58 protein-coding genes (1 of these 58 running past the window's edge) are annotated in these 55,307 nt (G+C 54.2%); 35 read left to right on the top strand and 23 right to left on the bottom strand.

Going from position 1 to position 55,307, the window contains the following annotated elements; genetic code table 11:
* Positions 1–135 precede the first annotated feature (135 nt).
* A complete protein-coding gene (rlmM, locus tag A6R74_RS04115; protein ID WP_064233196.1) occupies positions 136–1,203 on the top strand; it encodes a 23S rRNA (cytidine(2498)-2'-O)-methyltransferase RlmM in 1,068 nt (355 codons plus the stop codon).
* A gap of 35 nt (positions 1,204–1,238) precedes the next feature.
* Here rlmM and A6R74_RS04120 read toward each other — a convergent pair whose 3' ends face one another.
* The gene (locus tag A6R74_RS04120; protein WP_064233197.1) at positions 1,239–1,526 is read right to left on the bottom strand and encodes an antibiotic biosynthesis monooxygenase family protein; all 288 of its coding nucleotides are present in this window, start codon (positions 1,524–1,526) and stop codon (positions 1,239–1,241) included.
* Positions 1,527–1,555: 29 nt separating this feature from the next.
* On the opposite strand from A6R74_RS04120, the gene tusA reads away from it, so the two are divergent.
* A complete protein-coding gene (gene tusA, locus A6R74_RS04125) occupies positions 1,556–1,810 on the top strand; it encodes a sulfurtransferase TusA (protein WP_064233198.1) in 255 nt (84 codons plus the stop codon).
* Between the two features lie 154 nt (positions 1,811–1,964).
* On the opposite strand, the gene A6R74_RS04130 is transcribed toward tusA, so the two are convergent.
* From A6R74_RS04130 to A6R74_RS04140, 3 genes are all read right to left on the bottom strand, one after another.
* The gene (locus A6R74_RS04130; protein WP_064233199.1) at positions 1,965–2,660 is read right to left on the bottom strand and encodes a hypothetical protein; all 696 of its coding nucleotides are present in this window, start codon (positions 2,658–2,660) and stop codon (positions 1,965–1,967) included.
* A gap of 109 nt (positions 2,661–2,769) precedes the next feature.
* Positions 2,770–3,759 (bottom strand): DUF3080 family protein, encoded by a 990-nt coding sequence (locus A6R74_RS04135; protein ID WP_064233200.1) that lies wholly within the window; start codon positions 3,757–3,759, stop codon positions 2,770–2,772.
* A gap of 2 nt (positions 3,760–3,761) precedes the next feature.
* On the bottom strand, positions 3,762–5,180 hold the full coding sequence (locus A6R74_RS04140; protein ID WP_064233201.1) for an MATE family efflux transporter: 1,419 nt from the start codon (positions 5,178–5,180) through the stop codon (positions 3,762–3,764).
* A 138-nt stretch (positions 5,181–5,318) separates the two neighbouring features.
* Here A6R74_RS04140 and A6R74_RS04145 point away from each other — a divergent pair, with 138 nt between their 5' ends.
* Positions 5,319–5,903 carry an elongation factor P hydroxylase gene (locus A6R74_RS04145; RefSeq protein WP_276204770.1) on the top strand — a complete coding sequence of 195 codons (585 nt, stop codon included), beginning with the start codon at positions 5,319–5,321 and terminating at the stop codon, positions 5,901–5,903.
* Here A6R74_RS04145 and A6R74_RS04150 read toward each other — a convergent pair.
* Together A6R74_RS04150 and A6R74_RS04155 are read right to left on the bottom strand one after the other, a co-directional pair.
* Complete coding sequence (locus tag A6R74_RS04150; RefSeq protein WP_064233203.1) at positions 5,900–6,382, bottom strand: hypothetical protein; 483 nt, start codon at positions 6,380–6,382, stop codon at positions 5,900–5,902. The genes A6R74_RS04145 and A6R74_RS04150 overlap by 4 nt on opposite strands.
* Positions 6,383–6,395: 13 nt before the next feature.
* Complete coding sequence (locus tag A6R74_RS04155) at positions 6,396–7,247, bottom strand: TatD family hydrolase (RefSeq protein ID WP_064233204.1); 852 nt, start codon at positions 7,245–7,247, stop codon at positions 6,396–6,398.
* Positions 7,248–7,484: 237 nt separating this feature from the next.
* On the opposite strand from A6R74_RS04155, the gene A6R74_RS04160 reads away from it, so the two are divergent.
* The 5 genes from A6R74_RS04160 to A6R74_RS04180 are packed head-to-tail and all read left to right on the top strand — an operon-like array spanning position 7,485 to position 14,386.
* Positions 7,485–8,741: an ABC transporter substrate-binding protein gene (locus tag A6R74_RS04160; RefSeq protein WP_064233205.1), complete on the top strand. Its 1,257-nt coding sequence runs from the start codon at positions 7,485–7,487 to the stop codon at positions 8,739–8,741.
* A gap of 39 nt (positions 8,742–8,780) precedes the next feature.
* Positions 8,781–10,334, top strand: a complete 1,554-nt coding sequence (locus A6R74_RS04165) for a fatty acyl-CoA synthetase (RefSeq protein WP_064233206.1) — start codon at positions 8,781–8,783, stop codon at positions 10,332–10,334.
* A gap of 2 nt (positions 10,335–10,336) precedes the next feature.
* Entirely contained in the window at positions 10,337–11,479 is a 1,143-nt protein-coding gene (locus A6R74_RS04170) for an acyl-CoA dehydrogenase family protein (RefSeq protein ID WP_064233207.1), read from the top strand.
* A 26-nt stretch (positions 11,480–11,505) separates the two neighbouring features.
* On the top strand, positions 11,506–12,693 hold the full coding sequence (gene bktB, locus A6R74_RS04175) for a beta-ketothiolase BktB (RefSeq protein WP_064233208.1): 1,188 nt from the start codon (positions 11,506–11,508) through the stop codon (positions 12,691–12,693).
* Between the two features lie 40 nt (positions 12,694–12,733).
* Positions 12,734–14,386, top strand: coding sequence for a fatty acid--CoA ligase (locus A6R74_RS04180; protein WP_064233209.1), 1,653 nt, complete (start codon positions 12,734–12,736; stop codon positions 14,384–14,386).
* 5 nt (positions 14,387–14,391) lie between these two features.
* On the opposite strand, the gene A6R74_RS04185 is transcribed toward A6R74_RS04180, so the two are convergent.
* Entirely contained in the window at positions 14,392–15,405 is a 1,014-nt protein-coding gene (locus tag A6R74_RS04185) for an AraC family transcriptional regulator (RefSeq protein ID WP_082906594.1), read from the bottom strand.
* A 167-nt stretch (positions 15,406–15,572) separates the two neighbouring features.
* Between A6R74_RS04185 and A6R74_RS04190 the strand changes: the two genes are divergently transcribed.
* Positions 15,573–17,489 (top strand): ATP-binding cassette domain-containing protein, encoded by a 1,917-nt coding sequence (locus A6R74_RS04190; protein ID WP_064233211.1) that lies wholly within the window; start codon positions 15,573–15,575, stop codon positions 17,487–17,489.
* 62 nt (positions 17,490–17,551) lie between these two features.
* On the opposite strand, the gene A6R74_RS04195 is transcribed toward A6R74_RS04190, so the two are convergent.
* Positions 17,552–18,004 carry a universal stress protein gene (locus tag A6R74_RS04195; protein ID WP_064233212.1) on the bottom strand — a complete coding sequence of 151 codons (453 nt, stop codon included), beginning with the start codon at positions 18,002–18,004 and terminating at the stop codon, positions 17,552–17,554.
* A 195-nt stretch (positions 18,005–18,199) separates the two neighbouring features.
* Here A6R74_RS04195 and A6R74_RS04200 point away from each other — a divergent pair, with 195 nt between their 5' ends.
* A complete protein-coding gene (locus tag A6R74_RS04200; RefSeq protein WP_064233213.1) occupies positions 18,200–18,766 on the top strand; it encodes a hypothetical protein in 567 nt (188 codons plus the stop codon).
* Here the strand turns inward: A6R74_RS04200 and slyA are convergent.
* Together slyA and A6R74_RS04210 are read right to left on the bottom strand one after the other, a co-directional pair.
* Positions 18,745–19,197 (bottom strand): transcriptional regulator SlyA, encoded by a 453-nt coding sequence (gene slyA, locus A6R74_RS04205; protein WP_064233214.1) that lies wholly within the window; start codon positions 19,195–19,197, stop codon positions 18,745–18,747. The two genes, A6R74_RS04200 and slyA, sit on opposite strands and share 22 nt — an antisense overlap.
* A 76-nt stretch (positions 19,198–19,273) precedes the next feature.
* Positions 19,274–20,428, bottom strand: coding sequence for a DUF5924 family protein (locus tag A6R74_RS04210; protein WP_064233215.1), 1,155 nt, complete (start codon positions 20,426–20,428; stop codon positions 19,274–19,276).
* A gap of 234 nt (positions 20,429–20,662) precedes the next feature.
* Between A6R74_RS04210 and fadB the strand changes: the two genes are divergently transcribed.
* Positions 20,663–22,849 carry a fatty acid oxidation complex subunit alpha FadB gene (gene fadB / locus A6R74_RS04215; protein WP_064233216.1) on the top strand — a complete coding sequence of 729 codons (2,187 nt, stop codon included), beginning with the start codon at positions 20,663–20,665 and terminating at the stop codon, positions 22,847–22,849.
* Between the two features lie 23 nt (positions 22,850–22,872).
* Positions 22,873–24,051: an acetyl-CoA C-acyltransferase FadA gene (gene fadA / locus A6R74_RS04220; protein WP_064233217.1), complete on the top strand. Its 1,179-nt coding sequence runs from the start codon at positions 22,873–22,875 to the stop codon at positions 24,049–24,051.
* Positions 24,052–24,145: 94 nt separating this feature from the next.
* On the opposite strand, the gene A6R74_RS04225 is transcribed toward fadA, so the two are convergent.
* Both A6R74_RS04225 and A6R74_RS04230 read right to left on the bottom strand, forming a co-directional pair.
* Positions 24,146–25,234, bottom strand: coding sequence for a histone deacetylase family protein (locus A6R74_RS04225; protein WP_064233218.1), 1,089 nt, complete (start codon positions 25,232–25,234; stop codon positions 24,146–24,148).
* Between the two features lie 118 nt (positions 25,235–25,352).
* Positions 25,353–25,829 (bottom strand): flavodoxin family protein, encoded by a 477-nt coding sequence (locus A6R74_RS04230; protein ID WP_064233219.1) that lies wholly within the window; start codon positions 25,827–25,829, stop codon positions 25,353–25,355.
* Between the two features lie 92 nt (positions 25,830–25,921).
* Between A6R74_RS04230 and A6R74_RS04235 the strand changes: the two genes are divergently transcribed.
* The 3 genes from A6R74_RS04235 to A6R74_RS04245 all read left to right on the top strand — a co-directional run bounded on the left by A6R74_RS04235 (position 25,922) and on the right by A6R74_RS04245 (position 27,298).
* The gene (locus tag A6R74_RS04235; RefSeq protein WP_064233220.1) at positions 25,922–26,296 is read left to right on the top strand and encodes a thiol-disulfide oxidoreductase DCC family protein; all 375 of its coding nucleotides are present in this window, start codon (positions 25,922–25,924) and stop codon (positions 26,294–26,296) included.
* A gap of 69 nt (positions 26,297–26,365) precedes the next feature.
* A complete protein-coding gene (locus tag A6R74_RS04240; protein WP_064233221.1) occupies positions 26,366–26,842 on the top strand; it encodes a YbhB/YbcL family Raf kinase inhibitor-like protein in 477 nt (158 codons plus the stop codon).
* Positions 26,843–26,956: 114 nt separating this feature from the next.
* A complete protein-coding gene (locus A6R74_RS04245; RefSeq protein ID WP_064233222.1) occupies positions 26,957–27,298 on the top strand; it encodes a zinc ribbon domain-containing protein YjdM in 342 nt (113 codons plus the stop codon).
* Positions 27,299–27,376: 78 nt separating this feature from the next.
* On the opposite strand, the gene A6R74_RS04250 is transcribed toward A6R74_RS04245, so the two are convergent.
* Positions 27,377–27,577, bottom strand: a complete 201-nt coding sequence (locus tag A6R74_RS04250; RefSeq protein ID WP_064233223.1) for a putative motility protein — start codon at positions 27,575–27,577, stop codon at positions 27,377–27,379.
* 297 nt (positions 27,578–27,874) lie between these two features.
* On the opposite strand from A6R74_RS04250, the gene A6R74_RS04255 reads away from it, so the two are divergent.
* The 7 genes from A6R74_RS04255 to A6R74_RS04285 all read left to right on the top strand — a co-directional run bounded on the left by A6R74_RS04255 (position 27,875) and on the right by A6R74_RS04285 (position 34,706).
* Positions 27,875–28,339 carry an SUF system Fe-S cluster assembly regulator gene (locus tag A6R74_RS04255; RefSeq protein ID WP_007113117.1) on the top strand — a complete coding sequence of 155 codons (465 nt, stop codon included), beginning with the start codon at positions 27,875–27,877 and terminating at the stop codon, positions 28,337–28,339.
* A 78-nt stretch (positions 28,340–28,417) separates the two neighbouring features.
* Positions 28,418–29,860, top strand: a complete 1,443-nt coding sequence (gene sufB, locus A6R74_RS04260; RefSeq protein WP_064233224.1) for a Fe-S cluster assembly protein SufB — start codon at positions 28,418–28,420, stop codon at positions 29,858–29,860.
* A 73-nt stretch (positions 29,861–29,933) separates the two neighbouring features.
* A complete protein-coding gene (gene sufC, locus A6R74_RS04265; protein ID WP_064233225.1) occupies positions 29,934–30,683 on the top strand; it encodes a Fe-S cluster assembly ATPase SufC in 750 nt (249 codons plus the stop codon).
* Complete coding sequence (sufD, locus tag A6R74_RS04270) at positions 30,680–32,020, top strand: Fe-S cluster assembly protein SufD (RefSeq protein ID WP_064233226.1); 1,341 nt, start codon at positions 30,680–30,682, stop codon at positions 32,018–32,020. The genes sufC and sufD overlap by 4 nt, the downstream gene beginning before the upstream one ends.
* A 26-nt stretch (positions 32,021–32,046) precedes the next feature.
* Positions 32,047–33,345 (top strand): cysteine desulfurase, encoded by a 1,299-nt coding sequence (locus tag A6R74_RS04275; RefSeq protein ID WP_064233227.1) that lies wholly within the window; start codon positions 32,047–32,049, stop codon positions 33,343–33,345.
* Between the two features lie 36 nt (positions 33,346–33,381).
* Positions 33,382–33,951: a putative Fe-S cluster assembly protein SufT gene (gene sufT, locus A6R74_RS04280; RefSeq protein WP_064233228.1), complete on the top strand. Its 570-nt coding sequence runs from the start codon at positions 33,382–33,384 to the stop codon at positions 33,949–33,951.
* Positions 33,952–33,983: 32 nt separating this feature from the next.
* Complete coding sequence (locus tag A6R74_RS04285) at positions 33,984–34,706, top strand: SanA/YdcF family protein (protein WP_064233229.1); 723 nt, start codon at positions 33,984–33,986, stop codon at positions 34,704–34,706.
* Here A6R74_RS04285 and A6R74_RS04290 read toward each other — a convergent pair.
* The 4 genes from A6R74_RS04290 to A6R74_RS04305 all read right to left on the bottom strand — a co-directional run bounded on the left by A6R74_RS04290 (position 34,703) and on the right by A6R74_RS04305 (position 37,701).
* On the bottom strand, positions 34,703–35,149 hold the full coding sequence (locus A6R74_RS04290) for a hypothetical protein (protein WP_064233230.1): 447 nt from the start codon (positions 35,147–35,149) through the stop codon (positions 34,703–34,705). The genes A6R74_RS04285 and A6R74_RS04290 overlap by 4 nt on opposite strands.
* 87 nt (positions 35,150–35,236) lie before the next feature.
* Positions 35,237–36,145 (bottom strand): 30S ribosomal protein S6--L-glutamate ligase, encoded by a 909-nt coding sequence (gene rimK / locus A6R74_RS04295; protein WP_064233231.1) that lies wholly within the window; start codon positions 36,143–36,145, stop codon positions 35,237–35,239.
* A 41-nt stretch (positions 36,146–36,186) separates the two neighbouring features.
* On the bottom strand, positions 36,187–36,627 hold the full coding sequence (locus tag A6R74_RS04300) for an ATP-dependent zinc protease family protein (protein ID WP_064233232.1): 441 nt from the start codon (positions 36,625–36,627) through the stop codon (positions 36,187–36,189).
* Between the two features lie 36 nt (positions 36,628–36,663).
* The gene (locus tag A6R74_RS04305; protein ID WP_064233233.1) at positions 36,664–37,701 is read right to left on the bottom strand and encodes a DUF3549 family protein; all 1,038 of its coding nucleotides are present in this window, start codon (positions 37,699–37,701) and stop codon (positions 36,664–36,666) included.
* 328 nt (positions 37,702–38,029) lie between these two features.
* Here A6R74_RS04305 and A6R74_RS04310 point away from each other — a divergent pair, with 328 nt between their 5' ends.
* A complete protein-coding gene (locus A6R74_RS04310) occupies positions 38,030–38,362 on the top strand; it encodes a YqcC family protein (protein ID WP_064233234.1) in 333 nt (110 codons plus the stop codon).
* Between the two features lie 132 nt (positions 38,363–38,494).
* On the opposite strand, the gene A6R74_RS04315 is transcribed toward A6R74_RS04310, so the two are convergent.
* Positions 38,495–39,121 carry an OmpW/AlkL family protein gene (locus A6R74_RS04315; protein ID WP_064233235.1) on the bottom strand — a complete coding sequence of 209 codons (627 nt, stop codon included), beginning with the start codon at positions 39,119–39,121 and terminating at the stop codon, positions 38,495–38,497.
* A 271-nt stretch (positions 39,122–39,392) separates the two neighbouring features.
* Here A6R74_RS04315 and A6R74_RS04320 point away from each other — a divergent pair, with 271 nt between their 5' ends.
* The 6 genes from A6R74_RS04320 to A6R74_RS04345 all read left to right on the top strand — a co-directional run bounded on the left by A6R74_RS04320 (position 39,393) and on the right by A6R74_RS04345 (position 42,670).
* Positions 39,393–39,941 (top strand): NADAR family protein, encoded by a 549-nt coding sequence (locus tag A6R74_RS04320; protein ID WP_205634139.1) that lies wholly within the window; start codon positions 39,393–39,395, stop codon positions 39,939–39,941.
* Positions 39,942–40,072: 131 nt separating this feature from the next.
* Positions 40,073–40,687, top strand: a complete 615-nt coding sequence (locus A6R74_RS04325) for a hypothetical protein (RefSeq protein WP_064233236.1) — start codon at positions 40,073–40,075, stop codon at positions 40,685–40,687.
* Positions 40,688–40,913: 226 nt separating this feature from the next.
* The gene (locus A6R74_RS04330) at positions 40,914–41,180 is read left to right on the top strand and encodes a hypothetical protein (protein ID WP_082906595.1); all 267 of its coding nucleotides are present in this window, start codon (positions 40,914–40,916) and stop codon (positions 41,178–41,180) included.
* Positions 41,181–41,276: 96 nt separating this feature from the next.
* Complete coding sequence (locus tag A6R74_RS04335) at positions 41,277–41,642, top strand: hypothetical protein (RefSeq protein ID WP_064233238.1); 366 nt, start codon at positions 41,277–41,279, stop codon at positions 41,640–41,642.
* A gap of 17 nt (positions 41,643–41,659) precedes the next feature.
* Positions 41,660–42,223, top strand: coding sequence for a hypothetical protein (locus A6R74_RS04340; protein ID WP_064233239.1), 564 nt, complete (start codon positions 41,660–41,662; stop codon positions 42,221–42,223).
* A 54-nt stretch (positions 42,224–42,277) separates the two neighbouring features.
* Positions 42,278–42,670 carry a hypothetical protein gene (locus A6R74_RS04345; protein WP_064233240.1) on the top strand — a complete coding sequence of 131 codons (393 nt, stop codon included), beginning with the start codon at positions 42,278–42,280 and terminating at the stop codon, positions 42,668–42,670.
* A gap of 122 nt (positions 42,671–42,792) precedes the next feature.
* On the opposite strand, the gene putA is transcribed toward A6R74_RS04345, so the two are convergent.
* From putA to A6R74_RS04370, 5 genes are all read right to left on the bottom strand, one after another.
* Positions 42,793–46,449, bottom strand: a complete 3,657-nt coding sequence (putA, locus tag A6R74_RS04350) for a bifunctional proline dehydrogenase/L-glutamate gamma-semialdehyde dehydrogenase PutA (RefSeq protein ID WP_064233241.1) — start codon at positions 46,447–46,449, stop codon at positions 42,793–42,795.
* A 132-nt stretch (positions 46,450–46,581) separates the two neighbouring features.
* Positions 46,582–48,075 carry a sodium/proline symporter PutP gene (gene putP, locus A6R74_RS04355; protein WP_064233242.1) on the bottom strand — a complete coding sequence of 498 codons (1,494 nt, stop codon included), beginning with the start codon at positions 48,073–48,075 and terminating at the stop codon, positions 46,582–46,584.
* Positions 48,076–48,446: 371 nt separating this feature from the next.
* Positions 48,447–49,280 (bottom strand): AraC family transcriptional regulator, encoded by an 834-nt coding sequence (locus A6R74_RS04360; protein WP_064233243.1) that lies wholly within the window; start codon positions 49,278–49,280, stop codon positions 48,447–48,449.
* A gap of 36 nt (positions 49,281–49,316) precedes the next feature.
* On the bottom strand, positions 49,317–49,676 hold the full coding sequence (locus tag A6R74_RS04365; protein ID WP_064233244.1) for a hypothetical protein: 360 nt from the start codon (positions 49,674–49,676) through the stop codon (positions 49,317–49,319).
* 261 nt (positions 49,677–49,937) lie between these two features.
* The gene (locus tag A6R74_RS04370) at positions 49,938–50,345 is read right to left on the bottom strand and encodes a CBS domain-containing protein (RefSeq protein ID WP_064233563.1); all 408 of its coding nucleotides are present in this window, start codon (positions 50,343–50,345) and stop codon (positions 49,938–49,940) included.
* Between the two features lie 254 nt (positions 50,346–50,599).
* Between A6R74_RS04370 and A6R74_RS04375 the strand changes: the two genes are divergently transcribed.
* The 6 genes from A6R74_RS04375 to A6R74_RS04400 form a co-directional block, all read left to right on the top strand.
* Positions 50,600–51,145: a YqaE/Pmp3 family membrane protein gene (locus A6R74_RS04375; RefSeq protein WP_064233245.1), complete on the top strand. Its 546-nt coding sequence runs from the start codon at positions 50,600–50,602 to the stop codon at positions 51,143–51,145.
* An 88-nt stretch (positions 51,146–51,233) separates the two neighbouring features.
* Positions 51,234–52,103, top strand: coding sequence for a carboxylate/amino acid/amine transporter (locus tag A6R74_RS04380; RefSeq protein ID WP_064233246.1), 870 nt, complete (start codon positions 51,234–51,236; stop codon positions 52,101–52,103).
* Positions 52,104–52,166: 63 nt separating this feature from the next.
* Complete coding sequence (locus A6R74_RS04385; protein ID WP_064233247.1) at positions 52,167–53,111, top strand: NAD(+) kinase; 945 nt, start codon at positions 52,167–52,169, stop codon at positions 53,109–53,111.
* Positions 53,112–53,113: 2 nt separating this feature from the next.
* Positions 53,114–54,100 carry a metallophosphoesterase gene (locus A6R74_RS04390; protein WP_064233248.1) on the top strand — a complete coding sequence of 329 codons (987 nt, stop codon included), beginning with the start codon at positions 53,114–53,116 and terminating at the stop codon, positions 54,098–54,100.
* A gap of 255 nt (positions 54,101–54,355) precedes the next feature.
* Positions 54,356–55,210, top strand: a complete 855-nt coding sequence (locus tag A6R74_RS04395; RefSeq protein ID WP_064233249.1) for a rhomboid family intramembrane serine protease — start codon at positions 54,356–54,358, stop codon at positions 55,208–55,210.
* Positions 55,211–55,220: 10 nt separating this feature from the next.
* Positions 55,221–55,307, top strand: the beginning of a protein-coding gene (locus A6R74_RS04400; protein WP_064233250.1) for a YeaC family protein. 198 nt of this gene lie beyond the right edge of the window; only the first 87 of its 285 coding nucleotides appear in the window; it begins with the start codon at positions 55,221–55,223; its stop codon lies off the right edge, out of view.

Below are 55,307 nucleotides of genomic sequence, written 5' to 3' on the forward strand. Positions count from 1 at the left end.
ACTCACCACTCACTACTCACTACTCACCACTCACTACTCACTACTCACACTAATAGTGCTAAATAAATGCTATGATGCGACCCAATTAATTAGCTAGCCGTCACCGTTTGTGACGGTCGGAATAAAGGTAAAAAGGTGAGTGAAATAGTACCTACGTCGTGGCTCGTCTACTGCCGTCCAGGGTTTGAAAATGATGCCTTAGCAGAAATGCAGCATCACGCAGCATTAAACGATGTAGGGTGTGAATCTTCTTATGGCGAGGGTTGGGTAAGCTTAACGCGCATCGATGGCGAAGCGGTGAATGAATTACACCGTCAAGCCGCATTTAAAAAGCTTATCTTCGCGCGCCAAAGCTTGGCTGCGCTACCTGCACTTACTCTGTCACGTGACGACCGTTTGACTGCTATTCTGGAGCAAGTCAAAGCCAGCCGTTGGAGCTTTGAAGAGATTTGGCATGAAACGCCGGATACCAACGATGGCAAAGCGCTAGCGGGGCTGATTAAGGCGCTGACCAAGCCACTGGAAAGCATGTTGAAAAAACGTGGTGCGTTAAGGCGCAGCGCGGGCGCACGGCGCTTACATATTTTCTGGACTGATGGTGATCAGGTTCAGTTGGCGATGAGCTTTCCAGGCAATCGTAGCGATCTAATTAATGGTATTCGTCGATTGCGCTTTCCCTCCCGTGCTCCCAGCCGTTCAACGTTGAAGTTGGAAGAGGCGTGGCACGAGTTTATCCCTAGGGAAGAGTGGGAGGAGCGACTTGCACCGCATATGCAGGCAGCTGACTTGGGGGCCGCCCCGGGCGGCTGGACATGGCAGCTAGTGCAGCGGGGTATGTACGTGTACGCCATCGATAATGGCCCCATGGACTCGCAGTTGATGAAGACCGGGCAGATCGATCATCTTAAAGAGGATGGCTTTACCTGGGAGCCACCGCAGCGCCTAGACTGGCTAGTTTGCGATATTGTTGATAAACCAGTACGGGTATTAGCCATGGTGGAGCGCTGGCTGATTCGTAAATGGTGCAAAGAGGCGATCTTTAACCTCAAATTGCCCATGAAAAAGCGCTGGGATGAAGTCACACGCTGCCTAACGGTATTAGAAGGGGCGCTGGATAAGGCTGGCGTGCAAGCCAGCGTATCATGCCGTCACCTTTATCATGATCGTGAAGAGGTAACGGTGCATGTTCGGTTGAGAGATTGATAGGTTGTGATATCGATAGATCGAGCAAAAGCTATTTAATAGCCAGGTTCGTAAATCCGGATAGTTTCATCTTCGGTTAACAGCGGTAAAATACGCTGCATGGCCATTGCCCGCGCTTCGCTTGAGTGCCACTCCTTCCAAGCGCGGATGTCACGCCATTTGGTAATCATCAGTCGACGATCGGTATGGCCAAGCTCTACCAGTGTTTCACCACCGATGAACCCCCTTACGCCAAGTGAACTGCGCATTGCCTCCCGCGCTGCTTGTTCAAATTCTTCTTCAAGTCCGGGCATAATTCGCCGTTCGATGATAACTTTAATCATACTTTCTGTTTCCCACATCGAGGATATTGATGGCTGATAATACGGGTACGTTACCCACCTTTGACGCGGTATTGGACACCACAGGACTCTACTGCCCAGAGCCGATTATGCTGATGCATAACAAAGTGCGCGATATGGCGTCAGGTCAAGTGCTCAAAGTGATTGCCACCGACCCCGCTACAACGCGAGATGTGCCCAAATTTTGTCAGTTTTTAGGGCATGAACTGCTTGAACAGGACACCTCCTCTGAGAGTAACTACCTCTACTTTATCCGTTTGGCATAGCCGTTTGGAATAACCACTTGAGATGATTCTTAGAAACAGCTCTTAGAAACAGTTTTTAGAAACAGTTCTTAGAAACAGTGCGAAAAACCAAGCGAGGCCCACATCGTCTAAGTGATAGTGGCCTCGCCGACAGTTGCATAGTTGATGCGCTTAGTTAATCACTTGCCACTACCATCATGGCTAGCGCATCAAGCGTTTCTGGATCTTCTTCCAGTATACGATTGGCGATATGGCGCTGGAAAAAGTAAACGGTTTGATGGCGCGCGTGGGCGCTGTATAGGCACTTATCCCCTAACAAGATTGGTGTCATCGTCGCTTTATTCTCGTCGGCAAGTAGTGCATCAAGACTGCCGTCGCTATAGAGACGCCAGCCGTAAACGGGCTTCATATGCCAGGGCGAGTTGGGGTGATTCATGCATAGTGCGTGGGTGCCCAGAATGTCGGGAATTTGCTGAATGAGGGTGACTTCGCCAGAGGCCTCATAATCAAAGTATTCAGCCGCCGCGATTAGCTCGTGGTATTTGTGATCGGGTGGTGTGTCAAAAATTTCTTCCGTTTCAGGATCACGGTAACCCACGAAGTAGCCGTTCTCCTGGCTATTCAGGTCATGGCAAGCTGCCAGGGTTTCCATCCACGGCACCAAACCGATGACGCTACCGTCCTCTCTTAATCCCCAGGCCAAAATAGGCAAGCCATAAAAGGTGTCGGGACTCGCAGCGAGTTGGTACACCATCTCTAAACCGTCTAGCTCAGGGGCTAAACGGACTAGGCACTTTTGCGCTTGCTGACGCTGGCGCACAGTTTCCAGGTCGATGACCTGGGCAGAGCGGGGTGACAGGGATGCGCCCATTGTGTCCCTCCTTATGCTGCGTGGTCATCAGATTGGCAAAGCCTACTCATTTACCTCTCATAACCACAAATAGCACAACTTGCTCTTAAGGTTAAGGGTTCTGCGCTTTTTAATTATCAAAGCAAGGTGGAAAGCGCTCTCGTAGCGCCTGATGCTGGATAAGTGCTTGCTGAAACTGACCCCAGGGCGCTTGGGCATTGTTCAGCGAAAGCCAGCGTGTTTGATAGCGTTGGATCGCTATTGGCTTGTCTACATGCTGCGCGTCAATTAAGCGATTGATCGCTGTTAGCCACCGTTTGGCTGTGCTTGCTAAGGGCTCAACTGACGCTGTCTCCCAGCGACTTAAGCAGTGCGCGGCATCACTGTGCTGAGTTAGCAATGCATTCGCTTCCGTTAAGCGTTGAGTAGCGAGTAGTAGGGCGCGTAGCACTTCAGCGGTCAGTGGTCGCTCTTGCAGGTTTTTCAAATGGTTCTCAAGCGTTGCAGAGTCTTGCTGCCAGTCGGGGTCAAACTGGTGGTCAGTCATTTGTTGCAAATAATTAATGGCGTCAAGCTGGTTAGTAATAGCGTCTTCTTCGACGTTGCCTAACGGCTGGCTTGCCCGTGAAAAGCTTTTAACCCATTCGCTGGAGTCAAAGATAGCGTTCCAGCTTACCGCGGGCAACTGCGCTGTTTTGGTCGCTGTTAATTGTTCTAGGCGCGTTCGATCTTCATTGCTTAACTGATCGGGAACTTGGCTATTTAAGCAGGCGCTTAGTCGCTGCCATAGCGTGCGCTCATATAACCACTGTTGGCTAGGCGGCGCTACACGCCCCAGTTGGTTATTACGTGCGGCGACTAGCGACGTGATTTGACATTCGCGCAGTGCGTAAACATTCAGCAGGCTATCTCGCGTTTCGGGAATATAAATAAGCCGCTCGGAGCGCTCAGGGAAGTCACCAATATTAACTGGGTCAGCTCGTTCAATGCCTGGCTGTGCTAGGTCATCGGCGAGTTGTTGGTGATAAGCCTGCCACTGCTGCTCAGCGGGATTATCGCCACAGCCAACCAGCAGGGTACTTAGCGCTATTGCTAGAGAAAAAAGTCTCCATCGAACCATGCCTACCCCCGAATACTAATACGCTGTAACCGCCAGCCGAGTAACACTGCCGCAGTGCTTAGGCCAGCAATCAAGCCAATCCAGTAGCCATGAACCCCGAGTGGAGCAACCATATCACCTATTCCCCGTGAGCCCAGCCAGTGTCCGCCCCCCAAACCTACAATCCAGTAAGAGAGCACCGTAATCACCATGACAATGCGGGTATCCTTATAGCCGCGCAAAGCACCAGCTAAATTGACCTGCAGCGAGTCAGAGAGTTGAAAAATAACCGCTAGAGCAATGATCGACAGCGCTAGCGCTTGAATCTCGGCATTCGAAGTGTAAAGCGAAATGACGGGCACAGCGGTTACCCATAGCAGGATGCTGTTAAACGCGGCGACACAAACACTGACCACAATACCGTTCCAGGCAACTTGGCGGGCGAGTGTCAGGCGCTGCTGCCCAAGTGTATTGCCCACCCTGACGGTCAGCGCCATGCTCAACGACATAGGCAGCATAAACAAAATAGTGGTGAAGCTAAGCGCTATTTGGTGAGCACCCACGGTGACTTCGCCAAAACTGGCAATAAACAGCGCAATAAAGGTAAACAGGGTAACTTCGACAAAAATAGCTACGCCAATGGGAACACCCACCACTATGAGTTCGCGAATGCCGACCCATTGGGGAGGCGTTAGCTGCTGCCATATAGCGACGCTTTTATAAGTACGTCCTCGGCGCGTGTAGTAGGCCATCGCAAGTGCCATCGTCCACATTGAGAGGGCTGTCGCAATACCACAGCCAAATGCCCCCAAGGCAGGTAATTGTTGCAGACTACTAGGGATCCAGGTGCCAAAGAGATCCACTAATCCCTCGCCGCCGTAGATCAATAGGTAGTTGGCAGGAATATTAACCGCTAAGCCGACCAGGCTTATCCATAGCGCCGGACGGGTATGATTCATGCCGTCGGAAAACGCTCTCAGCGCCTGAAATAGCGCAATCCCTGGCATACCAAAGGCGACGGCAGAAAGATAGGCAGCAGACTGTTGCGCGACCGCTGGAGGCACGTCCATTGCCTTGAATATCGGCATAACGGCTGACCAGAGCAGTGCTGCTGCGGCGGCGCCCAACAGTAACGCAACCCAAAGCGCCTGATGGACTGCCGGGCGAATAGCCGTGTGGCGCTGGCCACCCAGTAAATGCGCAACGATGGGTGTAAGCCCCATCAGCGTGCCGGTTATAAACAGCATCAGCGGCATCCATAGGCTAGAGCCTACCGATACGGCTGCGAGTGACGTGGCATCATGCCGACCTGTCATCATGACATCGACAACACTCATCCCCGCTTGAGCCAGCTGTGCGCCGCAAATAGGCAGAGCCAAATAGACTAAGGCTCGGGTTTCTGGCCAGTAAATCGATTTAAGTTGTTGAGTAAAGCCGCCCACTTGTTGGCTCCTAATGGATAAAGTTATTCACGAAAAGTCGTTATATTAGCAGGCGCGCCACGCTTATGGTGGCAAGACGTTAGCTTGCACCAACAGGGCAGGTATAATGCGCCAAAATCGATGACAAATGAGGCCAATGTGAGTGACACGCAGGAGCGATGGACGCTCGAAGACATCATGGCGCTTTTTGATGGAATTTTTGCTGAGCGTTATCAAACTCGATTGATTCGCGGGGGAGATGAACCACTCTATCGTCCTGCCAACAGCGTGAGGCCGTATCATCAGGTGATTTTTGCGCGGGGTTATTATGCCAGCGCACTACACGAAATCAGCCATTGGTGTATCGCAGGGGAGAAGCGGCGCCAACAAGAGGATTACGGCTACTGGTACTGCCCCGATGGTCGCAATGCCGAACAGCAGAGGGCCTTCGAGCAGGCTGAGATAGCCCCACAGGCGTTGGAGTCTATCTTCACCCGCGCCTGTGGACGCGTGTTTCACGTTAGCGTGGATAATTTAGGTGGCGATGTAGCAGTAGATTTTGAGACCTTTGCAGCGCGAGTAGAGGCGCGCTCCCAGCGCTACCTGGCAGAGGGCTTACCAGCTCGGGCAGGCGCATTTCAAGAGGCGCTGGAGCGCTTCTACGGCCACCAAGAGGCCCTTAACCAAGCGGTGGCTGGCGGCTTGGCCATTTTAGATCAAGCCGATCATGTTATTAGCGGCTAATGATCATCGTCGGTAAGGCGCTGATGCATCGACAGCATCACCTCCAGCTCATGCTCGGGGCGCATCGGCTCTAACCCTAGCTCGCTGAATGTTTCGCGCCGCTGACGATGCCATTCGCCAGGGGTAAGCGAAGGGTAAAGCACCGAGGCCGGAGCTAACTCCACGAAAGGGTCTAACCCATAGGTGTCAAACAGCCGCGCGAGTGCCGCTTCGTCGTCACCATTGTCGCTGGTATACAGAGTGGCGGAGAAGTGATCGTTCTCCAGCTCGCGAATTACCTCTAGCGGACTAACCCCTAGGCTCTCCAGCTCTTCCATGCTGTAGGAGCCCATGGCATTGGTATCTTCTTTGATCCAGCTATCGTCCGGCTGAATCAATGTTTGTTTAACACGCCCATCGGGTAGCGACCAAGCGATGGCGAGCGGAAGGCCATCATCTTCGCCGGTTTCAATGGCTATAAACCCTGGATAGTCGTCCACGCTATTACTCCTGTTAAGATTCCGTGGGAAGACGGAAAAAACGCTGGGCGGTTTGTGTGGTTGCCGCCCCTAGCTCAGCTTCGCTAACCCCATGCCACTGGGCAATTTCGCGAACAATCCACGGCAGTAATGCCGGTTCGTGTCGGCGGCCCTTTAATTTCGCCGGGAGATTGCGGGGCAATAGATAAGGGCAGTCGGTTTCTACCATTAATCGCTCAAGCGGTATATCGCTAACCAGAGGGCGCAAGTGGTGACCACGCCGTTCGTCGCAAATCCAACCGGTCAGGCCTATATGCAAGTCTAGGTCGAGATAGCCAAACAGCGTATCGCGGTCGGCGGTAAAACAGTGCACGACCGCGTGGCTAATATCGTTTCGCCACGCATGCAGTATTTCACGCATCCGCTTGCCCGCATCCCGCTCGTGTAAAAACAGCGGCAAACCGCTTTCCACTGCAAGCGCCAGCTGTGCTTCAAGGGCCCGCTCCTGCTCCTGGGGCGTCGAGAAGTTGCGATTAAAATCCAGACCGCACTCACCGACAGCGACGACTTCCGGCATAGCATGCAGGGCCGCCATGGCGCGCTCAAGGCTCTTGTCCCAGCGACTAGCGTCATGGGGGTGAACGCCCGCCGTGGCATAGAGGCCAGAATACTGCTTGGCTAGCGCAACCGCTTGTTCGGCATGCGCAAGGTCGGTGCCGGTAACGATCATGGTCGTTACTTGTGCCGCCTGGGCACGCCGGATCACCGCCTCAAGGTCGCGACCAAAGCTTTCATGGGTTAGGTTTGCGCCAATATCCACCAAATGTGTATCAGAGCGAAACTGAAGTGCTTCGGGTAAAAAGTCATCGGCATAAGCGGTGGCCAAAGGTGTCTCCCGTTCAATATGCAAAGGCACCATTGTAACGGTATGCGCAAGCATCGACTAATGGTGTGTTTAAACTGGCAAGGGGGTAGATATGGCACGAATTGCAAAAAATCTGGCTTGATAGGTAAACAGCCACGGCCTATTAGCGCCTAAGATGAATCTGAGCTATTGCTTGCTACTTCACTGCTATCGATTCAATAACAGCCCTTAATAACAACAAAAGAGAGCCACATAACAATGCAACTATCTTATCTTTCATCTAATCGCACATCTCACCACCGTTTTGCTACTTCAACCCTCGCCGCTGCCATTTTGATGGCCAGCTATGCGCCCACTACCGTTGCCGCCGAGGGTATCTCTGATAATGAAATCCGCATCGGCTATTTAGCCGATATGTCTGGCGTTTATCGCGACCCTATTGGCCCATTGGGCGAAGATGCCATCAACATGGCGATTGAAGATATCGGTGGCAGCGTCAACGGCGCCAATATTGTGGTGTTTAGCGCTGATGATCGGAACAGCCCTGATGTGGGCTCAAGCGTGGTGCGTGAATGGATCGACGAGCGTAATGTCGATATGGTCACCGGGCTGGTGGCATCTTCTGTCACTCTAGCGGCAGTGAGCCTGTTGGAAGAGGCGGATAAACTCGGGCTGGTGAATGGTGCCGTCTCGTCAGGTATTACTAATGAGCACTGCTCGCCTAACCATATCCATTGGGTTTACGATACCTGGGCAATGTCCAACGGAACCGCAAAGGCAATTACCGATGAGGGCCACAAAAACTGGTACCTGTTAAGCGCCGACTACTCTTTTGGTCATGCACTGGAAGCTGACGTCACCCGCGTCGTGACAGAAAACGGTGGTACCATTGTGGGCAGCGCCCGCCATCCTTTCCCCAGCAGTGATTTCTCCTCGTTTATGCTCCAGGCCCAAGCCTCCGGCGCTGATGTGATTGCGTTAAATAACGCCGGTGGCGATACCATTAATGCGGTGCAAACAGCCGGCGAGTTCGGTATTACCCAGGCGGGACAGATCCTGGCGGGAATGGTGCTGTTTAGTACCGACGTGCGCAGCATCGGGCTGGAAAACGCCCAGGGTCTGCAATTTACCAAAGCGTGGTACTACGACCTAAACGATGAAACCCGCGCATGGGCCGAGCGCTTTAAAGAACGAACCGGCAGCATGCCCACCATGGTACATGCAGGCCTCTACTCTAGTACGCGCCACTACCTGGAAGCGATCAAAGCCACTGGCACTGATGATACCCAGACGGTTCGTCAGCAAATGGCCGATACCCCCATCAACGATATCTTCGCCACCGGTGGCTACATTCGTGAGGATGGCCGCATGGTTCACGATATGTATTTAGTGGAAGTTAAAACCCCCGAAGAATCTCAAGACGAAGATGATCTCTTTCATATCATCCGTACCATTCCTGCAGAAGAGGCCTTCCGTCCACTGTCAGAAAGTGTCTGCCCGTTGGTTAACAGTTAAGTCACTGCCAATTCACGACAACAACTCAGAGGATTTGGCATGTCTGAAACGTCCGTTATTCAGCAAAATACCATTGGGGCAGCTCTAAGCCGCAGTGCTCGAAAATATCCGCACCAGCTAGCGCTAATGTTTGGTGAACGCCAGTGGCGCTACTCAGCGCTCAATCAAGCAGCCAACCGGGTAGCCAATGGCTTGTTGGCATCCGGGCTTGCCCCAGGTGATCGGCTGGCGGTGTATGGTAAAAACTCCGATGCCTACGTCATTGCCTGGTTGGCAGCTACGAAAGCGGGGTTAGTACATGTACCGATCAACTTCGCGCTAAGCAGTGATGAGCTGCACTACATTCTTGACCAGTCGGGGGCCGCGGGTTTACTCAGTGATGTGAGTCTCGCCGATAAAGTAAGTGCCGCTACCGAAGGCTTGGATCTCGCCTTGATGGGCACTCTGCATGCGGATCAAGGGCGGGATGCAGAAAGTTTTGATGTACTCGTTCATGCTATCTCAGAGCTCAATAGCGAAGAGCCAAGTGTGACGGTCGACGGTGCCAGCCTTGCTCAGTTGCTCTACACCTCGGGCACCACCGCCGCACCAAAAGCCGCGATGATGACCCATCAGGCACTGATGGCTGAATATATGGCCTGTATGGTCGAGCTTGATATCAAAGGCAGCGAGGCCATGCTGGCCGCACTGCCGCTTTACCACTCGGCGCAAATGCATGTCTTTCTGATGCCTGCCTTGTTATTGGGTGCCCCTGTTTACTTGCTGGAAGCACCGCTTCCTGAGCTGTGCTTAAGCGCCATAGCCGAGCACCAGATTGTGTCCTTTTTTGCCCCACCCACGGTCTGGATCAGCTTGCTGCGCCACGCTGAATTTGAGCGCTTTGACTTAAGCACCCTCAACAAAGCCTATTACGGTGCCTCGATTATGCCGGTGCCAGTACTGGAAGAGCTGCAGCAGCGGATACCGGGCGTAGGGCTCTATAACTGCTACGGGCAGAGCGAAATCGCCCCCTTGGCGACCGTGCTGCGACCTGAAGAGCACGCCGAACGGCCCGCTTCCGCCGGGCGGCCAATCCTGACGGTGGAAACCCGCATCGTCGACCTTGAGATGAATGACGTACCTCCAGGAGAGCATGGAGAAATCGTCCACCGCTCACCGCAGCTCATGAAAGGGTACTGGGATAAAGCGGCGATGACGGAAGAGGCTTTCCAGGGTGACTGGTTTCACTCAGGGGACGTGGGCTACTTCGACGAAGCGGGCTACTTGTATGTCGTTGACCGTATTAAGGACGTGATCAATACCGGGGGCATCCTGGTCGCTAGCCGTGAGGTGGAGGAGGGGCTATTTAAGCACCCGGCGGTATCCGAAGTGGCGGTGATTGGTCAGCCCGACGAGAAGTGGATCGAAGCTATTACGGCAGTGGTGGTATTGAAAGAGGGCCAAGAGGCAAGCGAGGAGGAGTTGATCCATCACGCCAAAACGCTGATGGCGCCCTATAAAGTGCCTAAACGCATTCTGTTTGCCGATGCGCTGCCCAAGAGTACCGCAGGCAAGATCCTCAAGCGTCATTTGCGTCAAGATCTCAAGGAGTGAACATGGACGCGCAAACCACCGAACTGTTTCACGCCATGATCAAGCGCTGCCTTAACCATGAGGTCGCCCCTTTTTACGATGAGTGGGAAGCGGCGGGCGAAATGCCGCGCTCACTGTGGCATGCGCTGGGCGCTGCGGGCCTGCTCGGTATTGACCTGGACGAACAGCATGGCGGATCGGGCGCTGATATTGCCATCACCCAGCTGGCGTTGGAAGAGCTCTCCCGCCAAGGGTTTGGCGGCCTCGCCAGTGCCTATAACATTCATGCCAATATCGTGATGCCCTACCTGCAAAATCTGGGCACAGCTGTTCAGCAGGAGCAGTGGCTGCCTGCCATGGCCCGAGGCGAGTGTCTTGGCGCCATTGCCATGACTGAACCCCATGCGGGGAGCGATCTGGCGTCAATAAAAACCCGCGCAAAGCGCACTGCCGACGGCTGGGCGTTAAGTGGCAGCAAAATCTTTATCACCAATGGCCAGTTTGCCGACTTAGTCATTGTGTGTGCCAAAACGAATCCTGCCGCCGGTGCCAAAGGGGTCTCGCTGTTTTTGGTTGATACCCACTTACCTGGCTTCTCGCGGGGTAAGCCGATTAAAAAGATCGGTCAGCACGCCAGTGACACCGCCGAACTTGCCTTTGATCAGATGCAACTGCCCCATGATGCGCTGCTGGGTGAGGAGGGCGCTGGGTTTCGTTACTTGATGCAGGAGCTGCCACGTGAGCGCCTGGGCGTAGGAGCACAAGCCCTGGGAGCTGTGGAGGGTGCGCTGGCGCTTACTTTAGCGTACGTGCAGCAGCGCCAAGCGTTTGGTCAGCGGGTGGCGGATTTTCAAAATACCCGCTTTACCCTGGCAGAAATTAAAGCCCAGTTGGACGTCGCTCGGGCCTACTTTGAGCACTGCGTCGCAAAGTATCGACAGGGCACTATGAGCAGCACGGATGCGGCGATTTTAAAACTGCAGCTAAGCGAGCTGCAGTGCCAAGCGGTAGATCGCTGCCTGCAGTTGTTTGGCGGTTATGGCTACACCCACGAATACCCCATTTCACGCTTTTATCTCGACGCCCGGGTGCAAACCATTTACGCCGGTAGCTCGGAAATCATGAAAGAAGTCGTTGCGCGTTCATTGTTGGGCAAAGTGGCTTAGCTAGGCGGCAAGTACAGGAGATAAATATGCGATTAGATGATGTCGTAATTTTAGGCGGTGCACGTACCGCGATTGGTGGTTTTGGTGGTTCGCTTTCAACAATGGCGCCGTTTGAGCTGGGCACGATCACCGCTAAAGAAGCGCTAAGGCGAGCAGGTGTTGAGGGTGGAGATATCGATCACTCGGTATACGGTCACATTATTACCACCGGCCCCCAGGATGCCTATTTGGCGCGGCATATCGCGCTGGAGGCTGGTGTACCGAAAGAGGCGGGGGCATTCAACGTCAATCGGCTGTGTGGTTCAGGTGTACAGGCGGTTGTGTCTGCCGCCCAGCAGATCGCAATGGGCGATAGCCGCTTAGCGCTGGCAGGGGGCGCGGAGTCGATGTCGCGGGGTGCATATCTGCTGCCGCCCCAAGCGCGCAACGGCGTGCGCATGGGCGATGTGAACATCCAGGATCTAACACTAGGAGTGCTCAGCGACCCTTTTGGTAGCGGCCATATGGGCTGCACCGCCGAGAATATCGCTAAGCAGTATGGCTTAAGCCGAGAGCAGTTAGATCAGTTTGCCCTTGAGAGCCATCAAAAGGCGGCGCGTGCCATCAAGGAAGGTCGCTTTGACGATCAAATCGTCGCGGTAGAGGTCATCAGAGGTAAGCAAACAGTGCTTTTCTCTCGCGACGAACACGTGCGCGAAGGCGTTGAGCTTAGCGATTTAGCGCGGCTTAAGCCTGCCTTTCAGAAAGACGGCGTGGTGACCGCAGGCAATGCCTCAGGCATCAACGACGGCGCGGCCACCTTGGTGCTGGCCCATAGCGATGAAGCCGCAAAGCGCGGTTTAGCGCCCAGGGCGCATCTACGCGTTGCCACGACTGCAGGCGTCGATCCAACGCTAATGGGCCTGGGGCCGATTCCAGCGGTAAAGCGTTGCCTGCAGCAGGCGGGGCTTAGTATCAACGATATTGATGTGATTGAATCAAACGAAGCCTTTGCTGCCCAAGCCATGGCGGTGGCCGAAACGCTCGGTTTCCCGCTAGAGAGGTTAAATCCCAACGGTGGCGCGGTTGCCTTGGGACATCCAGTAGGGGCCACAGGGGCTATTTTGATACTTAAAGCCCTTCACGAGTTAGAGCGTATTAACGGCCGCTACGGGTTAATTACGCTGTGTATCGGTGGCGGGCAGGGTATTGCCCTACTTATTGAGCGCGCCTAAACCGAATTGATTGCACAAGAATAAATTTAAAGGAGCTATTATGCCTTCAGTTACCCCGAAAATTTTACCTGCCGCGGCCTCTGCGACTAACCCTGCACTAATGATTGGCGACCTGCTGGAGGCGGGCGTGCGTATGGCGGGGGACAACCAAATTGTCTACCGGGATCAGAGCCGCCACAGCTACGAGCGTTTTCGTGAGCGGGTGCATCAACTGGCCCATACGTTGACGTCGCAGGGCGTTCAAGCTGGTGATGTGGTGGCAGTGCTAGATTGGGATAGCCACCGCTACCTGGAGTGCTTCTTTGCCATTCCGATGATTGGTGCGGTAATGCACACGGTGAACATTCGCCTAGCCCCGGAACAAATTCTTTATACGATGGAGCACGCAGAAGACGCTTTTGTGATCGTGCACGAAGAGTTTGTGCCGCTGCTTGAGCCGCTGGCCGATAAGCTACCTCGAGTGCGGGGCTACCTGCTGTGTCAGGAGGCCTCGCAAACAATCGATACCTCGCTGTCACTGGTGGGCGAATTTGAAGAGCTATTAAGCCAGCAGCCTACTCACTACGATTTCCCTACTTTTGATGAAAACGCCGTTGCCACGCTGTTCTACACCACCGGCACGACGGGTAACCCCAAAGGGGTTTTCTTCACCCATCGCCAGTTGGTGCTGCATACCTTGGGCGAGGCGAGCGCTTTCCAAGCCCCCGGCTTTGAGCTGCTCAACCGCGACAAGGTCTATATGCCGATTACCCCCATGTTTCACGTTCATGCCTGGGGTGTGCCCTATACCGCCACGCTGATGGGGGCTACCCAGGTCTATCCGGGACGCTACGAGCCAGAAATGCTGGTCAAGCTATTGGTTAGCGAGAAAGTTGACTTCTCCCACTGCGTGCCAACGTTGCTCAACATGGTGGTGAGTGCCGAGGCGATTGCCTCAAAACAGGTCGACCTCTCCGGCTGGAAAGTATTGGTGGGCGGTAGTGCGTTAACCCAAGCGCTGGCAAGCAAAGCATGGACACTGGGGATCGACACCCGCAGTGCTTACGGTATGTCGGAAACCTGCCCGCTGCTCACCGCCGATATTCTACCGCGGGATATTGGTGACGCTGATTTTGAGACCCAGCTACCCTGGCGCTGTAAAGCGGGTCTGCCAATTCCGTTGGTCAAGTTGCAGGTGGTTGACGCGGACGGCGAGCCGCTCCCCAACGATGGTAAAAGCGTTGGTGAAGTGCGTGTTCAAGCGCCCTGGCTGACCCAGGCTTACTACAAAGAGGAGAAGCGCAGTGCGGAGCTGTGGCGTAACGGCTGGCTGCATACCGGAGATGTGGGCTCACTCGATGAGCGAGGTTTTTTGACCATTAGCGACCGCATTAAAGACGTGATTAAAACCGGTGGCGAGTGGCTTTCGTCGTTAGAGCTAGAGAGTTATATAAGTCAGTGCCCAGGCATTGCCGAAGTGGCGGTGATTGGGGTGGCGGACGATAAGTGGGGGGAGCGACCGGCCGCGCTAGCCGTTCTTGTTGATCTAAACAACCCACCGACGACGGAAACCGTGCAGGCGTTTCTAGAGCAGTTTGTCACCCAGGGCAAACTCAACCGCTGGGCGATTCCCAGCATGATTCGTTTCGTCGATGAGATACCCAAAACTAGCGTGGGCAAGCTGGATAAAAAACGTATTCGCACCGAAATCTAGCAGCATTAATTAACTCTGCCCGCCGTACGCGCTTTTCGATACGCGGCGGGCGAGTTGCCCGTCCAGGTTTTGAAAGCTCGGCTAAAGCAGGCGAGATCCTCAAAGCTCAATGCTTCTGCAATATTGACAAGGGGCTTCTCACTACAGGTGAGTGCCTGAATAGCGACATCGCGGCGGTACTCATCCTTGACCGCTTGAAAGTGGGTGCCCTCCCTTTTTAAATGCCGTGCCAGCGTGCGTGCAGACATATGTAGCGCGTCAGCAGCGCTATGCACCGTACCTGCCGTCAATAAATGGCGTGAAAGGTGTTCCCGCACCCGGTGAGTGAGCAGGCGATCGGCAAACGACACATAGAACCAGTCCGCCGGGGCACGTTTGAGAAAAGCGCCCAGGTGCTTCTTGGTTTGTCGGATAGGGTGATCAAGCAATCCGCGATCAATATAGATGGCGGTTTGTGGTTGATCAAAGCGAACCGTGCCGGGGTAAAAGTAGAGATAGTCAGCGCTGTGAGGCGGCTGGGCGTAAGCGCACTCCATCAAAATGGGCGGTATCTTACGCGCAATCATCCACGACGCGATGCCATGAAACAGCTTGAGCATTAGCTCATGGATTAAAATGCGGCTGCCCGCCAACGGTGCATTCTCCACCAGTGCCATGCGGGCCAAGTCACCTTCAAGGGTAAACGCATAGCCAAAATCATCGAGCAGAATACGAAAAAACTGCGTATAGCGATGCAGTGCCACCTGCAGGTTGGGTGCATCCAGCATGCTTAAACACAGCAGTTTTAGGGTACCACCACGCAGCGGGCGGGAGAAAAAACCGGGTGTTTCGTCATCCAGTTCGTTAACTAAACCGCGATAGAGCTCGGCAAACTGCTCAACAGTGACACGACCATTAGGCGCTGAAAGTAAAAAGGGCGAGATTCCCGCCCGTTCCAGGTAACGGGTAGGCGACGTATCGCTGTCCGGTAACCCTTTAAACAGCTCGTTTACAAAATACATCGAGACGGTCACCGTCACTGTCAGCCCGCCTTTGAAAAAGTGTCTTTTAATCGGGTTATTTTACGTGCTGGGAAAACGTTACCACGCTGCTGGTCTCTGCTCCATACGGTTCAGTGCTACAACGTTCCCCCTCCCGGCGCGCTCATGCGTTACACTGTGCGCCTCACGATTAAGGAGGACACCGCGTGACCCTGTTACGACTCGAACAGCTGCAACTCGCCTACGGCACCCATGTATTACTCAATCGCGCCGACCTAACGGTTGAAAAAGGCGAGCGGCTAGCGCTGATCGGGCGCAACGGCACCGGTAAGTCCACGCTGTTAAAATTGGTGGCAGGGGATATCCTGCCCGACGATGGCTCAATCTGGCGCGCACCAGGCCTTAAAATAGGCGTTTTGTCTCAAGAGTTACCTGAGTCATCTGGCCTGACGATTTTCGATATGGTGGCTCAAGGCCTGCCGGAAGCCGGAGAGCTGCTCTCCGAGTACGACCACCTTATCAATGATCCCGACCCCAATATGGATCGCATGGCGACCCTGCAAACCCGCTTGGAAGCTATCGATGGTTGGTCGTATCACCAACGCATTGATACCGTGCTTACACGCCTAGGATTGCCCCCCGCAGCAGAAATGAACTCGCTCTCCGGCGGTTGGCGCCGCCGTGTGGCGCTGGCTCGCGCTTTGGTCGCTGAACCTGATCTTTTACTGCTTGATGAGCCCACCAACCATTTGGATTTAGACACTATCGCCTGGTTGGAAGAGCAGCTACTGGCCTTTAACGGTGCGGTACTGCTGATTACCCACGATAGGGCTTTTCTCTCCAAGCTAGCGACCAATATTCTGGAGTTGGATCGAGGCCAGCTAGGGCGATACCCCGGCAAGTACGTTGAGTATCAGGCCCGCAAGCAGCACGAGCTGGAAGTAGAGGCGCGGGAGAACGCCGAATTCGATAAAAAACTCGCCCAGGAAGAGGCTTGGATTCGTCAGGGTGTTAAAGCTCGACGTACTCGCAACGAAGGGCGTGTAAGGGCGCTCGAAGCAATGCGTAACGAACGCAGCCAGCGTCGTGATCGCCAGGGTAATGCCAACTTGACGGTTGATCGCGGCGAGCGCACTGGCAAACGTGTGGTAGAGCTGCAAGGCGTCACCCAGCGGTTTGGCGATGACGTGATCCTGCGCGATATTAACCTTGAAGTGCTGCGCGGCGACCGTATTGGCTTTCTAGGCCGCAATGGCGCGGGCAAGACAACCCTGCTGAAAATCCTGCTGGGCGAGTTGGAACCCAGTGAAGGCAAGGTGCAGATGGGTACCAATCTAAAAGTGGCCTATTTTGACCAGTTGCGCGCAGGGCTCGAACTGGAAAAAACGGTTTATGACAACGTTGCGCAAGGTAGCGACCGCGTCAGCGTGGGCGGAAAAGACCGCCATGTAATGAGCTACCTGCAGGATTTTCTGTTCACGCCCGAGCGGGTACGCCAGCCGGTAAAAGCGCTTTCCGGCGGCGAGTCCAACCGTTTGCTGCTAGCCAAGCTGTTTACCCAGCCAGCTAACGTGCTGGTGCTCGATGAGCCGACCAACGACCTTGATATGGAAACCCTGGAGCTGCTTGAAGAGCTGCTGCTTGATTTCGATGGCACGCTGCTGTTGGTCTCCCACGACCGAACCTTTATGGACAACGTGGTCACGAGCATGCTCGCCTTTGAAGGCGAGGGCGTGGTGCGTGAGTACGTGGGTGGCTACACCGACTGGATTCGCCAGGGTGGCAAGCTGCCACCGGCACCTTGGGAAGGCGCGGCGCGTCAGCGTACCGAGCCTACTTCTGAAGTGCCCAAAAAGGTCGCTGAAGCACCGGCTACGCCAGCGAAAAAGAGCGTCAAACTCTCTTACAATGTGCAGCGTGAGTTAGATGCACTGCCCGCCGAAATCGAGCGTCTTGAGGGGGAAGTCGAGGCGTTAGAAAGTGAAATCGGTGACCCAACGTTTTATCAGCAGGATGCTGACGCCGTGACGGCTAAGCTACAAACGCTTGAAAAAGTGCAAAAGGCGTTAGAAGTCGCCATGGAGCGCTGGATGGAGCTGGAAGCGATGGCTGCAGGTGAGTAAGCTTGAAAACGTTAAAAGGCGCCGTATGGGCGCCTTTTTTGTAAGCGATATAACGCAGTAGTTTATTCGTCGCTCTTTTCGCCTTTCTTGCCCACGCGTACTGCGAGTACGTCGCATTGGGCGCCGTGCAGCACACCGGTAGAGGTTGAGCCCAACAGCAGGGCAAAGCCATGGCGGCCATGGGAGCCCACTACGATCAAGTCCACATCGTGGTCTTCGGCAAAACGGTGGATTTCGGTATCGGGCATACCAACGACAACGTGCTGATCGGCTTCGGCAATATGTGGGGCGGCAATTTCGGCCAAGCGTTTTTTAGCGTGCTCATCCAGCTGGTCTTGGATGCTGGTCAAGTCCATGGGGATATCGCCACCGTAAGCAAACCCAAGCGGTTCCAGGGTATGCATAATGGAGATTTTGGCTTGTTCGTTACGTTCAGAGATCGCAACGGCACGTTCCAGAATTTTGTGGGAGTCTTTGGTTAGGTCAACGGCAACTAAAATATGGTGATAGCTCATGGCGTATCTCCTTGGCATGGATAGCACTGGTTAACAAAGAAAAAAGCGCTTTGTTCAATGACCTTTACTTTAGATGGCGTGTCCTTTTTTAACAATAGCCAGAGTTTTAACAATGACTTGGGTCAAAACACCGATCTGAGTCATGTCCTTTAGAATAGTGCATACAGTGTGGCTCATGTGGAGGTAAATGTAGAGATGGATTGGTTTATTATAGTCTTTATTCTGATGTTAGTGATTGCGCCCGTGATGTGGCTAAAGCCCAGCCCGCGCCAAAAGCGCCAACAGGCGCTACGTTCACAAATCTCAAATCAAGGCGTCAGCATCAAACTGGAAAAGCCGCCGCTGCACCATTTTAGAGGCACTATGCCCGCCTACCGTTGGCACTTTCCCCAGGAAGGGCCAGGCCCGGATTTTCTGCTGGTAAGAGACAGCAATGCCAGCGAGGCTTTAGAACCCTATTACGCAGGTTGGCGCTGGCGAATAGCTCCTTTGCGCACGCTGCCCAAGGATGCCGCGATACCCTTAAAAGCACTGCTTGAGCGCTTACCCCAGGACGCGCTGGTAGTACAATCAACGCCTTATGCGCTGACGCTTTGGTGGTGGGAGTCGCAAACCGCGGAGCGATTCGCGACCTATCTACCCGAATTTCATCAACTGCGCGATGCCCTGCGTGGCCACGCCGACCAGCCTTTCAGCCAGCCGTTAAAGGGCACTGAGCAGGTGTTGCCCAAAGCCAGTGATCATGAAGCCGGGCTGTCTTGATCGCGTGCTTGTATGGCCAATCCATTTGCTTCGATCACCGCTAACCAGTCGTTGAGTTGCACAAGGTTCTCCTCGCTTAAGCCAGCGAACATCTCCTTGCGCGCCTGTTGGGCAACGTTATCAATCTGTTCCAACAGCGGCATCGCGGCTGGGGTAAGATAAATACGCTTGCTGCGGCGGTCATTGTCGCAGGCTCGGCGCTCAACCAGGCCTTGTTCCTCAAGCTGGCCAAGGGTGCGCACCAGCGAGGGCGCCTCAACACCAATAACGCGGGCGAGGTCGCACTGCGGGTGACCTTCGCCCAGACGCCACAGGTGATACAGCGTCACCCAGCGTGTTTGGGTTAAACCCAACGGCGCCAAACGCCGATCCAAGATGGAGCGCCATAAATGGGGCAAGCGTGCGATGCGAAATCCAATCGTTGAAGCCATAGGTAACTAGCTGCCAATAAATGTGAGTAGGCGAATTGTCATAAGCTGCGCCGCTGAATGCAAGGCGCATAACAATTCAATCTTCCGGCCGCGCTTCTTCATTATTAGGTCGACCAGGCACAAATCGCCGTAAGTTTAATCCACTTAGTCCGCTGGCGCGTATCTCTCCATCCGCTACGGAAGCTTGCTGGCTGTCGTCTGATACTTCAAAACGTATCAGTCCTAGCCTTTGTCCACTGCCCGTCATGATATCGATGCGCCAATCCCCAGCCGGATTTTCAGGGAAGTTTTGTTTGTGACTCCATGCGCGGTATCCCTCCTCGCGTCCGCCGTTGATATTGAGTTCCACAACGTCCATTGGCTCACCATTATGATGCCAAGCATGGGTAATAGTTTCACTTAACCCCCGCGGTGCCCGAATAGCGGTATACACATAAAGGCCATTCTCGCTAATGGCTTGAGGCGTTAGCGTCATTGAGCCCTGAGGGAGGCGTTGATCAACATCAAACGCAGGCGAGAGAGCGCTACTTGTCATCCATAAGCTGGCGGGAGGAACCCAAATGCGTCCAAGCCAAGCCCCATAGGCAAGTAGCAGCGTCAAGACAAAAAAAGCGCACCAGCGTTTGAGCGAGCGCTGCTTAAGCAAGTGCCAAAAACTTGGCAGGGCTAGCAAAATGGTGATTCCCAGGGCCAGTAGCAGACTTTGGCCGGTGGTGAGATGCACCATGATGGGTAGCGTGACCAGGAGTACCAGGAAAACGCACTGGGCATGAAAAACAAAATAGAGACTGCGCCAGCGCTCTGCAACTTTGAAGTAGAGCGGATCGATTATAGATAGCAGCGCCATGCCGCCCACCAGCAGCGCAAACAGCGTTTGTCCGCTATTCCAAACGGTGGTGACTAAAATAAACGGCAGGGTGAAGAAAAGTGTTTCCTGGTGAATCATCTGGGCAATAAAGTTGGTCACGCCTCGTGGGGGGGTGGGGTGCCCACGTCGTGACAACCAGCGGCTGATCAAACCTTCGGAAAGTAATAGTGCCCAGGCGAACAGCAGTCCCAATGCTAATGCAGCGCCTAACCACTGTTGGCGATCGACCAGAAAGAAGCTGCCTAAACCGGCAGCGAACGCCATGGGGGGCCACAGCCAGCTCCACGGCTTTAGCCGTTCGACAATGCTTTCAATACGCCGCTGAACGGCCTCAATGCGCGATGGCGTGAGCAGTGCGCCCATAACAAGGTAACCTACAAAATTAAAAGAAGCGTGATCCTAGCAGTATGAACGCACACAGGGGAGTGCTGGTCTCACTAGATGGGTGAATTAGCCAAAAGTCTGGGCTTGACGTTGCAAGGCAACTCAACCAAGCTAAGGTAATCAAACGACCGTATGAAAGTCGTGTAAAAGCCGTATGAGAAACGTGGCGGGTTCTCTTTTCAGAGCCAGCCCGAAAATGTGGAGAGAACGCGGATGATTTATCAAGGCAACGCCATCACGGTGACACATCGTGACACCCCGAGTGGCAATGATATTGCACTGCTCACTTTCGACCTGAAAGATGAGTCGGTTAACAAGCTCTCCAGCGCTGTGGTAGCAGAGCTCGGCGAGGCAGTGAAGGCCATTCAAGCCGAAAACGGCTTAAAGGGCTTATTGATTGCGAGCGGTAAAGATGTGTTTATCGTGGGCGCCGATATCACCGAGTTTCACGGCATGTTCTCCAAGGGTGAGGGGCAGATTGCCGAGATGCTTGAGCAGGTGCACGGTATCTTCAATGCCATTGAGGATCTACCGTTCCCCACCGTTACTGCTATCAACGGCTTGGCGCTGGGAGGCGGCTGCGAAGTGTTGCTGACCACCGATTTTCGCGTAATGGGCGAGAAAGCCAAGATTGGACTGCCAGAAACCAAACTTGGCATTCTGCCCGGCTGGGGCGGCTGTGTTCGCCTGCCGCGCATTATCGGCGCCGATAACGCCATCGAGTGGATTGCCGGTGGCACCGAGAACCGTGCCGATGCCGCGCTAAAAGTGGGCGCTGTTGATGCAGTAGTAGCAGCCGAGCAGTTGGAAGAGGCTGCGCTGGATATTCTCGACCGTGCCAACGCCGGTGAACTGGATTATCAAGCCCGTCGTGCTGAAAAGACCAGCCCACTGAAGCTCAACCCTATTGAGCAGATGATGGCCTTTGAAACCGCTAAGGGCTATGTCGCTGGTAAAGCAGGCCCCCATTACCCTGCGCCGGTTGAAGCGATCAAAGTGATCCAAAAAGGCGCGGGTGAAGAGCGTGGCCGCGCCCAGGCAATTGAAGCCAAAGCTTTCGCCAAGCTGGCGCTGAGCAGCGTAGCGTTTAACTTGGTGGGCCTGTTCCTAAACGACCAAGTGGTCAAGAAAAAAGCCGGTAAATATGAGAAGCAGGCCCAGCCGGTGAAACAAACCGCGGTGCTGGGTGCGGGCATTATGGGCGGCGGTATTGCTTACCAGAGCGCGTCGAAAGGCACCCCGATCCTGATGAAAGATATCAAGGACGACGCTATCGAGCTGGGTCTGAAAGAAGCCCGTAAGCTTTTTGCCAAGCAGGTAGAGCGCAACAAGCTGACCACCGAACAGATGGCGGAAAAGCTGACCAATATTCGTCCCACGCTCTCCTACGGTGATTTTGGCAACGTCGATCTCGTTGTCGAAGCGGTGGTTGAAAACCCCAAAGTCAAAGACGCCGTACTGACCGAAGTGGAAGGCATGGTGGGCGAAAACACCATCCTCACCTCTAACACTTCAACGATTTCCATCAACCGCTTGGCGCAAAACCTAAAGCGGCCTGAAAACTTCTGCGGTATGCACTTCTTCAACCCCGTGCACCGCATGCCGCTGGTAGAAGTCATTCGTGGCGAGAAGACCTCCGATGCCGCCGTGGCCGCCACCGTGGCCTACGCCCGGGCAATGGGCAAAACGCCGATTGTGGTTAACGACTGTCCAGGCTTCTTGGTCAACCGGGTGCTGTTCCCTTACTTTGGCGGCTTCAGCTTCCTCGTTGAGCAGGGCGCTGACTTCCAGCGCGTTGATAAAGTGATGGAGAAGTTCGGTTGGCCCATGGGCCCGGCTTACCTGCTGGATGTGGTCGGCCTGGATACCGCAGTGCATGCCAATGAAGTGATGGCGGAAGGCTTCCCGGATCGTATGGCCCGCGAGGGTAAAACCGCCATTCAGGTCATGTACGACAATGAGCGTTTAGGTCAGAAGAACGATAAGGGCTTTTACGCCTACGAAGAGGACAAGAAGGGTAAGCCTAAGAAAGTGACCGATGAGGTCGCATACTCGCTGGTCAAAGAAGTGGTGAAGGAGCAAAAAGAGTTTTCCGACGAGGACATCATCGCGCGCATGATGGTGCCGCTGTGCCTGGAAACGGTGCGTTGCCTGGAAGATGGCATCGTAGCCACCCCCGCTGAAGCCGATATGGCGCTGATTTATGGCATTGGCTTCCCGCCGTTCCGCGGTGGTGCGCTGCGTTACATCGACGCCATGGGCGTGGCGGAGTTCGTTAAGCTAGCAGAAGGCTTGGCCGACGAGCTGGGGCCGCTTTACGCGCCTACCGATAAGCTGCGTCAGATGGCTCAAAACAACGAGCAATTCTATTCCAGCAACAATTCTGCTACCCAGGCCTAACCACCACGCACAGGAGAAATAAGATGAGTTTGAATCCGAGAGATATTGTGGTGGTTGACGGTGTCCGTACCGCCATGGCGAAGGCCAAAAATGGTGCTTTTCGCAACGTCCGCGCTGAAAATCTTTCTGCAGCGGCAATGCAGGCGCTATTTACCCGTAATCCTAATCTAGATCCTTCTGAAGTGGATGACGTGATCTGGGGCTGTGTGAACCAGACGCTTGAGCAGTCGATGAACATCGCTCGCAATGCGGCGATTATGACCGGCATTCCACGTTCGGTGCCTGCGCAAACCGTTAACCGTTTGTGCGGTTCTTCGATGACGGCGCTGCATATCGCCGCCGCCAATATCAAAGCGGGTATGGGCGATTTCTTTATCATCGGCGGCGTTGAGCACATGGAGCACGTCCCCATGGCCCACGGCGTTGACGTAAACCCGGCCGCCAGCAAATATGCCGCCAAAGCGGCAATGATGATGGGCCTGACCGCCGAACTGCTGGGTAAGATGCACGGCGTTTCCCGTGAAGAGCAGGACAAATTCGGTGTTCGTTCTCACCAGCGTGCCCAGGCGGCGATGGAGAAGGGTTACTTTGACAACGAAATTATCGGTGTTGAAGGCCACGATCAGCGCGGCTTCAGGGTGATGGTTCAGCGTGATGAGGTTATCCGCCCTGATTCAACCCTGGAGTCTATGGCGAGCCTCAAGCCGGTATTTGACCCGCGTAACGGTACTGTGACCGCGGGTACGTCCTCGGCACTTTCCGTGGGAGCTTCGGCGATGGCGGTGATGAGCTACGAGCGCGCTCAAGCGTTGGGCTTAGAACCTATTGCACGAGTGCTTTCGACCGGCGTGGCAGGCTGCGATGCGTCCATTATGGGCTATGGCCCGGTGCCCGCGTCTAAGAAAGCGCTGAAGATCGCCGGTCTCTCCGCGGCGGATATCCAAACCGTTGAACTCAATGAAGCCTTTGCCGCACAGGGTATCCCGGTGCTGAAAGATCTCGGCTTCCTGGATGCAATGGATGACAAAGTGAACCTCAACGGTGGTGCCATTGCCCTTGGCCACCCGCTGGGCTGTTCGGGGTCGCGTATCTGTACCACGCTGCTTAACGTTATGCAGCAGCGCGATACCACCCTGGGCTTGGCGACCATGTGTATTGGTATGGGGCAGGGCGTTGCGACGGTGTTTGAACGCTTGAAATAATCACCTCGTTTTTCCCAGTTCCACTCAGTACCAGAAAACGGCATCCCTAGGGGTGCCGTTTTTAGCTGTTAAGCAGAAAACAAGTGAAAAGCCGCTATTCAGATTGAAACGCCGAGCGGTGGAAATCTGCCGCGGCTTGGACTTCGGCAATGCCACAGGTATCAGGTACCGGCACAGTGTTGCCTGCTAGCACCGAAAGTACGGCTCTGGTGCCGTTGGCCAAGGACTCCAGGTTGTAGCCGCCCTCTAAGACAAACACCAAACGACCATCGCAATGCTGTTCGGCTAGCTGTTGTAAAAAACCGGTTAAAGCGCCAAACCCTTGATAGGAGACATTCAGCGCTAAATCGTGCCAGTGGGGGTCAAAGCCGGCAGAAACCAAAATAATATCGGGCTTAAACCAAGCCGCAGCCGGGGCGAGAATGTCGTGAAATGCCTTTAGAAAAGCCTCATCGCCAGCCCCGGCGGGAAGCGGTACGTTGATGGTGGTGCCTTCAGCTAAACCAGCGCCCACTTCTTCCAGGTGGCCAGAGCCAGGGTAGAAGGGGGCGGCGCGGTGGATATCGAAAAACATCACGTCGGGCTCTGCCCAAAAGATATCCTGGGTGCCGTTGCCGTGATGGGCGTCCCAATCGACGATCAGCACCCGTTCGCAGCCCAGCGCGCTGCGAGCATGGGCCGCTGCCACCGCGACGTTATTGAATAAGCAGAAGCCTCTGGCACGAACGGGTTCGGCGTGGTGCCCCGGTGGGCGTACCAGGGCAAAGGCGCTTTTAGCGCGTTTCTCCATCACCGCCTCTACTGCGGCAATGGCCGTTCCGGCGGCGACTTCGGCGGCATCTACGCTTCCCGGTGAGACCGCCGTAGTGTCGACATCCAACCAGGCATTTTTGCCGCGCAAACTGAAAATATCGCTTAGATAAGAAGTGGTATGCACTCGAGCGAGTTGTTCATGGGTGGCCGCTTTACCCCCTTCAGTTTGCAGACCCGCGATGGGTGCTCGCGCCAGCAGCTGTTGAATAGCTCTTAATCTGCCTGGGTGTTCAGGGTATTTCCACGGCACCGGGAGTCCTGCTAGCAGGTGTCGAATGCGCTTATCGATCCGTTGAGGTAAAAAGTCGGCATCGATGTTGGGTTCGTGAGCGAGAACGCGATCATCATAGAAGGCAATGACATTATGCATAATAGCTACCTAGTGTATGTGCGTTGAGTAACCGCAGTAATGCCAGCAAGGCACTGTAATCTTTCAATCGCACAGTGAGCACGACATGCTTAGCTACAGTAAGGCAGGCTAGTCGTGGTTATACAATGCCACTCTCAACACTAAACGCTAGCGTCATGCTGAGTTCTTCTACCTGTTCTGCAAACGAGGGCTGCCACTCGCCGCGCAAAATGAGCGGTGGCTGTACCCATCGCCAGCGAAGGCCAGTAATAATGCTCTCCACTGCGCGCTGGGTGCCCGTGCCGTCATGCCCTGCGCGAATATAAAGTGCGCAGGGCAACCCCTGCTTTTCTTCAAGTACAGGATAGTAGCTGCGATCAAAAAAATCCTTCAGCGCGCCGCTCATATACCCCAGGTTTTCCGTGGTGCCGAGCAGAACCGCATCGCAGGCCAGCACATCGTCAGGGCCCGCTTCCAGGGGGGCTTTGACCACGCAGTGCACCTGCTCAAGATCAGGGTGGCTAGCGCCTCGGTACGCAGCCTCGCGTAGGGAGAGCGTATTTGCTGAAGGGGCGTGAGCGACAATTAATAGCTGTTTTTTGAACTCAGATGTCATGGCAGTGGCCTAAATGAGCAGTCAATATCCGAAGGTTGCACCCAACGTTGAAAATGCCACACTGATTCAGTGACGTTAACCAGTGAGGCTATATGCCCAGCAAGCCATCGATCAATGTCTTTTACGATGCCCAGTGCCCGCTGTGCCGCCAAGAGCGTCACCGCTATGAACGCTGGTCGGGACGTCATGCTGATGATATTGGCTGGCTTGATGTGAGCGAACATCATCAGGCGCTGCGGGAAAAGGGCGTTGCCCCTGACACAGCGCTGCGTTCTCTGCATATTGAAACCGCGCAGGGCCAACTGATAGAGGGTATCGATGCTTACCGCCTGCTAATGGCGCGTATCCCCTTGCTGGTGCCGGTCGCCTGGGTCATTGGTCTACCGGTAATTAAACCAGGATTGCGAAAGCTATATGATGTTTGGGTAAAGCGCCGCCTGCAGAAACAGGGCAGGTGGCCCACTTAGTATTCTTGCAAAGGTCTCAAAGTCTAGACTGTGTGCGAAACACTCATTAGATAAACCAAGGAGAGAAGCATGGCATTTGCACTTTCATCAATGAAGGTTACCAGCCCAGCGTTTGCTGATCATCAAGCGATCCCTTCTAAACATACAGGAGAGGGCGAAGATGTTTCGCCAGCGCTTGCTTGGCAGGGCGCGCCCGAAGGAACCAAAGGGTTTGCGGTGATCTGCCACGACCCTGACGCTCCGCTGGTCAAGGAAGGCAGCTACGGCTTTGTACACTGGGTGCTTTATAACCTGCCTGGTGATGTTCAAGAATTAACCGAAAAGAGCGCTGTGGGTACTGCCGGCGCTAACGATAAAGGCGATACAGGGTATTGTGGCCCGATGCCGCCAGAGGGTCACGGCAAGCACCTTTACTATTTCTGGGTGCTGGCGCTGGATCATCAAACCTCATTGCCGGAAGGGCTCACGCTGGCTGAATTGCTCAAAGAGGTAGAACCGCACCTACTGGGCATGAACCGCCTGGTCGGCACTTACCAGCGCGATTGAGCTGGCATCTGGCTGGACATTTTGCTTAACCCGTGTAGGCTCCATCGCTTTCTAAGCGCTTGTATTACCCCTTTTTTAAAGCCTTATATATTAGCCAAGTGATGGAGCCTTCTGATGAGTGATCTGCCTAACTGTCCTGCCTGTGCCTCTGAGTTTAGCTACGATGATGGACTGCAGTATGTCTGCCCAGAATGCGGCCATGAGTGGTCAAAGGTAGCAGAAGAGCAGGGCGCTGATGATGCTTCGGGCGTACGTGATGCCAATGGCAATATGTTGGTCGACGGCGATAGTGTCACGGTGATAAAAGATTTGAAGGTTAAGGGCAGTTCCCTGGTAGTTAAAGTGGGTACCAAAGTAAAAAGCATCCGCTTAGTGGACGGCGATCACGATATCGACTGCAAAATTGACGGTATCGGCCCCATGAAGCTCAAATCGGAGTTTGTTAAGAAAGCTTAAAGCCAGTGCAGATAGTCAAAAAAATAGCCCCCTGGCTTTAGCCAGGGGGCTATTTGCTTATCTACCGCCAGATATTAGTTACGCAGTGGTATTAATCTGCGTGCCTACGCTACCGCTGGTGGCCAACTGAGCCTTTGCAGCGCCGTCCATTAGTGCCGTTATCTGTGCTGCTTGTCCATCTAACGCTTCTTTAAAAACGCTGAACTGAGCCTCTTGGACGGTTTGTGCATGTCTCATATCCAGCGTTGCGTTTACCATATTGTTGACTGCTGCATCCATAGTCTTCCTCCTGCAAATAGCGTGATGCCTTACACAGTAGAGGCACCTAATACTCTTTGACGCTAGCAGAGACGGCTCGTCAATGCAAAGCAGGCGATACCCACAGTAATAGCTTTTTTAAATGATAATGATTGCTGTTTTTGATGTGATCAGCGGCGAACGTGCTGTTATTTTGCGTAAATTGCTATCCATTTTGCTCAAGGGCTTCACATCAAATTTATACAGGACTAAAATGGTACTCAATTGACGTGGCAATCATTTGGTTTGCTGCGTACTGATGACATTAAGGGAGTCGACATGCTTAAGCTTTCTCGGCTGACAGACTATGCCGCGGTGGTCATGGCGCAAATTGCCCGCCACCCCGAAGCGTCGCATGCAGCGACAGAGTTAGCTGAGGCCGTGCAGTTGCCCCATCCGACGGTGAGTAAAACGCTCAAAATGCTGGTGCGGGCAGGGCTGCTGGTTTCCCAGCGCGGTGCCCAAGGGGGTTACCGCCTTGCCCGGCCCGCATCGCAGATCACCGCCGCCGATATTATTGCGGCGATTGAAGGCCCCGTCGCCATGACCGAGTGCAGCCAGGCAGAAGGCGATTGTGAGCTTGTGGCTACCTGCGGTGTGGCCGACAACTGGCAAAGGGTCTCACTGGCCATGCGCACGCTGCTTGAAAGTGTGACGCTGGCGCATTTAGCCGATACAGCGCCGATTAAGCTGCCGGTGCAACTGCCTATTCAAACGATCAGCCTGTCGGCAGCGTCTGCATAACAGCAGCGTAAGCACAGCAGGCCCTATTTATTATTAAAGGCGATGACCTCGCCACCCAACTGCCCGGAGGGTATCACCATGGCAAGCGAAGAAATGGAACAGTTGGTTCGTCGCGAATACAAAGATGGCTTTGTAACCGATATTGAGAGCGACACCCTGCCACCTGGCCTGGATGAAAACACCATCGCCTTTATCTCTAACAAGAAAGGCGAACCGGAGTGGATGCTGGAGTGGCGCCTGGATGCCTACCGCCAGTGGCTGAAGATGGAAGCCCCTTCATGGGCGCATCTGGACTATCCGCCGATTGATTACCAATCGATTTCGTATTTCAGTGCGCCGAAGCGTCCAGAAGATCGCCCCCAGAGCCTGGATGAAGTGGATCCTAAGCTGCTGGAAACCTACGAAAAGCTGGGAATTCCGCTGCACGAGCGTGCCGCGTTGGCAGGCGTTGCCGTCGATGCGGTATTCGACTCCGTTTCAGTCGCCACCACCTTCAAAAAGCAGCTTGGCGAAGCAGGCGTGATTTTCTGCTCCATCTCCGAGGCTATCCGCGACTACCCAGAGCTGATCAAACAGTATTTGGGCACCGTGGTTCCTGTGGCAGACAACTACTTCGCGGCGCTGAACTCTGCCGTGTTTACTGATGGTTCCTTTGTGTTCGTGCCGGAAGGCGTGACCTGCCCAATGGAGCTGTCTACGTACTTCCGCATTAACGCGGCCAACACTGGTCAGTTTGAGCGCACGCTAATTATTTGTGAAAGCCGTGCCCAGGTCTCCTACCTGGAAGGCTGTACCGCGCCGATGCGCGACGAGAATCAGCTCCACGCCGCAGTAGTAGAGCTTGTCGCCTTAGACGATGCTTACATCAAATACTCTACCGTTCAGAACTGGTATCCCGGTGACGAGAATGGCGTTGGCGGTATCTATAACTTTGTGACTAAGCGCGGCGATTGCCGTGGTGACCGTTCACGGATTAGCTGGACCCAGGTAGAGACCGGCTCGGCGATTACCTGGAAATATCCTTCCTGTGTACTGCGCGGTAAGGAAAGCATTGGCGAGTTTTACTCTGTGGCCGTTACCAATGGCCGCCAGCAGGCCGATACCGGCACCAAGATGATCCATATTGGCGAAGGCACACGCTCGTATATCGTCGCCAAAGGTATCTCCGCCGGTCGCAGTGATCAGTCCTATCGTGGTCTGGTGAAAATCGGCCCGCGGGCCAAAGGGGCGCGTAACTTCACCCAGTGCGACTCATTGCTGATCGGCGATAAGTGTGGTGCGCATACCTTCCCTTATCAGGAAATTGGCAACAGCACGGCGACCATTGAGCACGAGGCGACGACCTCAAAAATCGGTGAAGACCAGCTGTTCTATTGCCAGAGCCGCGGTATCTCCGAAGAGGACGCCGTCAGCATGATTGTTAACGGCTTCTGTAAAGACGTCTTCCAAGAGCTGCCCATGGAGTTCGCCGTTGAAGCCGAAGCGCTGCTCAATGTGACCCTGGAAGGCGCGGTCGGCTAACCGCTGGTCATTTATTTTACTTAACTATATTAGCGTCGCCGTAGCGACTCGCCAGAATCAGAAGGTAATCAATATGTTGCAAGTGAATGATTTACACGTCTCCGTCGAAGGTAATGAAATCCTCAAAGGCCTTACCCTGACCATCAAGGCAGGGGAAGTGCATGCCATTATGGGGCCGAACGGTGCGGGTAAATCGACTCTATCCGCGGTGATTGCCGGTAAAGATGGCTACGAAGTCACCCAAGGCACGATTACCTTTGAAGGCAAAGACGTGCTCGAGATGGAGATTGAAGAGCGCGCCCAGGCCGGTTTACTACTGGGTTTCCAGTACCCGGTGGAGATTCCAGGGGTAAAAAACATCTACCTGCTAAAGGCTGCGCTTAATGCCCAGCGCGTCGCCCGTGGTGAAGGCGAAATGCCCGCACCCGAGTTTATGAAACTGGTCAAAGAGAAGCTGGGCTTCATGAAAATGGATGCCAGCTTCCTCCAGCGCGCTGTTAACGAAGGTTTCTCTGGCGGTGAAAAAAAGCGCAACGAGATCCTGCAAATGCTGGTGCTTCAGCCGAAGCTCGCCATGCTGGATGAGATCGATTCGGGTTTGGATATCGATGCCATGAAGGTCGTCGCCGATGGCGTTAACAGCCTGCGCGCTGAAGACCGGGCCATTCTGCTGGTGACTCACTATCAGCGCCTGCTGGATTACATCGTGCCGGATAAGGTTCACGTCCTGGTCGATGGCCGTATCGTTAAAACCGGTGACGCTGAGCTTGCGAAGCAGCTGGAAGCCAATGGATACGAAGGTATCGAGGAGTCTGTGGCATGAGCGATACGCAAACCTTTTTAGATACGCTGAAGGCGCGCAGCTCGAACTACACGGCGGAGCCCACCTGGATCGCTGCGCGCCGCCAGGCGGGCGCTGCGCGTTTTGAAGCGCTGGGTTTCCCCACTCGTCGTGACGAAGAGTGGAAGTACACCGATGTGCGCTCGATCGCCCAGGGTAACTTTGCCCTCGCCGACAACGCCGAGTTCTCACAGGCGAGTGCCGCGGCGCTAACGCTGCCGATTGATGCTTACCGCCTGACGTTTGTGGATGGCGTTTTCTCATCGGCGCTTTCGGATGTGGATTCACTGCCGTCAAGCGTTCAAGTGTTACCGCTTTCCAAAGCGCTAGCAGAGAATCACGAAGCCGTGGGTGGCCCGCTGGGGCGTTTAACCGGGGTCGATTTTTCGCCCTTCGCCGCGCTAAACACCGCCTTTATGGAAGAGGGTGCCGTGGTGCGCATCGCACCGGGAACCGTGGTTGAGAAACCCATCCTGCTGCAGTTTCTGTCCCGTGCCGGTCAGCCGGTGATGTGTCACCCGCGAGTACTGGTGGAAGCTGGGGGGCGCAGCGAGGCTACAGTGATTGAGCACTACACCGGCGAAAGCGAAGCGACTAACTTCACCAACGTAGTTGGCGAGCTGATGCTTGATCGTGGCGCTATTCTGGCCCACTACAAGCTGCAGGAAGCGCCGCTGGGTGATATGCACGTGGCAAGCATCCACGTCGAGCAAAGCCGCGATACCCGCTATACCTCCTACAACCTGAGCTTGGGCGGCGCGCTGGTGCGCAACGACCTGATCAGCGATTTGAACGGCCAGGGTGCAGAAACCAACTTCCTGGGGCTGTTCTTTGGTCAGGGTCGTCAGCACGTCGATAACCACACCAAGGTAAACCACAATGCGCCGCTGACGTTCTCCAATGAGAACTACAAGGGCATTCTGGATGACCGCGCCCACGGGGTGTTTAACGGCAAGGTGTACGTCAAGCGCGATAGTCAGAAGATTGAAGGTTTCCAGAGCAATCAAAACCTACTGCTATCGGATCGCGCCCACATCGATGCCAAGCCTGAGCTTGAGATCTACGCGGATGACGTCAAGTGCTCACACGGCACCACCACGGGTCAGTTAGACGAAGAGGCGATCTACGCGCTGCGTACTCGCGGTATTGATGAAGCCACTGCCCGGGGGCTGCTAACGCTCGCTTTTGCTGGCGAGGTGTTGGACAAAGTGACTCTGGATGCAATTGCTGAGCGTGTTGAGTTAGCGGTCGCTGGCAAACTGCCCGAGCGCTTCAATCTTGCCGGGCTTGTCGAAACGGCTGTCTCACTTAACGACTAGCGCCACTACCCAATCAGGAGCGTCTGATGCCACATTCCGTTATTGAGCCAACGCCTAGCCCTTTGAAAAATAGCCCTTTACAAACAAGCCCTTTGCAAGCGGCGACTTTTGATGTTATGGGCTTGCGCCAGGACTTTCCGGTGCTGGCCCGTGAGGTGCATGGCAAACCGCTGATCTATTTAGACAACGCGGCAACCAGCCAGACACCTCAGCAGGTGATTGATGTGTTTAGCGATTACTACTCGCGCTATAACGCCAATATTCACCGTGGGTTGCATACCCTAGCCGATGAGGCGACGGCGGCGTTTGAAGGCACGCGGCAACGGGTTAAGGCGTTCCTTAATGCGGAAGATGCGCGTCAGATCATCTTTACCCGTGGCACCACCGAAGCGATTAATCTGGTCGTTCATAGCTGGGGGCGTACAAACCTTGCTCCCGGTGATGAAGTGCTGATTTCCATGCTTGAGCACCACTCCAACATTGTGCCCTGGCAACTGCTGGCCGCCGAGATTGGCTTTACCATCAAGGTGATTCCCGTTGAGGCAAACGGCGCCCTGGATATGGCCGCTTACCGCGAGCTGCTGAGTGAGCGCACTAAGCTGGTGGCGGTTAACCATGTCTCTAACGCCCTGGGTACCGTTAACCCAGTGCAAGAAATGGCAACGCTCGCCCATCAGCAGGGTGCGCTGATTCTGATTGATGGCGCTCAGGCAGCACCGCATCAAGTGGTTGATGTGCAGGCCATCGACGCCGACTTCTATGCCTTCTCCGGCCATAAAGTATATGGGCCGACCGGTGTTGGTGTGCTTTATGGCAAGCAAGCACTGCTTGAAGCCATGCCGCCCTGGCAGGGCGGTGGCGAGATGATCAGCACCGTCTCCTTTGATGCGGGCACCACCTTTGCCGCGATTCCGCATAAGTTTGAAGCGGGCACGCCCGCGATTGCGGAGGTCATCGCCCTGGGCCGAGCTCTTGAGTGGATGGAGAGCACGGGTATCGCCGCCATCGGCACCTGGGAAGGGCAACTGCTTGACCACGCGACTCAGGCCGTTGGCCAGATCGATGGGCTGCGTATTTTAGGCACCGCGCCGCAAAAAACAGGGGTATTATCCTTTGTGGTGGAGGGGGCTCACGCGCAAGATATCGGCCTGCTGATCGATCAGCTCGGCGTTGCTATTCGCACCGGCCACCACTGTGCACAGCCGTTATTGCATCACTTCGGGGTCGACGCGACGTGCCGTGCGTCATTTGCGGCGTATAATACCCTTGATGAAGTGGATCGCTTTGTTGAAGCACTCCAGCGTGTCATTGGCATGGTGCGTTAAGGTCGGTTCTGTAAGGATCGTCATTTAAGGACAGTTATGGATTTTGAGCAAGTTGCCAGCCTCGAACGTGGCCAACAGTTGCCGCTCCAGCGCGATGTGGAGGCTATTGCCATTCCGTTTGGTAGTACGGAAACACTGGCTGAAGATAGCGTTGTTAGCGTTATGCAGGCGAAAGGTAGTACGGTAAGCGTTGGCTTTGAGGGGCGACTCTACCTGATAGAAGGGAGCAACCTGGATGCTCTGGGGCTTGAGCCGCTACCACGCCCTACGTTGCCCGAAACGGCTAGCGAGGAAGAAATCGAGCAGTTCGTGTGGGAACAGCTACGTACCTGCTTTGACCCAGAGATCCCGGTCAATATCGTTGATCTGGGTTTGGTTTATGGTTGCCGCATCGAGCGCCTTATCAGCGGTGAGCGGCTTGTGACTATTCGCATGACGCTGACGGCGCCCGGCTGTGGGATGGGCGATGTAATCGCGGCAGATGCGCGCAATAAGATTCTCGGTGCGCCGCAGATCAGCAAAGTGCACACCGAAATACTCTTCAGCCCGCCCTGGAGCCGTGACATGATGAGTGACGAGGCCAAGCTTGAACTCGGCATGTTTTAGGCCTGCCGGGTTAAGCCCGGCTGGGGAGCTGGATGTATAACGCGTTATTGACGTGGTCGAAGCGTTTTTTAATGTCGCTAGGAGCGCTATTGCTGCTGGCGACATTGCTGTTTATAGGTGGCAATTTTTGGGTGTTAGCGACGACCGCCGCTTATATTGAGCGTCAGCCGCAGCAGTGTCGCCCGGCAGAGGTGGGAATTGTCTTTGGCACGTCTCACTGGACACGAGGAGGAGGGCGGAACCCTCACTTTCACGCGCGTATGCGAACCGCGGCTACTTTAATCGAACAGTCCCAAGTCGAGCATCTTTTGCTTTCAGGGGATAATCGTACCCAAGCGTATAACGAGCCACGGGCAATGTGGCGCGAGCTGCATCGACGCGGGGTCGCTTCTGAACAGTTGACCATGGATTTTGCAGGCTTTAGTACCTACGATACGCTAGCGCGTGCCCGGGATGTCTTCCAGTTGGAGAAAGCCCTGTTGATCACTCAGAGCTGGCATCTTCCCCGCGCGGTCTATATTGGTCGTGAACTAGGTATCGATGTCACTGGCTGTGTGGCGGATGACCCTACGGTAACGGTAGGATGGCGTTTAAAACTGCGCGAATGGGCGGCGCGCGTGGCTACCCTAGGCGATCTCTACATATGGGGGAGGGAGCCCTATTTTCTCGGTACCCCCGAGCCCATTGAGCTGCCCAGGCGGGCGCCCATCGACCTTATTCTGCCTTCGCTAAACGAGCGCTTTGCAGCTCCTTAACGATGCGTTTTGCGTTTCTGCAGCGCATATAGCTCGCGGATAAGCTTACGGCACCCCTGCATACACTCCTCTACCACCGGTTCGATCGGATCAGGTAATGGATGGGTATACAACGAGGAGAGCGCCTGCATTAATACACGCTCTTGCTCCAACAGCTCATTGATTAGCACTTGGCTATCGTTGCCGACAAAGCTTTTTAGACGGCTCCACAGCCATAAAAAATCATCGCGCTCAACGTCCGCATCCCGGGGCAGCATTTTCAAATGCGCACGGGCAAGCTCCTGCAACTGGCGCATCTGCTTAAGCCGTGCAGCATAGTGCGGCTTTAAAGCGTCACGCAGCGAGGGGCGCAGGCGTTCAATATTGTCTTGGAAATAATCAATGCTATCGGCCAGCGCTTCCAATACGCTGTCCATCGCCACTTGGCGATTATCGAGAAACATGAGCGTCTACCTCCTTCGGTGACGCAGATTGTGGGGGTGACAGCGACGATTTGCCACCCCCGAAGCGGATTATTTTAATATTTTGCCTTAGCCTTTAGGCTTGGGCGGCGCTTTACGGGCTGGCGTGGCGTTTCTTTCAATGTGTTCAATAATCATTCCGGCAATATCTTTGCCGGTAGCGCTCTCAATGCCCTGTAAACCAGGCGAGGAGTTAACCTCCATAATCACCGGGCCGTGATTAGAGCGTAGCAAGTCGACACCGGCAACGCGCAATCCCATGGCCTTTGCCGCACGAATGGCGGTAGAGCGCTCTTCCGGGGTGATTCGGATCACGCTGGCGGAGCCACCGCGGTGTAGGTTCGAGCGAAACTCGCCATCCGCCGCCTGACGCTTCATCGAGGCGACGACCTTATCGCCGATCACGAAGCAACGAATATCAGCGCCACGCGCCTCTTTGATGTACTCCTGCACCATGATATTGGCCTTCATGCCCATGAACGCCTGGATTACTGATTCTGCTGCTTGGTTGGTTTCTGCCAACACCACGCCAATTCCCTGAGTACCTTCAAGCAGCTTGATGACCAACGGTGCACCTTTGACCATGGTGATCAAATCAGGAATATCGTCAGGCGAGTGGGCAAAGCCGGTAATTGGCAACCCCAACCCTTTGCGAGACAGCAACTGCAGTGAGCGCAGTTTATCCCGTGAGCGGGTAATGGAGACGTTATCGTTGATAACGTAGGTGCCCATCATCTCAAACTGACGCAACAGCGCGCAGCCGTAAAAAGTGACCGATGCGCCAATGCGCGGGATCACTGCATCGAAAGGCTCAATCTCCTGGCCTTTATAGTGAATCGAAGGGTGATGCGAGGTAATGCTCATATAGCAGCGCAGCGTGTCCACCACGCGGGCGGTGTGCCCACGCTGCTCTGCGGCTTCAACCAAGCGGCGAGTAGAGTACAGATTGCGATTGCGTGACAGCAGAGCGATATGCATTTAAAGGACTCCGAGCCTAGATTAAGGCAACTAATAAGGGGTTAAGGCTCACCGTGCAAAAATGCAGCGCCGGGGGCTACTAGCAGGCGGCGCATGGCGCGGCGTCCTAGTAGCATTGGGTGACGCATATTGCTGCGGTCAGTAAGCGACAGTTCAACAGGAAAGTTCAAATCGCCCATCTGCATGGGAGTACGTATAACATAACGCCACTCGCTATGACCGTTGGAGCTGGTGACCTGGCGCCGATCATGCAAGTGCAATCTGTAGCGGTGGGCCGGCGTGTCCGGGCCGCCACTGTGGGTGATAAAACTTACCCACAGTTGACCATGTTCATCTTCATGTGTCTCTATCTCTTCTGCATGCAGCGCAGAAGTACGTGCGCCAGTGTCTGCTTTACAGCATAGGTGAAGCCCTAGCTCAGGTAGCGTCACCATCTCGCGGCGGCCAATGACCGCTTTGGCCTGATAGGGTAATTCCTTCACTGCTCACTCCTTGCAATTAAAAGTGACAACATCAAATCATATATTCCTGTGTGACATCATCAGGTTCAAACGGCGTTGAATATGCGAGCCTTCAGGCGCATCCCGCAATGCCATCATGACCGGTAAACGTAGTCGTGGTATTAACGCTATATCACGCACTACGGCGGCAAAGTCGCTGCGCTCATCTTCTGCCAAGCGTTGCAGAAAAAGTGGCAGGCGCTGAGCGTCTTCCAGATAGCTCCAACCGCGCCCGGCGATGGCCGCTAGCACATCCGGCCCGCAGGCCGCTGTGTCATTGAGCAAGGCCGTGTACCAACTGCCCACCGCTGAAGCCTCCGTATTCCCCACTGCGCGCAGACAGGCACACAGGGTTTCAATGTCGCCTAATTGGGCGGCGGCTTCACCGCGCCGCTGCAGTGCGTCGACCAACGCCTGTGGCAAGGGCTGGTGCTCTAAACAGTAGCACAGGGAGTGAATCACGGTGGTTGGCAGGTCAGGCAGTCGCATCGCTAGCGATTCAGCCTCAGCCGTTTCCATACGCACAGCGTAATCGGCAATCCCCTGTAACCCCAAGGCCTGCCAGTCAATCGTTTGTTGGCCGCTTAAGTAGGCCTCAACCGGCTCAAAATGCTGGCTGGCTGGCAGCCCCTTATCATGGGTTGCGCGAGCATTGAGCATAGCCTGAAAAGTGACACTAGGCGTGAAAGCGAGAGGATTATCCTTCATTAAGTGATCCACGTCCGCTGTTTCTTCACGGCCTACCTGGGAAACGGCGCGGCCGAGCGTTTCCAGTAGGCGATTTAAAAACGCATCGCGCTGGGCAGGAGCAATTATGCCCTGCTCATCCAGCGGCAGGGCCAGGAACCAAATGGCTGGTTCGGGCATATCGCCAAGCCGAAACACGATGGCGAGGCGCGCCTGGCCCTGCCAGGGTTCTGGCCAAGCTATTTCGCCACTTTCAAAAGTAGCCAACGATTCCCGTGGGCAGGGGATGACGTGGCGCCCCATATGGTAAAGGGAAACCTCGCCACCGCTGCGGGTGAAAAACTCATCAAGGGTTTGAATTGGTTGCATGACATCCTTCCGCGTTGCAAGCATGCACTCTACCTTGCTGATGTGGCACTGTCAGCCGCAGTAACTGATAAAACATAGTGTTAATGACACTACCGTAAGGTATTGGCATTAATGACAATGCGGTTAAAAATTAATCAACTTTGCCAAAGCCCCATGAGAGCACGCGCTGCGACACCTTTCCATAGTTTATCCACAGGCTCGTGCAGGTTTTCTGTGAGTCTATGGATAACTCCCCGCAAGCGTTGATAGGTGGCAAGGTGCCCGCCGAGCGGGGATAATGGGCAGTCGATACACTTATTCATTTTCCAAGGTAGTGACAAGCGACTTTATGAGTACTTATCAACCGCTGCAGACAGCGCTTTTAGAGCTTGAAGCGTCGATGAAAGCCGCCGATTTATGGCGCATGCCAACACCCGATGCAGAGGCATTCGCCAGCCAGCAGCCGTTTTGCATCGACACCATGTCGCTGCCGCAATGGATACGCTTTGTGTTTATTGCCCGCTTGAACGCTTTGATTGATGCCCGTGCCGCCATGCCCGCAAAGTGCGAGGTCGCGCCCGCCGTGGCAGCCTACTTGCAGCAGGAAAAAACACCTGCCCACCATCAACTGCTCATCGTGCGGGCAGTAGAGAAAGTCGACCAGATCGTTACCGAGAGCTGATAGAAAGCTTTGAAAGGGAAGCGCTGATAGGAAATCGTTGGAGGTAGGGTACGTAGAGTAATAGCAACGAAAAGCCTGCCAGAAAGGCAGGCTTTTGGGGATAACTTTTAAAGAGGCGATTTTACCGACGGCTTAGAAGCGGTAACTCAGCCCGGCCATGACCACGAGAGGATCGATCTCAACGGTACCTGCTGCCGCACCGTTAACGCTGGCATCGGTATCGATGTCGAGATACCAGGCCGCGGCGTTCAGCGCCCAGTGGTCATCAATAAGTAGATCGACACCTACTTGACCCGCCGCGCCCCAGGAGTCATCCAGCTCTAAATCACCAATCGTCAGCTCCTCATCGGAGAAGAAGGTGTAGTTAACACCCGCGCCGACATAGGGCTGTACGCGTGACTGAGTGCCGCCCAGTGGGTAGTACTGCAGCGTTAGGGTAGGTGGTAAGTGCTTGGTCGAGGCGATATTAGCGCCGTTCAAATGAATATCGTGTTCAAACGGCAGCGCCGCTAGAAGCTCCACGCCGACTTTATCGTGAAAGCGATAGCCCAGGGTGAACGCGAAATTGGTTTCATCCTGTACATCCACGGACAGCGCACCGTTGGCCAGCGAGCCGTTGTCGCTTTTAGGGGCGACCTTGGCAACACCAACGCGGGTGAAAAAGTCGCCAGCGCCGTAGGCGAATGCCTGGCTGCTGGTCATCAGAGCCGCAGCGGCAACAGTAGTTACAAGTAGGGTAGGCAGGGCGGCTTTACGCATGGGTTCACTCCTGGTGTTAAAGCAGATAGTTTCAAACGATTAGTAGCAAAACGGGACGGCCTTTCGATAGCCACTTAACGATGAAGCCAGTGTAACGAGACCCAGGGAGTGGATTATTGATCTAGGGCAAGGGTTGTTAGACACGAATCCAAAACAACGTTATCAGGGGTAGGGGGGCGCCCGATTATGTTCCATTGGTAAAAATGGCTTAAAATCATAACGTACGCCTGAACGATATGTTCATCAAAATTAGAAGCGATGTGGTGCCGATGTGAATATTAGAACGAGAGAGGAATTGATAGATCACATCAATCACGGAAACACTGTGAAATATGTGTTCTTTTGGGGCCACCAAAAGCCAAAGTCGGGTGTTTCAGCGTCATGTTTCAGCCAGTGGTATGAGTCACCTTTTGTCAAAGGGAATCAGACCTACTTAACTGCAGAGCACTACATGATGGCGAAAAAAGCTGAGCTTTTTGGCGATGAAATTGCGAGGAGAAAAGCGCTTTCTAGCAAAACCCCCGGAGAAGCAAAAAAAATGGGGCGTAGCGTTGTTGGTTTCAATAAAGATATTTGGGTTGAAATTAGGTTTGAAATTGTTGTTTCGGCTAACTTGGCTAAGTTCTCTCAAAACCCAGAGCTGAAAGCGTTCTTACTCAATACTGGAGATAGGGTTCTAGTGGAAGCGAGCCCTGTAGACAAAATTTGGGGTATTGGATTGGCCGCCGATGATCCAGCGACATCTGATCCATATAAATGGCAAGGTCTAAATTTGCTAGGTTTTGCGTTAATGTGTGTGCGTGATCAGCTAAAGTGCTAACTCACACTGAACAACCAGCCATAGCGAAAAAGCTATACGGTGCAAGGCGTTAAAGGTCAGTGACCGCTCGCTAGATCCCGCGCCGCAACAACCTGCCCCCTGAGATGTGAATTACCACCTGAGTTATAAATATGCCTTTAGTTAAATTGAATCTTCCCCGGCCCGATGAGCTGCGCAATGGTTGGGCCGCATTCGCTGCCGTTTTAGCTGCGAGAGGTTGGGGGGCTGATGTATACGCGACTCCGAACGAATGGCTGTACCACGATGGAGGCGGCAACTGGGTTTGTTTACGCTTTAATAGTAATCATCAAGCAGTCATGATAGGCCACGATCATGAATATACTGAGACTTATTTTAAGGAAGCGGCAAAATACTTTGACGAGGAGGAAACAGATTTATTAGCGGGGGCACCTGAGTGGTGGAGCTTCAACCTAAGCCCATTGCCGTTTGGCGAGTGGATAGGTTTTATTTATGGTTGGGATGGTGATACATGGCATAGAGCTGAATACAACCTATCTGATGGTTTTGATAGTGTAGGGCTGCTAAAAGCATGCTCCTTAAATGGAACTGACTTGCTAAGAGATATTGCTTCTGATGCCCCAGGATTAAATGGAAAACCACCGTCCCAAGATGCACTTGATGCCCTAGTTTCTGCCGGCCCTGAGATTACATATGAGCAGCTAGAGATGGTAGTGCCTGGATGGGATATTGATGCTGGTTTGGCCGCTGCAAGAAAATTTGCATAACAAGGCGCTGTTGCTGGAATGTGCTTCCGTGGCGCTACAAAGCACTCATAAAACTATATATTAGGCAATCAAAATGGGCAGAAAGCTATCCTTAACAAGATGTTACGCCAGACGCCATGTGTAAACTAATATGAAGCGAAAATGCCCACTATACAAAATTAAACTTGGGGTGAAAGGCCAACAGCCTCCGGCCTATGTTCGCGCTATAAGCGAACATAGGATTCATATGGGTGGTGCGTTTGAGCAATTAGATTTAGATAGTGTAATTGCCTTCACCCCAAAAGGAAGGGTGGAGAAAAATTCTAAACTAATTGATTTAATGCTCAAGCTAAATGCACGTGGTGTGGTATTCAGCTACGACCCGAAATCCATGGTTTCGCCTAGTTGGTTTATGGCACGTCTCCAAGATCAAGGGAAACTACTGGGGCCTTACAAAGAGATCTCATGGCGTGCCCCAAATTTATGGTTGCTAACAACGTATGAGCTTGTATAAAACAGATAACCAAACGTACCAATACGTAATCTGCGGTTGGCGGATGATTGCAAGCTCACGTAGTTTTGCTTTGTGTTAGAACTCAAAGGAGATTTAATGAAGTATCTGATGTCCGTTTTGGTTTTGATTATTTTGTTGACTGGGTGTGATTTTAAAAAGGAGGCTGATCAAAAATTTGGTGATCAGCACTTTAAAACAGCTATTTCCTTGATAGAACTACATAAAACTCGCTTTGGAGAGTATCCCAGTAATCTTTCAGAGTTAATGTTTATTGGGGATTGGGATCAAATCGCTCTGCAATCGGTTCAATACTCTAAAGTTGAAGATGGCTATGCATTGACGCTACGCCGTGGCTGGGTAGGCAAGCCAGAATTACACTATCCTGCCGATTTTTGGCAAGGGTTGGGGATTAAAGGTGCTGACAATTTAATTCAGCCAGATACTAAAGCATCGGCTGATTAAGACACTATGAGTGAACCATGATTGAAGAATTGCGCAAAAAATTAAAAACCCTGGCTCTACTCGACGCGGTAATCGAACAAGAGTGGCAATACAGATATTTTTCTTACAATTCACACTGGTCTGACTCAGAAGAAATGGGATCGCTCCGTGACGGATGCGGAGGGGAGTGGTTTCTTTGGATCTCGGGAGATCTTGCTGGTTACAAGTGCTTAAGCCCAGAAGACGGGCTAATGCCTGACTTGAAGGAGGCAATAGAAAGAGTGCCCAGTGCATATGAAAACTTCATCACTGAGCCAGCGTTTAGTATGAATCAGGCTACATGCATTTGGTTTCTGAAAAATTCAAAGTGGGTAAAGTATGGCAGGTCTGTAAAGTCGTTAATTGACCTTGAAGCCATATCTACTTGGATGCCTAATGATTACTGTGTATGGGCAGCAGAGCATTACGAGCGTGAAATAGATCTTGGGGCTACTGTAAAAATATTTAAAGGGGAATTTAGCGAAGAAATTGCTCAAATATTAAACCCCAAGATAGTAATGAGTGAGTTACTGGCTGAGTTATCAGAAATAGGCGTCAGCTAGTAACAAATAGTTTTGCCGAAAAAATCCGCAGCGATCCGAGTGTTAGGTGTAGGCATGGACTGGACTGATTTGGAGCAATTCAGAGGCATTGACCTACATGACTCGTTTATCCTGGGCTGGCGTCACCTTGAGCGGCATGTCATTTTCGAACTTGAAGCCAGCATCTGGCCTGAGTCTGAACATTATATGCTTCCCAAGCCTGGCGAATATACGTGCTACCGCAGAGCTACGTTGGCATTCCAGAACATCATTGAATGCGTTGGGCTACCTCCTATGGATTCGGCGCCGAAGTGCGAAGATACCTCAGGAGAGGTCGATTTTGGCAATTTTGACTCGCTGAAGATATTGAGCACAGGTTTTGAGTGTTCAGGAGATTTTGGAACGATTTATGTTAAGGGTGGAGAGCTTAGCTTTGAAGTCCATACACAACCGGTTCTGTCGAGGTGACTAACCATTGGTCGCTGAGACATTGATCAGTATTTTCTTAGTCTGGGGGAGGGTGAGCGGCATTAACGAGCCGCTCACCTCCTAATTACCTATTGCCGCAAAGTGCCTACATAGGCACTGACCTATTCAGCCGTTGCCAACAGACTGGCGTTACCACCCGCCGCAGTCGTGTCGATGCACAAATGTCGTTCCACCACGTAACGATCCGGCGAGATGGTTTGGGTCTCAAGCGGTATGATGGCGCCGTCGCGCTTTGCAAGCGCAATACGCAGCTCACGTGTCCAGTCGCTGTCGCCAGCGGCAGCGACCGCTGCGATGCCTTTAACCTCGCTCAACGTCTCGGCTGAAACGCTGCCATCGAGTCCGGCTACTGGTGCCCCTGCATCGATCAGCGGTTTCATAGCCTGCTCGGCACCTGGGGCGACTACGAGAGCCCCGCAACCTGCACCGAGGGCCTGTGCGGCCTGGGCAATGGCGATATCCAGGGTTGGCCCTAGACACAGCACCACGCCCTTCGGGTACATCGCCAGGCGGTTGCTCTCACCCGTTGGCCCCGGCAGGGTCTGCGGCGTCATGTCCAGCGCTGCCGCTTCGGCAAGCGCCTTGCGGATCACGCCGTTTTTGCCAGAAAGCGCCTTACGCAGCACTTCGATGCGATTGGGTCGTACCGCCCAGTTACGGGCATCCAGCCCATCAAGGGCCGACTGGAGATCGTCAAGTGATACGGCTGTTCCTTCTGGCGCCTCAACGTGCTCCGCGTCTGCGGTGCGGCGGAAGCGCGTCACGTAGAGCGGGCCACCGGCCTTAGGCCCGGTGCCTGAGAGGCCCTCGCCGCCGAACGGCTGGGAGCCAACGATGGCGCCGATTTGATTACGGTTGACGTAGACGTTGCCGACATGAATGCGCTCAACGATTTGCTGCACGCGATCGTCGATACGGGTATGCAGGCCGAAGGTCAGCCCGTAGCCTTTGCCATTGATATCGTCGACCACCTTGTCGATATCACGCGCCTTAAAGGTAGCCACGTGTAGCACAGGGCCAAAGATTTCACGTTCGAGATCCTCAATACCGCCGACTTCTACGACTGCCGGGGTGACGAAGGTGCCGGTTTCTGGTGCAGCCAATTTCTTCAGCACCTTGCCGTTCTTCTCGTGTGCCGCCACATAGTCGTTGATCTCGGTCTGGGCGTCGGCGTCAATGACCGGTGATACGTCGGTATCGGTATTCCAGGGGTCACCAATGGTGAGTGCATCCATGGCCCCGTAGAGCATATTGAGCAACCGGTCGCGGGCTTCTTCCTGGACATACAGCATGCGCAGCGCGGAACAGCGCTGACCGGCCGACTGGAAGGAAGAGATCAGGATATCGCGAACTGCCTGCTCGGTGAGCGCCGTGGAGTCGACGATCATGGAGTTGAGTCCACCGGTCTCGGCGATCAGCACGGCATCAGGCCCCGCGTTCTCGGCCAGCGCCTTGTGGATGATCTGCGCCACCGGAGTTGAGCCGGTAAAGCAAACACCTGCAATGCGTGGGTCGCTGGTCAGCGGGCCGCCTACCGTTGGGCCGTCGCCCGGCAACAGCTGCAGGGCCGCTTCCGGCAGGCCAGCTTCGCGCATCAGCTCGACGGCGCGTGCAGCGATCAGCGGCGTTTGCTCGGCAGGCTTGGCGAGCACCGCGTTACCAGCCACCAGGGCGGCAGCGATCTGGCCGGTGGTAATCGCCAGCGGGAAGTTCCACGGGCTAATGCAGACGAAGATACCGCGGGCGCTGCCGGGTTCTTCGGCCTCCAGCCGCTCGCCTTCGTTGGCGTAGTAGCGCAGGAAATCCACTGCTTCGCGCACTTCAGCGATACCGTCGAACATCATTTTGCCCGCTTCGCGGGTGGTGATCACGGTTAGCTCGGCGATGTGCTCCTCGTAAAGATCGGCGGTGCGGCGCAGTACTGCTGCGCGCTCGGCCACCGGGCGTGCAGACCACTCTTTGAAGCCTTGCTCAGCGGCGTCGAGAGCAGTGGCGACCTCTTCCGGGGTGGCTTCATGCACCTTGCCGATTACCCGCGAATCGTCGGCGGGGGAGAGGGCATCGCGCGCCGGGCCCTGGGGAGCGGGGTTGCCTACCAGCATCGGGCCTGCGATCCATGTGGCGTCGGCAAACGCTTCGCGGGCATTAAGCAGCGGCAGGATCGAGGCAGGCTCGTTGATGCGGTAGCCCTTGGAGTTCTTGCGATCAGGCTCAAACAACTCGCCGGGCTGGCGGATCAACGGGCTTGAGACGTCGTTGCCGAGCTGCTTAAAGCCTTCGATGGGATCTTTTGAGACGTCGCTTGCCGGAATTGAGCTATCCACCACTTGATTAACAAAGGAGGAGTTTGCCCCGTTCTCCAGCAGGCGGCGAACCAGATAGGCGAGCAGGTCGCGGTGAGCGCCAACCGGGGCGTAAATACGGCAGTGGGTGCCTTCTGTCTCTTTAACAATATGGTGTAGCGATTCGCCCATGCCGTGCAGGCGCTGGAACTCGTAGCTATCCTTGTCGTCACCCGCCATCTCGGCTACGGCAGCGCAGGTGTGGGCGTTGTGGGTGGCGAACTGGGGATAGATGCGATCGCGACGATCGAGCAGCATCTGGGCGCAGGCCATGTAGCTGACGTCGGTGTTGACCTTGCGGGTGAAAACCGGAAATGTTTTCACACCCATTTCCTGGGACAGCTTGATCTCGGTATCCCAATAAGCGCCTTTTACCAGGCGTACCATAATCTTGCGGTTGTATCGCTCGGCCAGTTCGTAGAGTGTCTCAATCACTGGCGCAGCGCGGCGCCCGTAGGCCTGCACGACCACCCCAAAACCATCCCAGCCATCGAGGCTGGGGTCGGCCATCAGCGCTTCGATCACGTCGAGGGACAGATCCAGCCGGTCTTGCTCTTCGGCGTCGATATTGAAACCGATATTGGCCTTGGCCGCCTGCTGCACCAACGCTTTGGCGCGGGGCAGAAGTTCCGCCATTACCGTGTCACGGTGGGTGTATTCATAGCGCGGGTGTAGCGCCGAGAGCTTCACCGAAATACCGGGGCTCCCGCGCACGTCGCCTTTGGCCTGCTCGGCGATGGCGGTAATCGCCTTGGCATACGCTTCATGATAACGCACGGCATCTTCGTCGGTGCGCGCCGCTTCGCCCAGCATATCGTAGGAGTAGGTGTAGCCCTGTTTCTCCAGCTCACGGGCATTCTTCATGCCCTCTTCGATGGTTTGGCCGAGCACAAACTGGCGGCCAAGAATCTTCATCGACTGACCAACCGCTTTACGCACTACCGGCTCGCCCATGCGACGTACCAGGCCCCGCAGCGCCCGCGTCGGGCCTTTCGGATCTTCTTCCAACACCTTGCCGGTTAGCAGCAGCGCCCAGGTCGAGGCATTGACCATGGATGACGAAGATTTGCCCAGGTGCGCGCCCCAGTCGGAGGGCTCGATCTTGTCGTGGATCAGGTCGTCAATGGTTTCGGCATCGGGCACTCGCAACAGCGCTTCTGCCAAACACATCAGGCCGACGCCCTCGGTGGTCGAGAGCCCGTACTCGGCCAGGAACGCTTCCATCATCGAAGGCGACCTTTCCTTGCGCACACGCTCTACGTACTTGGCGCCCACGGCAGCGACTTTCTTGCGGTCATCCTCCGACAGCTTGATACGCTCGACAAGCCCGTGCAGCACATCTGCCTCATTGGCGTCGTAGTGGCTGCGAATGCGCGAGCGTAGATCACTCACGTCGCTATGCAGATGATCGTTCATACAGGGTCTCTCCTTGCTAGCCGACACTCAGGCGTTGCTGCGTCGGTTAGGATGTAGTCATACTTTTACAGCAAACAAAATAGCCAACCTAAAGAGGGCTCCCGCGGGAGCCCTCTCGGTACGCCTGGGCGCTTACTTGCGATCGATATGCTGGTATTCACCGGCATCGGCTGTCGCGTTGCTCACCACCAGAATGGCGATGAAGGAAGCGATGAAGCCAGGAATAATTTCGTAGACACCAGGGCCACCCAGGAATTCACCGTTCCAGCCCAGTGAGATCCAGACCATAACGGTGACAGCACCTACGATCATGCCTGCGATGGCGCCATTGCCGTTGGTGCGTGACCACATTAACGACAGGATAATCAACGGGCCAAACGCGGCGCCGAAGCCTGCCCAGGCGTTACTAACCAGCCCCAGCACCTGGGAGTTTTCGTCAGAGGCAATAATCGCTGCCACAATGCCCACCAGTACTACACAGACACGGCCTACGGCCACACACTGCGCTTCAGTTGCGTTTTTGTGTAGGAACAGGCGGTAGAAGTCTTCGGTCAGTGACGAAGACGCCACCAGAAGCTGGCTGGAAACGGTGCTCATAACCGCAGCAAGCAGCGCTGCGTATAGGAAACCGGTAATCAGCGGATGGAACAGCAGGTCTGCCAGGATAATAAAGATCGTTTCCGGATCTTGAACATCTAGCCCATTACGGATGGCGTAAGCCCGTCCGAAGATGCCTAAAGAAACGGCACCGATCAAAGAAATCAGCATCCAACCCATGCCAATGTTGCGGGCAATCGGCACATCCTTGAGTGTACGAATCGCCATGAAGCGCACAATGATGTGCGGTTGGCCAAAATAACCCAGGCCCCAGGTCACGGCAGACAGCCACCCGATAAAGGTCAGCCCCGACGTCCAGGAAAGCAGGGTGGGATCGACTTCATTCAGGGTCTGAGTGGCCTGTGACAAGCCGCCGCCACCTTCGCCAAATAGCACAACTGCTGGCATGATCACCAGTGCCAGCATCATGATGCAACCCTGCACGAAGTCGGTCATGCTGACAGCCAGGAAGCCGCCAACCACCGTATAAATAAGCACTACACCCAGCGTGATCATAACGCCCATGGCGTAGTTGCTCATATCGCCGAAGTTATAAATGCCGGAAAACGCGCTTTCAAACAGCTTGCCCCCTGCCACTAGGCCTGACGCGGTATAGACTGCGAAAAAGATCACGATAACGATGGCAGACACTGTGCGCAGTGACATGGATCGGGTGGGAAAGCGGTTTGCCAGGAACGCTGGAATGGTGATCGCATTGCCATAGTGAACAGTCTGTTCACGCAGGCGCGGAGCAACCAGAATCCAGTTAAATAAAGCCCCTACGAGCAAACCAATGCCGATCCAGGCGGAACCCAAGCCAGAGACGAACATTGCCCCGGGCAAGCCCAGCAGCAACCAGCCGCTCATGTCTGACGCACCGGCCGATAGAGCCGCCACTTTTGGACTGAGGGTACGACCACCCAGCATGTAATCTTCAGAGGAAGAGGTGGATTTGCGCATCGCATAAATACCGATGCCAACCATGAGCGCAAAGTACGCTATGAGACTGATCCAAACACCAATAGCCATGTAACTTCTCCAGTTCGTCAGGAAGGAACTAGGTCCGACCTATTAGTGCGGTCACCGGGTAGAGTCCGGTAGTAAACCGCGTTGTTTTTATTAACCCTGTTGTTTATTCACGTCAAAAGGCCTAACGAGCATCTGCCAAGAATCGAGTCAGAGGGCTTGTTGGTGCCTTTGTAAGCAGTGATCCCTATATTATTGTCGACCATACGTTAGTTTCCTGTTCAGGCGTTCAGGTTGTTGATATTGATGAGTGGCTCACTCATCGTCTAGCGACATACGCAAATAAGCGAATGTAGAGTGCTGCTCCCTTTGGTGTATGTTGATTTCAGGGCAAAACGTGTCAATTTCGCGGCAAGAAGGGCTGTTATACGACTTTAGTAGAGTTTCTGCTGGCCTGCTAGTGGCCCTAAAGCAGCGTTTGACGGGTTAATGGCGACCGGTGGCACCTCCGCTTGACGCAGTTTGCGCGGCGACAAACCGTAGCTGCGGCGAAATGCATGGGAGAGCGCGCTTTGATTGGCAAAGCCAGTTTGAATGGCAATATCAGTAAGAGGGAGGCGGCTTTGTAGGATCAGTTGGCGTGCTGCATTTAGACGTTGGCGTTTGACATACTGCCAGGGCGAAAGCCCGGTTTGGGCACGAAAGCAGTCGGAAAAATGTGCTTCGCTTAAACAGGCGAGCCGTGCTAAATCGGCCACGCGCAGGTCTTCAGCGAGATGCTGCCGAATAAAGCGGTTAATGCGCGTCAAATCCAGGCGCTGCTGTGCAGTGTTAGCGGTTGACCCCAGGCGCGCTTTAAGGGAGCCCAGCAGCGTGGCGGCCAAGCGGTCTTGCTGAAAGGAATCAGTCGAGGTATCAAACCCTTGAGCAAGTTCGCTTTGCATAAACGCTAAATAGTGTTGCAGCGCATTATCCAGGCCAAAAAAACGCGGCGCATCAAACAGTGCTACCAGTTCGCGGTTCTCACCGGTGAGCGCGGGGGCGTCTTCGGGGAGATCGAAAATTAATTGCCGATTGTGCCCGTAACCCGAGTAGTAGTGTTCGTGATTTGCGGGCACGATACAGCCCGAAAAGGCATTAACCCTTCCACCTAAGCCTTCAATTTCAAATTCTGAAGAGCCGCATAGGGTAATCACAATCTGATGAAAATCATGGGTATGGTGCTGCGTTGCGCTGGCTAACGGAATTTGTCGGATGGTGCTAGGCATGCAGGACTCCTTTATCGCAATAGGTCTGCTGAACCGCTACTGCTCGCGGAGGGCTGTGTGGGCGTATAAGTGGTCGCGTAGGGCCTGAAGTTCTGCCTGCCCTTCTTGATTGAGTAACGGTTTGCCTTGAGCAACCATCCAGCGTCGTCCGTGCTGTTCCATTAAGTGCGCGGCACGGCGTCTAATGCCGTCCAGGTACTCATTGTGTCGAATTGGGTAGCCGATCATCGCATTCCACTCAGTTTCGCTTACTTGGCTGTTGAGCGCTTTATCAAACAACGCCAGTAAGTCATTGGGTTCAGTGCGGTAGCGGGGGGTGCTTGAGGTCATTAGCACCAGCATTACCGCACCAATCACCAACAAGCACACCCCAAACACCAATAGATACAGCGCCATTCGCGGTGCTCCCAGGCATCATTAATTAAAAAATTGCTCCTAAATTATACGCTTGACGCCGCTTGGGTCGAAATTTTTACTTTTTTGCGAACTTTTCCTTCATCGCGTGTCTGAGTATGTACAGGCAACATCGCGATAGCAGTCGCTAAAGTTGTTGTTCTGGCTCTATTGTTTTGATCCCTTGCTTCCGCTACTCACTGAGTAGCGGTTTTTTTTGGCTATAGATTTTTCTATCGATTGCTTACCCGTTTAATAACCCTGCTAATGGCGGCGTATAGCTAATAGCGCTATCAGGATATCACGTCGTGTCACGATGCCTACCAGCCGCTGCTGCTCAACCACCGGATAGACTTTAGGTTTTGAGCCAAGCATCTCCTGGGCCAGGTCGGTGATGCTTTTATTGGGGGAGACGCTGAGCACTTCGTGACGCATCATTTCTTTTACCAAAGGTGCTTCGTCATCATGGTAAATACTGTCCAGCACACGGCCCATGACATCCTGCTCTGAAATAAAGCCGATTAAACGATCAGCATCATCCACGACCGGCGCGCCGGGTAGGCGGTGCAGTGCCAGCCCTTTAGCCAGGGTGGTAACCGACGCGTTGGGTGAGACACGGTAGCAATCGCGGGACATGATATCGCGAACGATGTTGGGGGTTGCTCTATTCATCATGGACACTCCTTGCTCATCTTGTTCATCTTGTTCATCTTGTTCATCGCCATGGCAAGCAGGGCATCGCAAGCAAAGCGATCTGATCAGTCTAGGTGCTAAAGTAGCAACGACTCTTTAACTGTAGGTGATTTAAACCGTTGTGTTTTACCTGCAAGCCGTCTTTATTCAACGCTGTAGATAATGAATTTTCTAAGCCGTTAATTTTCTAACTACTCAAATGACCCGCAAATTAACGCATAAAGGAGCCACCCATGGATGCACGTGAGTACTTAAATCGCAAAGGGGTGGGGCTTGACCGAGACCCTGACCGGCCGAACACCTTGGAAGAGAAAGCTTGGGAGCGTGCGCGGGGTTCCGGGCACCAACGGCCAAAATCGGGGACGCCTCATGATTGGGAAGATTGGGAGCGTCACCACGATGACCTTGCTGACGGGGCTGAAACCCTGGAGCAGAAAATTGATAAAGAAGCTCATCGGCTTGCCCAGGAGCGGGCCGCGAAGGCTGCAGCAGAGCCTGCTGCCAGCACTGTGGAGCACTTCACGCCGCCCCCAAAAGCTGAACCTGCGACTGCCCAGGTTGAATCACCCAAAGCGGCCCCTGGGCCACAAACAGAGCAAACTGGGTCGGAGCCTGGCGCGTTAAAGCTTGCCTATTATGCGCTGGCGATATTTCTGCCACCGCTGGCGGTGGGTTTAACCCTGGGAGGCAGCAAACGGGTAGGCTTAGCCGTGCTGCTCACGCTAGCGGGCTGGCTGCCCGGCGTTGTATATGCATGTTGGTGGTTGCAGCAGCGTTAACTAACGCCGTTCATAGACGTTTACTGCTTGGCAGCTTCGTCCAAGTGCGTATAATTCGCGTAAACTAAATAATAGATTGAGGTTTACGATGGGTTATCTGATCGGCGTCACGGCCCTGTGGGCCTTCTCCTTTTCGCTGATAGGGGTTTATCTAGCGGGCCAGGTCGACAGCTACTTTGCGGTGCTCCTGCGGGTAGCGCTTGCCACGCTGGTGTTCTTGCCGTTTTTACGCCCCAGCCTGCTGCGGGGTAAACAGCGGCTGGCGCTCATGGGTTTAGGCGCTATCCAACTGGGGGTAATGTACACCTTCTTCTACCAATCTTTTTTACTGCTGTCAGTACCTGAAGTCCTGCTGTTCACCATCTTTACGCCTATTTATATCGCACTCCTGGATGATCTGCTGTTTGGGCGCTTTACGCCGATCTATATCGTCACTGCGCTGCTCGCCGTCATCGGGGCGGGTGTTATTCGCTACGACGGCGTTGATAGCGGATTCTGGGCAGGCTTTTTAGTCGTACAGGGGGCAAACCTCTGCTTCGCGCTTGGCCAAGTAGGCTATCGTCGCCTAGCCGCTGATTTACCACCCACCCTGGCATGGCATAACGTTTTTGGCTGGTTTTTTATTGGCGCGATGGTGGTGGCTTTGCCCGCCTATTTGCTGTTTGGCAACAGCGCCGCGCTACCGACCACGTCACTCCAGTGGGGTGTGCTGGCTTGGCTAGGCTTAGTGGCCTCTGGCGTGGGTTATTTCGCCTGGAACCAGGGCGCTACCAAAGTGGATGCGGGCACCCTAGCGATTATGAACAATGCGTTGGTACCGGCTGGGTTGATCGTCAACTTGGTCATTTGGAACCGCGATGCGGATATTCCGCGTTTGTTGCTGGGTGCTCTGATCATGGCAGCCTCCCTATGGCTCAACCATTGGTGGTGCCAGCGCCGTCAAGTGGTCGTTAGCTAAGCCTATTTGCCCGATAGCAGAGGTGTCTCCATAATGGCGGCTTACGTTAGCGAGAGTCGGCCCATGAGCAACACCTTATCAGCAAGCGCTAAGTCAGGGACTGTGTCGCCCTCCAACGATCAATCAAGCAGGCCCTTTAAAACGATTGGGCTGATTGGTCGGCTGGGGAGCGACAAAGTGGTCGATTCCCTTCAGCGGCTAATGACCTACCTGACTGCCCATGATTACTCGGTGTTGGTAGAAGACCGCACCGCCACCGCCTTGCCACACCACGGCCAACCGGAAGCAAGTCGCCGCATGCTGGGTGAGCTTTGTGACTTGGTGATTGTGGTGGGAGGAGATGGCAGCTTGCTGGGTGCAGCACGTGCTTTATGTCGAAGCGGTACGCTGATTTTAGGCGTTAACCGTGGCCGTTTGGGGTTTCTCACCGATATCTCCCCTGATGAGTTGGAAACCCGCGTTGGCGAAGTGCTGGCGGGGGAGTTTGAGGTTGAGCAGCGTTTTTTACTCGATACCGTGCTTTATCGTAATGGCGTTGCTGTGGGTAATGGTGATGCACTTAACGAAGTCGTACTGCACCCCGGTAAAGCGGTGCGCATGATTGAGTTCGAACTGTTTATTGATGGGCAGTTTGTGTACAGCCAGCGCAGCGATGGCTTGATTGTCGCTACCCCCACCGGCTCTACGGCCTACGCGCTTTCTGGTGGCGGGCCGATTATGCACCCCAAGCTTGATGTGGTGACGCTGGTGCCAATGTTCCCGCATACCCTGTCGAGTCGCCCCATTGTGATTGATGCCGCCAGCGAGATACGCATTCATATTGGCGAAACCAATCAATCTTATCCGCACATCAGCTGCGATGGACAGACCCGAGCGGTAGCCAAACCCAACGATGTGTTGGTGATTACCCGCAAGCCTGAGCGTGTCCAACTGGTGCACCCCATCGGCCATAATTTCTATGAAGTGCTGCGCAGCAAATTAGGCTGGAGCAATCGGCTGGGGGATTGAGTATGGAGGGCTACGACCTTATTGGGGATGTTCACGGCTGCGGCGCCACGCTGGCCTCACTGCTGGAAAAGCTGGGTTACCATCAGCGCAACGGCGTGTATCGCCACCCCCGTCGCAAAGTGATATTTCTGGGCGATCTGATTGATCGCGGCCCAAGGATTCGCCTGGCGGTCACCATTGCCCGACGAATGGTCGAGCAAGGCGAGGCGTATATTGTCATGGGCAATCACGAATATAACGCCCTGGCTTATACCCACCCTGGTCCCGCTGGGAGCCACAAACGCTGGTTGCGCGAGCATACGCCGCGGCATAATCGTATTATTCAAGACACCCTAGAGCAGTATCGCGACTATACCAACGAGTGGGAAGACACTTTGGCGTGGTTTAAAACCATCCCACTGTGTTTGGAAATAGATGGTATCCGCGTGGTGCATGCCTGTTGGGATGAGGCGCTGATTGAGGAGCTTAAACAGCGCCGCCCAGACGGCTGCATGGATACACAGTTTCTGATTGAGTCCACCGACCCCACCACCCAGGCGTTTCGAATCTTGGATCGTCTAACCCGGGGGGCGCATGTCTCGCTGCCTGCGGGTATTGCGATACACTCTGGTGATGGCTTTACGCGGAAAAGCTTTCGTGCCCATTTTTGGGCCCAGGCTCCTCAGCAGTGGGGTGATGTGGTCTTCCAGCCGGATAACCTGCCCGGTGATCTTGAGACTCGTGAATTGACCCATAAAGAGCGCCAGAAGCTTAGCTATTACGGGCCAGAACAGCCGCCGCTGTTTATCGGCCACTACTGGTGTGAAGGCATACCGGCACTGCCGACGAATAATATCGCCTGTCTGGATTATAGTGCCGTCAAATATGGGCGTTTAGTGGCTTATCGCTGGAGTGGTGAGACGGTCTTAAATGCGGATCATTTTGTCTGGATTAAGGTGCCAAAAGAAGAGCGGGCGTTGCCCAAACCCTGGGAAATCGACTTTGATTAACCTTTGTTGATTAACAAACGCTTCATTTTGTTACATAAAATTACATATTTTTTTCAAAATGGCTGAACTAACCCTGCCGTCGGCTATCAGAGTAAGTGTTCCCTTGAATGATCCCTTGCTTTTATTCTCCGGCGGTCCCCACCGCCGGTTTTTTTTCGCCTGTATGTTGGCAGCCGTGCGGCAAATTCAGTCGTTATGTTCAATAGCTACTCGCTGCGGTCAACATGCCGTCAGCGCCTTGATTAGAGGGATGTTATGCATCCAGTGATGCTTCTGCCCGATCACGCGGATACGAGTGAACTTCGCCAGGCGCTTTGGCGTTACCGTATTGGTCATCGCATTACCGGTGAGTACTCTGGCCGCAGAGTGCTTTGGATCGCCGACCCTCGCCAATACAATGAGCTCCGCGCCTTGGTAGAAAATTGGTTGCGTGGGGAACCATTAGTGCTTCAACAGCCTGCTAAGCGGTCATATAACATCGCCACTCTGGTGGTATTGCTTTGCCAAGTGCCGGTGACGGGGCTGATAGTAGCGATTAGCCTAGTGGTTTTTGCACTAATAGGTCTTTTTGGCGACCAGTTGATTGTCTCTTTAACCATTGTGCCGATAGGTATTTCTGGTGGCGAACTGGTATTCGGTAATCTGTCGCAAACGCTCTCCTCAGGCCAAGTATGGCGCTTGCTATCGCCTGCTTTTCTGCACTTTGGCTGGATGCACTTAATATTCAACCTAATGTGGGTGTGGTATTTCGGGCGCCAGATTGAAGCGCTACAGGGCAGTCGCACCATGCTACTGCTGCTTATCGTAGCGGGCATTGGCGCGAATGTGGCGCAGTACGCGACCGGCACCGTGCTATTTGGCGGCATGTCAGGGGTGGTTTATGCCTTACTGGCCCACGTTTGGTTGATGTCACGCCGGGTTCCTCAAAGTGGCTTCTTTGTACCGCAAATGCTGGTGGTGTTTATGCTCGGTTGGATGGTGTTCACTATGACCGATATGGCGGGCAGCGTCGGCTTTGGCAATGTCGCTAATGAAGCACATTTGGGCGGTCTACTCGTGGGGTTGGTCACAGGCTGGTATTATTCATCCCGCCGTTTGAAAAACCGCTAAGAGGCCTGCAATGAGCGAAATGACGTTCGAAAAAATGATCAACCAGATGACCCCTGCTATTTACGAAAGCCTTAAACAGGCAGTATCGCTGCGCAAG

Origin of the sequence: Halomonas sp. ALS9 (assembly GCF_001651035.1) — a bacterium.
In the GTDB taxonomy this organism is placed as follows: domain Bacteria; phylum Pseudomonadota; class Gammaproteobacteria; order Pseudomonadales; family Halomonadaceae; genus Vreelandella.

Excerpts from the sequence above, each read along its gene's own strand:
- A6R74_RS04120 (WP_064233197.1), bottom strand. The coding sequence starts at position 1,526 with ATGATTAAAGTTATCATCGAACGGCGAATTATGCCCGGACTTGAAGAA.
- tusA (WP_064233198.1), top strand. The coding sequence starts at position 1,556 with ATGGCTGATAATACGGGTACGTTACCCACCTTTGACGCGGTATTGGAC.
- A6R74_RS04130 (WP_064233199.1), bottom strand. The coding sequence starts at position 2,660 with ATGGGCGCATCCCTGTCACCCCGCTCTGCCCAGGTCATCGACCTGGAA.
- A6R74_RS04135 (WP_064233200.1), bottom strand. The coding sequence starts at position 3,759 with ATGGTTCGATGGAGACTTTTTTCTCTAGCAATAGCGCTAAGTACCCTG.
- A6R74_RS04160 (WP_064233205.1), top strand. The coding sequence starts at position 7,485 with ATGCAACTATCTTATCTTTCATCTAATCGCACATCTCACCACCGTTTT.
- A6R74_RS04165 (WP_064233206.1), top strand. The coding sequence starts at position 8,781 with ATGTCTGAAACGTCCGTTATTCAGCAAAATACCATTGGGGCAGCTCTA.
- A6R74_RS04170 (WP_064233207.1), top strand. The coding sequence starts at position 10,337 with ATGGACGCGCAAACCACCGAACTGTTTCACGCCATGATCAAGCGCTGC.
- bktB (WP_064233208.1), top strand. The coding sequence starts at position 11,506 with ATGCGATTAGATGATGTCGTAATTTTAGGCGGTGCACGTACCGCGATT.
- A6R74_RS04180 (WP_064233209.1), top strand. The coding sequence starts at position 12,734 with ATGCCTTCAGTTACCCCGAAAATTTTACCTGCCGCGGCCTCTGCGACT.
- A6R74_RS04195 (WP_064233212.1), bottom strand. The coding sequence starts at position 18,004 with ATGAGCTATCACCATATTTTAGTTGCCGTTGACCTAACCAAAGACTCC.
- A6R74_RS04200 (WP_064233213.1), top strand. The coding sequence starts at position 18,200 with ATGGATTGGTTTATTATAGTCTTTATTCTGATGTTAGTGATTGCGCCC.
- slyA (WP_064233214.1), bottom strand. The coding sequence starts at position 19,197 with ATGGCTTCAACGATTGGATTTCGCATCGCACGCTTGCCCCATTTATGG.
- A6R74_RS04210 (WP_064233215.1), bottom strand. The coding sequence starts at position 20,428 with ATGGGCGCACTGCTCACGCCATCGCGCATTGAGGCCGTTCAGCGGCGT.
- fadB (WP_064233216.1), top strand. The coding sequence starts at position 20,663 with ATGATTTATCAAGGCAACGCCATCACGGTGACACATCGTGACACCCCG.
- fadA (WP_064233217.1), top strand. The coding sequence starts at position 22,873 with ATGAGTTTGAATCCGAGAGATATTGTGGTGGTTGACGGTGTCCGTACC.
- A6R74_RS04225 (WP_064233218.1), bottom strand. The coding sequence starts at position 25,234 with ATGCATAATGTCATTGCCTTCTATGATGATCGCGTTCTCGCTCACGAA.
- A6R74_RS04230 (WP_064233219.1), bottom strand. The coding sequence starts at position 25,829 with ATGACATCTGAGTTCAAAAAACAGCTATTAATTGTCGCTCACGCCCCT.
- A6R74_RS04235 (WP_064233220.1), top strand. The coding sequence starts at position 25,922 with ATGCCCAGCAAGCCATCGATCAATGTCTTTTACGATGCCCAGTGCCCG.
- A6R74_RS04240 (WP_064233221.1), top strand. The coding sequence starts at position 26,366 with ATGGCATTTGCACTTTCATCAATGAAGGTTACCAGCCCAGCGTTTGCT.
- A6R74_RS04245 (WP_064233222.1), top strand. The coding sequence starts at position 26,957 with ATGAGTGATCTGCCTAACTGTCCTGCCTGTGCCTCTGAGTTTAGCTAC.
- A6R74_RS04250 (WP_064233223.1), bottom strand. The coding sequence starts at position 27,577 with ATGGATGCAGCAGTCAACAATATGGTAAACGCAACGCTGGATATGAGA.
- A6R74_RS04255 (WP_007113117.1), top strand. The coding sequence starts at position 27,875 with ATGCTTAAGCTTTCTCGGCTGACAGACTATGCCGCGGTGGTCATGGCG.
- sufB (WP_064233224.1), top strand. The coding sequence starts at position 28,418 with ATGGCAAGCGAAGAAATGGAACAGTTGGTTCGTCGCGAATACAAAGAT.
- sufC (WP_064233225.1), top strand. The coding sequence starts at position 29,934 with ATGTTGCAAGTGAATGATTTACACGTCTCCGTCGAAGGTAATGAAATC.
- sufD (WP_064233226.1), top strand. The coding sequence starts at position 30,680 with ATGAGCGATACGCAAACCTTTTTAGATACGCTGAAGGCGCGCAGCTCG.
- A6R74_RS04275 (WP_064233227.1), top strand. The coding sequence starts at position 32,047 with ATGCCACATTCCGTTATTGAGCCAACGCCTAGCCCTTTGAAAAATAGC.
- sufT (WP_064233228.1), top strand. The coding sequence starts at position 33,382 with ATGGATTTTGAGCAAGTTGCCAGCCTCGAACGTGGCCAACAGTTGCCG.
- A6R74_RS04285 (WP_064233229.1), top strand. The coding sequence starts at position 33,984 with ATGTATAACGCGTTATTGACGTGGTCGAAGCGTTTTTTAATGTCGCTA.
- A6R74_RS04290 (WP_064233230.1), bottom strand. The coding sequence starts at position 35,149 with ATGTTTCTCGATAATCGCCAAGTGGCGATGGACAGCGTATTGGAAGCG.
- rimK (WP_064233231.1), bottom strand. The coding sequence starts at position 36,145 with ATGCATATCGCTCTGCTGTCACGCAATCGCAATCTGTACTCTACTCGC.
- A6R74_RS04305 (WP_064233233.1), bottom strand. The coding sequence starts at position 37,701 with ATGCAACCAATTCAAACCCTTGATGAGTTTTTCACCCGCAGCGGTGGC.
- A6R74_RS04310 (WP_064233234.1), top strand. The coding sequence starts at position 38,030 with ATGAGTACTTATCAACCGCTGCAGACAGCGCTTTTAGAGCTTGAAGCG.
- A6R74_RS04315 (WP_064233235.1), bottom strand. The coding sequence starts at position 39,121 with ATGCGTAAAGCCGCCCTGCCTACCCTACTTGTAACTACTGTTGCCGCT.
- A6R74_RS04325 (WP_064233236.1), top strand. The coding sequence starts at position 40,073 with ATGCCTTTAGTTAAATTGAATCTTCCCCGGCCCGATGAGCTGCGCAAT.
- A6R74_RS04330 (WP_082906595.1), top strand. The coding sequence starts at position 40,914 with ATGGGTGGTGCGTTTGAGCAATTAGATTTAGATAGTGTAATTGCCTTC.
- A6R74_RS04335 (WP_064233238.1), top strand. The coding sequence starts at position 41,277 with ATGAAGTATCTGATGTCCGTTTTGGTTTTGATTATTTTGTTGACTGGG.
- A6R74_RS04340 (WP_064233239.1), top strand. The coding sequence starts at position 41,660 with ATGATTGAAGAATTGCGCAAAAAATTAAAAACCCTGGCTCTACTCGAC.
- A6R74_RS04345 (WP_064233240.1), top strand. The coding sequence starts at position 42,278 with ATGGACTGGACTGATTTGGAGCAATTCAGAGGCATTGACCTACATGAC.
- putA (WP_064233241.1), bottom strand. The coding sequence starts at position 46,449 with ATGAACGATCATCTGCATAGCGACGTGAGTGATCTACGCTCGCGCATT.
- putP (WP_064233242.1), bottom strand. The coding sequence starts at position 48,075 with ATGGCTATTGGTGTTTGGATCAGTCTCATAGCGTACTTTGCGCTCATG.
- A6R74_RS04360 (WP_064233243.1), bottom strand. The coding sequence starts at position 49,280 with ATGCCTAGCACCATCCGACAAATTCCGTTAGCCAGCGCAACGCAGCAC.
- A6R74_RS04365 (WP_064233244.1), bottom strand. The coding sequence starts at position 49,676 with ATGGCGCTGTATCTATTGGTGTTTGGGGTGTGCTTGTTGGTGATTGGT.
- A6R74_RS04370 (WP_064233563.1), bottom strand. The coding sequence starts at position 50,345 with ATGAATAGAGCAACCCCCAACATCGTTCGCGATATCATGTCCCGCGAT.
- A6R74_RS04375 (WP_064233245.1), top strand. The coding sequence starts at position 50,600 with ATGGATGCACGTGAGTACTTAAATCGCAAAGGGGTGGGGCTTGACCGA.
- A6R74_RS04380 (WP_064233246.1), top strand. The coding sequence starts at position 51,234 with ATGGGTTATCTGATCGGCGTCACGGCCCTGTGGGCCTTCTCCTTTTCG.
- A6R74_RS04385 (WP_064233247.1), top strand. The coding sequence starts at position 52,167 with ATGAGCAACACCTTATCAGCAAGCGCTAAGTCAGGGACTGTGTCGCCC.
- A6R74_RS04390 (WP_064233248.1), top strand. The coding sequence starts at position 53,114 with ATGGAGGGCTACGACCTTATTGGGGATGTTCACGGCTGCGGCGCCACG.
- A6R74_RS04395 (WP_064233249.1), top strand. The coding sequence starts at position 54,356 with ATGCATCCAGTGATGCTTCTGCCCGATCACGCGGATACGAGTGAACTT.